General features: G+C 72.6%; 52 protein-coding genes and 3 pseudogenes (1 of these 55 cut by a window edge). 20 read left to right on the top strand and 35 right to left on the bottom strand.

The features are described from left to right. Positions 1-281: 281 nt before the first annotated feature. The 3 genes from ACFZCP_RS42935 to ACFZCP_RS42945 form a co-directional block, all read right to left on the bottom strand. Positions 282-875 (bottom strand): winged helix-turn-helix domain-containing protein, encoded by a 594-nt coding sequence (locus ACFZCP_RS42935; RefSeq protein WP_391442206.1) that lies wholly within the window; start codon positions 873-875, stop codon positions 282-284. Positions 876-1492: 617 nt separating this feature from the next. Further along, the gene (gene glnII / locus ACFZCP_RS42940; RefSeq protein ID WP_362679500.1) at positions 1493-2524 is read right to left on the bottom strand and encodes a glutamine synthetase; all 1032 of its coding nucleotides are present in this window, start codon (positions 2522-2524) and stop codon (positions 1493-1495) included. A gap of 222 nt (positions 2525-2746) precedes the next feature. After that, on the bottom strand, positions 2747-3214 hold the full coding sequence (locus ACFZCP_RS42945; protein WP_391442207.1) for a MarR family transcriptional regulator: 468 nt from the start codon (positions 3212-3214) through the stop codon (positions 2747-2749). A gap of 68 nt (positions 3215-3282) precedes the next feature. On the opposite strand from ACFZCP_RS42945, the gene ACFZCP_RS42950 reads away from it, so the two are divergent. Further along, positions 3283-4224, top strand: coding sequence for an alpha/beta fold hydrolase (locus ACFZCP_RS42950; RefSeq protein WP_391442208.1), 942 nt, complete (start codon positions 3283-3285; stop codon positions 4222-4224). 3 nt (positions 4225-4227) lie between these two features. Here the strand turns inward: ACFZCP_RS42950 and ACFZCP_RS42955 are convergent, their stop codons facing one another. Continuing rightward, entirely contained in the window at positions 4228-4971 is a 744-nt protein-coding gene (locus ACFZCP_RS42955; protein ID WP_391442209.1) for a hypothetical protein, read from the bottom strand. A 119-nt stretch (positions 4972-5090) separates the two neighbouring features. After that, positions 5091-5459, bottom strand: coding sequence for an ArsC/Spx/MgsR family protein (locus ACFZCP_RS42960; protein WP_391442210.1), 369 nt, complete (start codon positions 5457-5459; stop codon positions 5091-5093). Between the two features lie 348 nt (positions 5460-5807). On the opposite strand from ACFZCP_RS42960, the gene ACFZCP_RS42965 reads away from it, so the two are divergent. Further along, on the top strand, positions 5808-6122 hold the full coding sequence (locus tag ACFZCP_RS42965; protein WP_362679515.1) for a hypothetical protein: 315 nt from the start codon (positions 5808-5810) through the stop codon (positions 6120-6122). Positions 6123-6166: 44 nt separating this feature from the next. Here the strand turns inward: ACFZCP_RS42965 and ACFZCP_RS42970 are convergent, their stop codons facing one another. Continuing rightward, on the bottom strand, positions 6167-7348 hold the full coding sequence (locus ACFZCP_RS42970; RefSeq protein WP_391442256.1) for a DNA glycosylase AlkZ-like family protein: 1182 nt from the start codon (positions 7346-7348) through the stop codon (positions 6167-6169). Between the two features lie 37 nt (positions 7349-7385). Here ACFZCP_RS42970 and ACFZCP_RS42975 point away from each other — a divergent pair. Together ACFZCP_RS42975 and ACFZCP_RS42980 are read left to right on the top strand one after the other, a co-directional pair. After that, a pseudogene (locus ACFZCP_RS42975) lies at positions 7386-7526 on the top strand (hypothetical protein); the annotation flags it as partial. A 6-nt stretch (positions 7527-7532) separates the two neighbouring features. Further along, positions 7533-7724 (top strand): annotated as a pseudogene (locus ACFZCP_RS42980) (DUF2252 family protein); the annotation flags it as partial. Between the two features lie 148 nt (positions 7725-7872). On the opposite strand, the gene ACFZCP_RS42985 reads toward ACFZCP_RS42980, so the two are convergent. Beyond that, positions 7873-9531 (bottom strand): alpha/beta fold hydrolase, encoded by a 1659-nt coding sequence (locus ACFZCP_RS42985; protein WP_391442211.1) that lies wholly within the window; start codon positions 9529-9531, stop codon positions 7873-7875. A 144-nt stretch (positions 9532-9675) separates the two neighbouring features. Here ACFZCP_RS42985 and ACFZCP_RS42990 point away from each other — a divergent pair, with 144 nt between their 5' ends. Beyond that, a complete protein-coding gene (locus tag ACFZCP_RS42990) occupies positions 9676-9948 on the top strand; it encodes a hypothetical protein (protein WP_391442212.1) in 273 nt (90 codons plus the stop codon). 19 nt (positions 9949-9967) lie between these two features. Here the strand turns inward: ACFZCP_RS42990 and ACFZCP_RS42995 are convergent, their stop codons facing one another. Next, positions 9968-10552, bottom strand: a complete 585-nt coding sequence (locus tag ACFZCP_RS42995) for a hypothetical protein (protein WP_391442213.1) — start codon at positions 10550-10552, stop codon at positions 9968-9970. Here ACFZCP_RS42995 and ACFZCP_RS43000 point away from each other — a divergent pair. Then, complete coding sequence (locus tag ACFZCP_RS43000) at positions 10536-10685, top strand: hypothetical protein (RefSeq protein WP_391442214.1); 150 nt, start codon at positions 10536-10538, stop codon at positions 10683-10685. The two genes, ACFZCP_RS42995 and ACFZCP_RS43000, sit on opposite strands and share 17 nt — an antisense overlap. Positions 10686-10727: 42 nt before the next feature. Here the strand turns inward: ACFZCP_RS43000 and htpX are convergent, their stop codons facing one another. The 3 genes from htpX to ACFZCP_RS43015 form a co-directional block, all read right to left on the bottom strand. Next, positions 10728-11648 carry a zinc metalloprotease HtpX gene (gene htpX / locus ACFZCP_RS43005; protein WP_391442215.1) on the bottom strand — a complete coding sequence of 307 codons (921 nt, stop codon included), beginning with the start codon at positions 11646-11648 and terminating at the stop codon, positions 10728-10730. 57 nt (positions 11649-11705) lie between these two features. Further along, a complete protein-coding gene (locus ACFZCP_RS43010; RefSeq protein ID WP_391442216.1) occupies positions 11706-12209 on the bottom strand; it encodes a hypothetical protein in 504 nt (167 codons plus the stop codon). A 131-nt stretch (positions 12210-12340) separates the two neighbouring features. Further along, positions 12341-12598 carry a hypothetical protein gene (locus ACFZCP_RS43015; RefSeq protein ID WP_362679533.1) on the bottom strand — a complete coding sequence of 86 codons (258 nt, stop codon included), beginning with the start codon at positions 12596-12598 and terminating at the stop codon, positions 12341-12343. Positions 12599-12936: 338 nt separating this feature from the next. On the opposite strand from ACFZCP_RS43015, the gene ACFZCP_RS43020 reads away from it, so the two are divergent. Next, on the top strand, positions 12937-13215 hold the full coding sequence (locus ACFZCP_RS43020) for a hypothetical protein (protein ID WP_391442217.1): 279 nt from the start codon (positions 12937-12939) through the stop codon (positions 13213-13215). 275 nt (positions 13216-13490) lie between these two features. Here the strand turns inward: ACFZCP_RS43020 and glnA are convergent, their stop codons facing one another. Continuing rightward, positions 13491-14900 (bottom strand): type I glutamate--ammonia ligase, encoded by a 1410-nt coding sequence (gene glnA / locus ACFZCP_RS43025; protein ID WP_362679539.1) that lies wholly within the window; start codon positions 14898-14900, stop codon positions 13491-13493. 210 nt (positions 14901-15110) lie between these two features. Between glnA and ACFZCP_RS43030 the strand changes: the two genes are divergently transcribed. After that, entirely contained in the window at positions 15111-15578 is a 468-nt protein-coding gene (locus ACFZCP_RS43030; RefSeq protein ID WP_391442218.1) for an RDD family protein, read from the top strand. 86 nt (positions 15579-15664) lie between these two features. Here the strand turns inward: ACFZCP_RS43030 and ACFZCP_RS43035 are convergent, their stop codons facing one another. The 4 genes from ACFZCP_RS43035 to lipB form a co-directional block, all read right to left on the bottom strand. Further along, positions 15665-16366, bottom strand: a complete 702-nt coding sequence (locus ACFZCP_RS43035) for a DUF4191 family protein (RefSeq protein WP_391442219.1) — start codon at positions 16364-16366, stop codon at positions 15665-15667. A gap of 62 nt (positions 16367-16428) precedes the next feature. Further along, positions 16429-16626 carry a hypothetical protein gene (locus tag ACFZCP_RS43040; protein ID WP_362679548.1) on the bottom strand — a complete coding sequence of 66 codons (198 nt, stop codon included), beginning with the start codon at positions 16624-16626 and terminating at the stop codon, positions 16429-16431. Positions 16627-16852: 226 nt separating this feature from the next. Continuing rightward, positions 16853-17842 (bottom strand): lipoyl synthase, encoded by a 990-nt coding sequence (gene lipA, locus ACFZCP_RS43045; RefSeq protein WP_391442220.1) that lies wholly within the window; start codon positions 17840-17842, stop codon positions 16853-16855. Between the two features lie 186 nt (positions 17843-18028). Then, positions 18029-18826, bottom strand: a complete 798-nt coding sequence (gene lipB, locus ACFZCP_RS43050; RefSeq protein WP_362679554.1) for a lipoyl(octanoyl) transferase LipB — start codon at positions 18824-18826, stop codon at positions 18029-18031. A gap of 238 nt (positions 18827-19064) precedes the next feature. Between lipB and ACFZCP_RS43055 the strand changes: the two genes are divergently transcribed. Further along, positions 19065-20531 carry a regulator gene (locus ACFZCP_RS43055; RefSeq protein ID WP_362679557.1) on the top strand — a complete coding sequence of 489 codons (1467 nt, stop codon included), beginning with the start codon at positions 19065-19067 and terminating at the stop codon, positions 20529-20531. Between the two features lie 122 nt (positions 20532-20653). Here the strand turns inward: ACFZCP_RS43055 and ACFZCP_RS43060 are convergent, their stop codons facing one another. Then, positions 20654-22018, bottom strand: coding sequence for an FAD-dependent oxidoreductase (locus ACFZCP_RS43060; protein WP_391442221.1), 1365 nt, complete (start codon positions 22016-22018; stop codon positions 20654-20656). Positions 22019-22201: 183 nt separating this feature from the next. Beyond that, entirely contained in the window at positions 22202-23095 is an 894-nt protein-coding gene (locus ACFZCP_RS43065; RefSeq protein ID WP_391442222.1) for a TIGR01777 family oxidoreductase, read from the bottom strand. 38 nt (positions 23096-23133) lie between these two features. Here ACFZCP_RS43065 and ACFZCP_RS43070 point away from each other — a divergent pair, with 38 nt between their 5' ends. After that, complete coding sequence (locus tag ACFZCP_RS43070; RefSeq protein ID WP_391442223.1) at positions 23134-23622, top strand: GNAT family N-acetyltransferase; 489 nt, start codon at positions 23134-23136, stop codon at positions 23620-23622. 81 nt (positions 23623-23703) lie between these two features. Here ACFZCP_RS43070 and ACFZCP_RS43075 read toward each other — a convergent pair whose 3' ends face one another. Further along, the gene (locus tag ACFZCP_RS43075; RefSeq protein ID WP_391442224.1) at positions 23704-24897 is read right to left on the bottom strand and encodes a MarP family serine protease; all 1194 of its coding nucleotides are present in this window, start codon (positions 24895-24897) and stop codon (positions 23704-23706) included. A 270-nt stretch (positions 24898-25167) separates the two neighbouring features. Between ACFZCP_RS43075 and ACFZCP_RS43080 the strand changes: the two are divergent. The 3 genes and pseudogenes from ACFZCP_RS43080 to ACFZCP_RS43090 all read left to right on the top strand — a co-directional run. Then, positions 25168-25911 (top strand): annotated as a pseudogene (locus tag ACFZCP_RS43080) (peptidoglycan recognition protein); the annotation flags it as partial. A gap of 207 nt (positions 25912-26118) precedes the next feature. Continuing rightward, positions 26119-26334, top strand: a complete 216-nt coding sequence (locus ACFZCP_RS43085; RefSeq protein WP_391442225.1) for a hypothetical protein — start codon at positions 26119-26121, stop codon at positions 26332-26334. A gap of 259 nt (positions 26335-26593) precedes the next feature. Beyond that, complete coding sequence (locus ACFZCP_RS43090; RefSeq protein ID WP_362679575.1) at positions 26594-26800, top strand: DUF397 domain-containing protein; 207 nt, start codon at positions 26594-26596, stop codon at positions 26798-26800. 362 nt (positions 26801-27162) lie between these two features. On the opposite strand, the gene ACFZCP_RS43095 is transcribed toward ACFZCP_RS43090, so the two are convergent. The 9 genes from ACFZCP_RS43095 to ACFZCP_RS43135 form a co-directional block, all read right to left on the bottom strand. Next, positions 27163-27834, bottom strand: a complete 672-nt coding sequence (locus tag ACFZCP_RS43095; protein ID WP_391442226.1) for a hypothetical protein — start codon at positions 27832-27834, stop codon at positions 27163-27165. A 47-nt stretch (positions 27835-27881) separates the two neighbouring features. Further along, entirely contained in the window at positions 27882-28796 is a 915-nt protein-coding gene (locus tag ACFZCP_RS43100; protein ID WP_391442227.1) for a Scr1 family TA system antitoxin-like transcriptional regulator, read from the bottom strand. A 241-nt stretch (positions 28797-29037) separates the two neighbouring features. Then, positions 29038-29556: a DUF4240 domain-containing protein gene (locus tag ACFZCP_RS43105; RefSeq protein WP_391442257.1), complete on the bottom strand. Its 519-nt coding sequence runs from the start codon at positions 29554-29556 to the stop codon at positions 29038-29040. A gap of 59 nt (positions 29557-29615) precedes the next feature. Next, the gene (locus tag ACFZCP_RS43110; protein WP_391442228.1) at positions 29616-30596 is read right to left on the bottom strand and encodes a WYL domain-containing protein; all 981 of its coding nucleotides are present in this window, start codon (positions 30594-30596) and stop codon (positions 29616-29618) included. 341 nt (positions 30597-30937) lie between these two features. Beyond that, the gene (gene aceE, locus ACFZCP_RS43115) at positions 30938-33640 is read right to left on the bottom strand and encodes a pyruvate dehydrogenase (acetyl-transferring), homodimeric type (RefSeq protein ID WP_391442229.1); all 2703 of its coding nucleotides are present in this window, start codon (positions 33638-33640) and stop codon (positions 30938-30940) included. Positions 33641-33911: 271 nt separating this feature from the next. Further along, the gene (locus ACFZCP_RS43120) at positions 33912-34535 is read right to left on the bottom strand and encodes a GntR family transcriptional regulator (RefSeq protein WP_361123314.1); all 624 of its coding nucleotides are present in this window, start codon (positions 34533-34535) and stop codon (positions 33912-33914) included. 535 nt (positions 34536-35070) lie between these two features. Further along, on the bottom strand, positions 35071-36879 hold the full coding sequence (sucB, locus tag ACFZCP_RS43125) for a 2-oxoglutarate dehydrogenase, E2 component, dihydrolipoamide succinyltransferase (protein ID WP_391442230.1): 1809 nt from the start codon (positions 36877-36879) through the stop codon (positions 35071-35073). A 61-nt stretch (positions 36880-36940) separates the two neighbouring features. Next, positions 36941-38329 (bottom strand): dihydrolipoyl dehydrogenase, encoded by a 1389-nt coding sequence (gene lpdA / locus ACFZCP_RS43130; protein WP_391442231.1) that lies wholly within the window; start codon positions 38327-38329, stop codon positions 36941-36943. A 383-nt stretch (positions 38330-38712) separates the two neighbouring features. Beyond that, positions 38713-40239, bottom strand: coding sequence for a leucyl aminopeptidase (locus ACFZCP_RS43135; protein ID WP_391442232.1), 1527 nt, complete (start codon positions 40237-40239; stop codon positions 38713-38715). 343 nt (positions 40240-40582) lie between these two features. On the opposite strand from ACFZCP_RS43135, the gene ACFZCP_RS43140 reads away from it, so the two are divergent. The 4 genes from ACFZCP_RS43140 to ACFZCP_RS43155 all read left to right on the top strand — a co-directional run bounded on the left by ACFZCP_RS43140 (position 40583) and on the right by ACFZCP_RS43155 (position 46438). Further along, positions 40583-42619: a hypothetical protein gene (locus ACFZCP_RS43140; RefSeq protein ID WP_391442233.1), complete on the top strand. Its 2037-nt coding sequence runs from the start codon at positions 40583-40585 to the stop codon at positions 42617-42619. 143 nt (positions 42620-42762) lie between these two features. Beyond that, positions 42763-44283 carry a GT4 family glycosyltransferase PelF gene (gene pelF / locus ACFZCP_RS43145; RefSeq protein WP_391442234.1) on the top strand — a complete coding sequence of 507 codons (1521 nt, stop codon included), beginning with the start codon at positions 42763-42765 and terminating at the stop codon, positions 44281-44283. Then, on the top strand, positions 44280-45791 hold the full coding sequence (locus ACFZCP_RS43150) for a hypothetical protein (RefSeq protein ID WP_391442235.1): 1512 nt from the start codon (positions 44280-44282) through the stop codon (positions 45789-45791). Before pelF ends, ACFZCP_RS43150 begins: the two co-directional genes overlap by 4 nt. Further along, the gene (locus ACFZCP_RS43155) at positions 45788-46438 is read left to right on the top strand and encodes a spherulation-specific family 4 protein (protein WP_391442236.1); all 651 of its coding nucleotides are present in this window, start codon (positions 45788-45790) and stop codon (positions 46436-46438) included. Before ACFZCP_RS43150 ends, ACFZCP_RS43155 begins: the two co-directional genes overlap by 4 nt. Here the strand turns inward: ACFZCP_RS43155 and ACFZCP_RS43160 are convergent. Both ACFZCP_RS43160 and ACFZCP_RS43165 read right to left on the bottom strand, forming a co-directional pair. Beyond that, on the bottom strand, positions 46393-47001 hold the full coding sequence (locus ACFZCP_RS43160) for an RDD family protein (protein ID WP_362679628.1): 609 nt from the start codon (positions 46999-47001) through the stop codon (positions 46393-46395). The genes ACFZCP_RS43155 and ACFZCP_RS43160 overlap by 46 nt on opposite strands. 45 nt (positions 47002-47046) lie before the next feature. Then, complete coding sequence (locus ACFZCP_RS43165; protein ID WP_391442237.1) at positions 47047-47832, bottom strand: adenosylcobinamide-GDP ribazoletransferase; 786 nt, start codon at positions 47830-47832, stop codon at positions 47047-47049. A gap of 78 nt (positions 47833-47910) precedes the next feature. Here ACFZCP_RS43165 and ACFZCP_RS43170 point away from each other — a divergent pair, with 78 nt between their 5' ends. Further along, positions 47911-48675 (top strand): hypothetical protein, encoded by a 765-nt coding sequence (locus ACFZCP_RS43170; protein ID WP_391442238.1) that lies wholly within the window; start codon positions 47911-47913, stop codon positions 48673-48675. On the opposite strand, the gene ACFZCP_RS43175 is transcribed toward ACFZCP_RS43170, so the two are convergent. From ACFZCP_RS43175 to cobT, 3 genes are all read right to left on the bottom strand, one after another. Then, the gene (locus tag ACFZCP_RS43175) at positions 48615-49343 is read right to left on the bottom strand and encodes a hypothetical protein (protein ID WP_391442239.1); all 729 of its coding nucleotides are present in this window, start codon (positions 49341-49343) and stop codon (positions 48615-48617) included. The two genes, ACFZCP_RS43170 and ACFZCP_RS43175, sit on opposite strands and share 61 nt — an antisense overlap. 10 nt (positions 49344-49353) lie before the next feature. Next, entirely contained in the window at positions 49354-51150 is a 1797-nt protein-coding gene (locus ACFZCP_RS43180) for a phosphatidylglycerol lysyltransferase domain-containing protein (RefSeq protein WP_391442240.1), read from the bottom strand. Positions 51151-51278: 128 nt separating this feature from the next. Further along, positions 51279-52367: a nicotinate-nucleotide--dimethylbenzimidazole phosphoribosyltransferase gene (gene cobT, locus ACFZCP_RS43185; RefSeq protein WP_391442241.1), complete on the bottom strand. Its 1089-nt coding sequence runs from the start codon at positions 52365-52367 to the stop codon at positions 51279-51281. 133 nt (positions 52368-52500) lie between these two features. Between cobT and ACFZCP_RS43190 the strand changes: the two genes are divergently transcribed. Then, complete coding sequence (locus ACFZCP_RS43190; RefSeq protein ID WP_391442242.1) at positions 52501-53493, top strand: methyltransferase domain-containing protein; 993 nt, start codon at positions 52501-52503, stop codon at positions 53491-53493. Positions 53494-53655: 162 nt separating this feature from the next. Here ACFZCP_RS43190 and ACFZCP_RS43195 read toward each other — a convergent pair whose 3' ends face one another. Further along, complete coding sequence (locus tag ACFZCP_RS43195) at positions 53656-54858, bottom strand: bifunctional adenosylcobinamide kinase/adenosylcobinamide-phosphate guanylyltransferase (RefSeq protein WP_391442243.1); 1203 nt, start codon at positions 54856-54858, stop codon at positions 53656-53658. 201 nt (positions 54859-55059) lie between these two features. Between ACFZCP_RS43195 and ACFZCP_RS43200 the strand changes: the two genes are divergently transcribed. Then, positions 55060-55272: a hypothetical protein gene (locus ACFZCP_RS43200; RefSeq protein ID WP_362679652.1), complete on the top strand. Its 213-nt coding sequence runs from the start codon at positions 55060-55062 to the stop codon at positions 55270-55272. Between the two features lie 30 nt (positions 55273-55302). Here the strand turns inward: ACFZCP_RS43200 and ACFZCP_RS43205 are convergent, their stop codons facing one another. Beyond that, positions 55303-55672: the end of a trypsin-like peptidase domain-containing protein gene (locus ACFZCP_RS43205; RefSeq protein ID WP_391442244.1), read on the bottom strand. Its footprint extends 701 nt past the window's final position; only the last 370 of its 1071 coding nucleotides appear in the window; its start codon lies off the right edge, out of view — the gene reads right to left on this strand; its stop codon occupies positions 55303-55305.

Consider the following 55672-nt stretch of genomic DNA (forward strand, 5'->3'; position numbering starts at 1 on the left):
CCCGGGGGGCCGCGGGGGGGGGGCGGGGGGGCCGCGGCGGGGGGGGGGGGGGGTGGGGCGGGGGGGGGGGGGGGGGGGGCGGGCCCCCCCCCCCCCCGCCGAGGGGGCCCGGTGCCGTCCCCGGTGGAAGACGGTCACCTCCCAGCCGCGGCCGAGCGCGGCCTGTACGACGGCCCGCCCCACGAACTCCGTACCGCCCAGCACAAGAAGTCTCATACCGGGGAGCGTGCCCGGTCGGGCCGCGGGAGGGAAGGGCGCTCTGCCGAGGGCAGAGCGCCCGGTCAGCGCCCGGTCGGCGGGGTGTACTTGTAGCCGACCCGGCGCACCGTCTGGATCGTCCGGCGGTGCTGGGCGCCCAGCTTGCGGCGCAGCCGGGCGATGTGGACGTCGACGGTGCGGCCGTCGCCGACGTGGCCGTACCCCCACACCGTGGTGACGAGCTGGTCGCGGGTGTGCACCCGGTGCGGGTGTGCCACCAGGTGGGCGAGCAGCTCGAACTCCAGGTAGGTGAGGTCGAGTTCGCGGCCGTCGATGCTCGCGGTGCGCCGCCCGGCGTCGACCCGCACCAGCGGGTCGCGGCCCGCGTCGCCGGCCACCCCCGTGTCGCCCGCCGCCACCGGCCCGTCCGGGACCGCGACCGGCAGGAACGGGGGGCGCTGGTCCGCCGGGACCAGCACCAGGTACCCGACCATGGGCGGCTGCCCGGGCAGGACGGGCAGGGTGTGCTGCGGAGCGGGCAGCCAGGTGGCGCCCGGCGGCAGGAAGTCCGCGATCTCCACGACCTCGTCCCGGTCGACTGCGCGCAGCCGGTGCCGGGCGCCGTTCGGGGAGGGGGTGGTGGGGGCGGCGGTGGACAGGGAACGAGTGGTCGCCATGAGAGGTCAACTCTTTCGCGCGAGGAGGTCGTCGGGCAGGACGACGGCCGCGACTCGTGGTCGGGCGCGCCTTGGGACGTACGTCGTTTCGCGCTGGCCGAAGGCCGGGGTACGGCTTTAGAGGGCCCGCGCGTTCACCGCGCGGCAACACACCCGGTCGAAGTCGTGGTGCTGACGGGAGGGCCAGAACGGCTCAAGGTCATGGCGACCCGTCGCGATGGGGTTCTGGAAGCCGGCCATGGGCCCATTGAAGCAGACAAGGGTTCGGGACAGCAGTCTCCTCTCACTGCTTGGACGCCTCCTTGACGCGAAGTCGCTGTCGCCCGCGCCCAGTCGGGGGTGCGTTCGCCCCTGATCAGGGGCCTTCCGCCCATCCGCCTCCCCGACACACCGTCTCGCCATCCGGACGAGGGTCGCTCGGCCGACCACCGTCACGGAGGCCGGCAGCCTCCGTACGGCGGACCGCAGGAAGCCGCCTCGGTACGGCGGACCGCAGGAAGCAGCCGCCGGATCGCCGGCCGGACCGGCGCGGGTCGGCGCGGCGGGTGCCGCCGTCCGCATGACGCAGCAGGGGCGCCCGCCGTGTCGGCGGGCGCCCCTGGGCGAAGCGGTGGGGATCAGGCCTGGCCGGCCTTCTCCAGGGCGGCGCAGCAGGTGTCCACCAGCAGGCGGGTCACCACGTACGGGTCGACGTTGGCGTTCGGGCGGCGGTCCTCGATGTAGCCCTTGCCGTCCTTCTCGACCTGCCACGGGATGCGGACCGAGGCGCCGCGGTCGGAGACGCCGTAGGAGTACTTGTCCCAGGGGGCGGTCTCGTGCAGGCCGGTCAGACGGTCGTCGATGCCGGCGCCGTAGTTCTTGACGTGGTCGAGCGGCTTGGAGCCCTCGCCGAGCGACTCGCACGCGGTGATGATCGCGTCGTAGCCCTCGCGCATCGCCCGGGTGGAGAAGTTGGTGTGCGCTCCCGCGCCGTTCCAGTCGCCCTTGACCGGCTTCGGGTCCAGGGTCGCGGAGACGCCGAAGTCCTCGGCGGTGCGGTACAGCAGCCAGCGGGCCACCCACAGCTGGTCGGAGACCTCCAGCGGGGCGAGCGGGCCGACCTGGAACTCCCACTGGCCGGGCATGACCTCGGCGTTGATGCCGGAGATGCCGAGACCGGCCTTCAGGCAGTTCTCCAGGTGGGCCTCGACGATCTCGCGGCCGAAGATCTCGTCGGCGCCGACACCGCAGTAGTAGCCGCCCTGGGGGGCCGGGAAGCCGCCCTCGGGGAAGCCCAGCGGACGGGCGCCGTCGAAGAAGGTGTACTCCTGCTCGATGCCGAAGATCGGCTCCTGCGCGCCGAACCGCTCGGCGACCTCGGCCAGCGCGGCACGGGTGTTGGACGGGTGCGGGGCCATGTCCGTGTCCAGGACCTCGCACAGCACCAGGATGTCGTCGCCGCCGCGGATCGGGTCCGGGCAGGTGAAGACCGGCTTGAGCACGCAGTCCGAGGAGTGCCCCTCGGCCTGGTTGGTGGAGGACCCGTCGAAGCCCCAGATCGGCAGCGTGTCGAGACCGGCGGAGGAACCCGTGATGATCTTCGTCTTCGAACGGAGCTTGGCCGTCGGCGCGGTGCCGTCGATCCAGATGTACTCAGCCTTGAAGGCCACGGGGCCACATCCTTCGGGGGTGGGTCGGGCGCACTCGGTGCGGGTGCTGCGGTGCTGCGGCACCGGGGCGCCGCGTCGATCTGCCCGGCAGCCTGTCAACAGGCGATTTCCCGGTCATTGCTCGAATGTGAACCCCGTGTTACCTGGCGTTTGTGTGCCGCGGCTCACATGGTGAGGCAGGGGCCGGTGAGGTATGGGGGCGGTCGCGGCCCGGCGCGGGACTCATGCGCGCCCCTCGGCGGCGGCCTCGCGCACCCCGCCCAGGAACCCCCGGATCGCCGCCAGCTGTCCCTCGTCGTATGCACGCAGCAGTTCCACGGACCGTTCGATCAGCGGCCCGAAGAACGCCTGGCCCAGCTCGACCGCGCGCTCCTCGACCTCGATCACGACCCGGCGCCGGTCCTGCCCGGAGCGCACCCGGCGCACCTGCCCGGCCTTCTCCAGCCGGTCGACGAGCGCGGTGGTCCCCGCGGAGTTGAGCCCGAGTGCGGACCCGAGGTGTCCGGCCGTCGTCTCCCCGCCCGCGCGCCGTGCGTCCATGAGCGCGATCAGCGCCCTGACGTCCGTGGGGTGCATGCCGTTCTGCTGCGCGAACCGGGCGCTGTGCAGGCCGAGTTCGACGGTGACGGCACGCAGCAGGTGGACGATCTCCATCCCGGGCGCAGGGTCGGGGCTTGGCGGGCTCGGCATGCGGGTCCTCCGGGCGTATCATCTCGCCGAACGAGTATCTTGCTGAGCGAGATAATAGGGGGTTCTCCGTGCCGGGAACGAGCGGGTACGACGCCGGCGCCTTCCGCGTCGCCTACGACAAGGTGCTGGCGGCATGGCCGGCGGACCGTGAGGCGCTGACGCTCGCCACGCCCTTCGGTGACACCCGGGTCAACGCCTGCGGCCCACGGGACGCACCCCCGCTCCTCCTGCTGCCGGGCGGCGGCGGAGCGACCTCCGTGTCCTGGTACGCCCAGGCCGCGGAACTGGCCCGCATCCGCCGCGTCTACGCCGCCGACCTGATCGGCGCCCCCGGCCTCGGCGGCCCGGCCGCCGACCGCCACCCCCGCACGGTCGCCGACCTGGCCGCCTGGCTCGACGCCCTCCTGGACGGCCTCGGCGCGACCGATGCCGACCTGGGGGGACACTCCTACGGCGCCTGGATCGCCCTGCACTACGCGCTGCGCGCACCTGCCCGGGTGCGCCGCCTGTTCCTCCTGGACCCGACCCAGTGCTTCGCCGGATACCGGGCGGCGTACCTGCTCCGTGCCCTGCCGATGCTGCTGCGGCCCTCGCCCCGACGGGTCCGCGCCTTCCTGGAGTGGGAGACCGGGGCGGGGGTTCCTCGCACTCATGGGGGGCACCCCGCCGGAGCGAAGCCCGGGCCGGGGGAGAGGCCGAGCGCGGGGGAGGCCGCCCGGCACCCCGACTGGCTCGCCCTCCAGGAGGCGGCCGCGGGATTTCCGTCCGCAAAGCCGGTGACGGGCCCGCGCCCGGCACCGGAGGCGCTGCGCGCCCTCGGTGTGCCGGTCCTGCTGCTCGTGGCCGCGAACAGCAGGACCCATGACCCTCGTGAGGTGGCGGCCCGGGCCGCCGCGGTGCTGCCGCGCGTGGAGACCGGCGTACTGCCGGACGTCTCGCACCACGCGCTGCCGCAGGCGGCATCTGCCGACCTGGCCCGCCGCCTCACCGCCTTCCTGTCGGACTCCTGAGCCTCACCCCACCTTCTCGATCACCGCGTGGCGGATGAGGAACTTGCCCGGCTCCCGGACCTGTTCGAAGGCCGCGTTGTTGAGCAGGACACAGCTGCCGGAGGGTGAAGTGACCTTCACCGTCGTGGACTTGTTGTTGTCCAGGTTGGTGACCTTCAGGGTCGTCCCCGCCGGGAACGTGCCGCTGGAAGCGGCCGGGGCACCGGCCTCGCCCGACAGCGTGACGGTCGAGCCCTTGCACACCTGCTGCCCGGAGGCCGCGGCGGCGCCGCCGCCGTTGGCGCCCGCGGCACCGTTCTGCGCCCCCTGCTGGCCGTTGCCCTGCTGACCGGCCTGCTGGCCCTTGCCCTGCTGGCCCGCCTGCTGGCCGTTGCCCTGCTGACCGGCCTGCTGGCCGTTGCCGTTCTGCGCCGCCTGGGAGTCCTGAGCCGACTCCCCAACCGTGCACCCGGCCGCCTTCTGCTGGACCTCGATCTGCTTGAGGACCGCCTCGCGGTTGGCGATCCGGGCCGCCGACTGGGCGTCCGGATGTGCCTTCTGGTCCGCGATGAACTTGTCGTTGTTGCCGTGGGCCGTGGCCAGCCCCTGGCAGACGTTCGAGTTCCCGGCGGACAGCGTCCTGGCGTTCTGCGGGCTCGCGGCGTTCGAGGTGGACGCGAGGGCGAAGGCCCCGCCGCCCGCCACCGCGGCGGCACTGACGAGCAGCGCGAGCTTCTTCTTGGTGCTGAAAGTTCTCCTGCGCGACATAACGCGCCTCCTGAAGAGGTAGGGGAGCGTACGCCGCTATGTACGAGATGCCGAACGGGGTTACTCAGCGGTTGCAGAAGTTACTGAAGTAACCTGCGTCACAGTGGAGTTGAGTGCCGTCAGTCCTTGCTCCGGGAGAGTGCCTCCTGTACGGCATCGTCGGTGCGGGCCACCAGGGCGGTCCCGTCGTCCGCGGTGATGATCGGGCGCTGGATGAGCCGGGGATGCCCGGCGAGCGCCTTGATCCACCGGTCCCGCGAGGCCTCGTCCCGGTCCCACTCCTTGAGCCCCAGCTCCTTGGCCGCGGACTCCTGGGTGCGGGTGATGTCCCACGGCTCAAGACCGAGCCGTGCGAGCACGGCCCTGATCTCGTCCTCGCTCGGCACGTCCTCCAGATAGCGGCGGACGGTGTAGTCGGCCCCCTCGGCGTCGAGCAGGCCGATCGCGCTGCGGCACTTGGAGCAGGCCGGATTGATCCAGATTTCCATGGGGTCCACGGTATGCGAGAACGGCCCCGCGCCGGTGTCGCGGGTGGGTCCCACGGCGAGCGGCGCTCCGTGCCCCGGCCCACGCGCGCACGAGGGGCGGCCCCGGCTGCGGCCAACGGCGACGACCGGTCCGGCCGTGCTGGCCGGCGTTCCTTGTTCGAATTTTTCGCCGCCCCACGGACCTCATCCGGATCTACCGTGACAGGACGTCAAATCACGGTCCCACCTGGATGTTTCCTCGACTGTGCGGACTCCCTCGATGTCAGTGCCGACCGGTAGAATAGAGGCAGTGTTCGAGGGGCTCACCGGGAGTTCCGGTGGGTGCCCGACCGCGACAGGAGGATGCCAGTGCCCGCTGCCGCTCTGAAGCCCAAGCCGTTGCCCACCCAGTCCACCGCCAAGCGCTCCGTTCGGCTCGACTCGCCCTATGCGCCGGCGGCGAAGCGTCCGCTGCCCGCCGGGCGGCCGCGCGAGTGGTACGTCACGCACAACCGGCGTCTGAAGGCCATGCGCCTCGCCATAGCCCTGCTCGACTCCGGGATCTACGTGCCGAACCAGGCCCGCAACGAGACCATCCGCAGCACGGCGGAGGAACTCGGTGTGCACCCGCCGTCGGACACGACGTGCCACATGGTGCGTGCGTTCATGCGTTACAGCCGGTGAGTCCGGTGCCGGGTGCCCCGCGCCGATGCGGGGCACCCGGCGCGTCACGCCGTCAACTCCCGCTCCAGCGGAGTCCGGAAGCGCGGCGTGACCTTCGTGGTCCCCAGCCACCCCTGCAGTCGCTCCGCCTGAGCGGCGACCGCCGCCCCGGCCTCGCGCCGGGCGCCCTCCTCGGTGATCCGCCAGACGATCTCGCCGTCCGCGCGCTGGCCCCAGCCGCCCACCACCCGGCCGTTCCACCACACCGTCGGCCCCACGTTGCCGCTGCGGTCGAAGAGGTCCGCACGCAGTTCCGGTGCCAGATACCAGTCCCGTTGCTGCCAGGCCATGGCCGTCGGATCGAGGCCGGGGAGCAGCGCCGCCCAGGGCTCCGCGGGGGCCTCGACCGGATCCGTGTCGCCGTCGGCGACATAGCCCGTCCCCTCCTCCAGGGTCACCTCCTGCGCGCCGATGGCCGAAAGGGCCCGCCGGACCTCCGTCACGCGCCAGCCCGTCCACCACTTCAGGTCCGCCTCCGTCGCCGGACCGCACGCTCTCAGCCAGCGGCCCAGCAGGTCCGCCTGCGCCCGGGCCGCGTCCAGTTCCGGGTGCTCCGGTGCCGGTGCCCAGCGGAACTGGCTCGACGTCCAGGACCCGAGGGGGCGGCCGCGGACCACCTTGCCCTCGACGCCGAGGACGCGCAGCAGGCGCGAGGAGACCGTGTGGACGCCCTCGTAGCTCTTCCCGGCCGCGTACACGAACTGCTCGCGCAGGCGCGGCTCGTCCGCCGCCAGCTCCGCCGCCGTCGCCTGGCCGCGCCTGGCCAGCGCGGCCAGCGTGGCCTCCTCGACCTCCTCCAGCCAGGCCGCGTCCGGGGCGCCCGCCCGGGCCATGTCCTTGACGAGCGAGGCCCGTTCCCGCGCGGCCACCGTGAGGCCGGTCGAGGCGTGCACGACCGCCGTCAGCTCCGTGGGGAACACGAACACCGTGTGCCGCATGCCGTGCATGCGGACGAGCGTGCGGTCCTCGTACAGGGCCCGTTCCGTCTCCGGGACCGCCTTCGCCGGGTCGGCCAGCCGCGCCGCCACCGCCAGGTGCACCGTCGCCGGGTCCGTACCGTGCAGCGCCACCAGGGCGGCGGCCACCTCCTCGGGCGCCGCCGCCCGCGCCGTACCCGCGAGACGGTGCCGCAGGGCGAGCCGCGCCCGCCGCTGAGCCGTACCGATGTGCCGCCGCCCGTCGCCCATGCCGACCTCCGCGTCCCGCCCGCGATGTTCTTCCCACATGGTCGCCGATGCCACTGACAACCGGCCCCTTCACCGTTCGCCCCCGCCCGCATGCGCCGGTCGGCACGTGCGGACTTGGGACGTCAAACGGCTCGCGGCCAGTGTGGCCACGGCCGCCCGGGAGAACGGGCACAGCACCTCCCAGGCGCGGGCCGCGGCCCACGCGGCCGCCACCGGGTACCGCATCGCCATAGCCGCCTACCTCGGCGCCGCCGACACCTTCGACCGCGCCGTCGCCGACTTCGCGCTCGCCTACGCGGACCGGACCGCCGCCGACCACCGCACCCTCGGCGCGGCCATCGCGGCAGGCACGGTGACGGCGGAGCCGGGGGTGTGACGGCGCGGAGCCGCGGGTGTGACACCGGGACGTCAGCGGGGCGCGCCCGCGCCCGCCCGGCTTTCCGGCCCGGATCGACCGCGGGGACGGGAACGAAGGTCGGCCGGGGCCGGCCGCCGGGTCCGGGCCGACGCCTCAGGCCGACGCCTCAGCCGTACCGCTCCAGGAGCCCGCCCACGTACGCCTCCACCCGCTCGGCCAGCACCTGTGGCGTCAGGTCCGTACGGCCCAGCTCGCGCCAGGGCCGGGCCAGCTTCTCGGCGTCGGGGACGTAGGCCAGGGTGTCGAGCAGCCGCCAGTACAGGTGGTCGCGGCCGTGGGCCAGACCGGAGCCGCCCTGTGCCTCGTACCGGTCCCGGAAGGCGAGCCCCTGCGCGGGGCCGTGGAGCAGGGCGAGCGCCGTGGAGCAGTGGGCCACGTCGAGGTCGGCGGGGCCCCACGAGGTCTCCACCCAGTCGACGACCCCGGTCACCCGCAGCCCCGCCCCCGCCCCGGTGAACAGCACGTTCCCCGGGTGGAAGTCCCGGTGCAGGAAGCGCCCCCGGTACGGCGGCGGGTCCCGGCGGATCGCGTCCGCCGCCCGGGCCCACGGCGCACCGTCCGGGGTGTCGAGCCGGTCCGGGCCCGTCCAGGCCTCATAGGTGCGCGGACGCTCCCGGGGGACGACCGCGTGGATACGGACCAGCTGGGCGGCGAGCAGGTCCAGCCGCCGGTCCATGGCCGCCTCGTCCTCCTGGTCCACCCGCACCAGGCCCGGCAGCCGCGTCATCAGCAGGCTGGGATGGTCGCAGTGTTCGCCGGCGGCGTCCACGGCGACCAGCGCCGGTGCGGGGATGCCCTCCTGCCCGGCGAGCAGGCCGAGAACGGACGCCTCCCGGGACAGCAGGCCCGCGGCGTGGCGCCGGAAGAAGGGCCGTACGAAGGTGCGCAGCACCAGCTCCTGCCCGTCGTCCAGGGTGAGCCCGCGCATCTGAGCCGACCAGCCGCCCGTGAGCCGCTGCGCGTCGGCGACCGTACGGCCGTGCGGCAGCTGCCCGATCACCCAGCTGTGCGTCGCCGCCCAGCCCCGCTCGTCGAGACCGCTCAGCAGGGCGGCGGCGAATCTGCCGCGGTCCTCGGCGTGGTCGCCGAACCACAGGCCCAACCGGTGCTCGGCGTGCGGGAGTTCGAAGCGGGTGTACTGGGAGCGGGCCGACAGTGCGTCCTGCACGGCCTCGGTCACCTCGGCCGGGATGACCGCGTCGCTGCCCGGCACGGCCAGCACCGACCGCCCCTCGTAGGCCCGCAGCACCTCCAGGGCGGGCGAGGCGCGCCAGCTGCCCGGAGTACGGATGATCTCGCTGAACCGGCCCCGGCCGTCGCCGAAGGGCACGTCCCAGGCCTCGGGCGTGTACACGGCGGGCGCGCACAGGCCCACGGCCGCCACCCGCTGCCCGTAGTGGCGGATGAGGTCCGCCACCGTCTGCCCGCTCATGCTGAAACCCACCAGGACCAGAGGATCACGGGCCGGGGCCAGACCGCCGATCACCGCCACGGCCTGCTCGAAACGGCGGCGCAGGCTCAACTCCGACAGTTCCCCGGTGCTTTCCCCGTGCCCGGAGAAGTCGAAGGCCAGGGCGAGGCAGCCGTGCGCGGCGAACTCGGCGAGCAGCGGCAGCAGCCGCTCCTTGCTGCCCGTGCCGGCCCCGTGCAGAAGGACGACGGTCGCCCGTCCCGGCGGGCCCGCGCTCACCGCGCTCAGCCGCTCACCGTCGTACGTGTACGTCAGGGTGTCGTACTCGCAAGAGAATCCGGGGAGTTCACTCATACGAGTCATTGACTCACAACCGCCGGGCCACACGGAAAACCAGGTGCACCCGCGGTAGCGGTCTCCCTACGCTGAACAAACGTCGCGAAGCCGACACGTCCCCCTTCTCACACGCACGCCACACTCACCCCGCGGAGGTCTGTCATGGGTGGCATCGTCGTCACCGGGACCGTCGTCCTGGTGATTCTCGGATTCGGAAACCACTTCTGGTGGCTCGTCGCCGCCGTCCTGATCCATCTGTACGTGAAGCACGGCCGGGGCTCTCACGGCGCGGCCCCGCCGGCCGCCCCGGGGCCGCAGCCCGACTCCTACCGGGCGTACCGCGAGCGCCGTGACCGCCAGGCCAAGTGGGAGCGCCGCTACCGCCGCGAGCGCCCCTTTGAGGCCCGGCGTCAGGAGCGGGAGAAGCAGGGGTGAGCCCGTGGGGCGCCGTCGGTCACAGGCCGGGGGCGCCCCACACCGGGAACCAGCGGCTCAGGTCCTGCTCGATCCGGAGGTCGCTCGCGAGGGTCGCCTTCACCTGCAACTCCAGCGCGTTGTCCCGGTGTTCGGCGCCGCCGGGCAGCGGTGCGAAGGGATAGAAGGTGCCGCGTTTGTAGAGGTAGACGAGGGCCAGCCGGCGGCCGGTGTCGTCCGCGAACGCGGCCAGGGAGCACAGCAGCTGCGGGCCGAAACCGTTGACCTCCATCGAGCTGTTCACCGCGTGCAGATCGTTGACCAGCTGGGGCAGCTGGTCGGGTTGCCGCCGCGAGACCAGCCAGGAGTAGCCGTAGTCGTCCTGGCGCAGTTCCACCGGGGGACCGGCGCGGTCGGCGTCCGCGTCGAGCAGCGCCTGGACCTCCCGGTGGGTCTGCTCGAAGGCCGCGCCCTCGACCGTGGCGAAGCACACCGCGCCGCTGCCGGTCGGCGTGAACCCGGCCGCCGCCTCAAGTGTCACGGCCGCCGACGGCAGCGCGAACAGCTGGTCGAGGTCGGGCGCGACGGGCTTCGTACGGCCCAGCAGGATGTCCAGCAGCCCCAAGGTTCAGCCCGCCTTCCGCAGTGCCGCACTCGGCGTCCCGTCGGTCACCGGTACCGCGCTCGTCTTCCCGTCGGCCGGGGGAACCGTGTTCGGCTTCCGGTCGGCCATCGGTACCGCGCTCGGTTTCCCGTAGGTCATGGGTACCGCACTCGGCTCCCCGTCCGCCATCGTCCGATCAGCCCGTCTTGTCCGGCGTGGCCGCCTCGCCGAGTTCCCCGGAGATCCGGCCCAGCTGCTCCAGGCGCTGCTCCAGGGGCGGATGGGTGGAGAAGAAGCGCTCGATGCCGGGCTCCTTCCCGGTCGCCGGGGTGAAGTAGAACGCGTTGAAGGCCTGGGCCGTGCGCAGGTCCTTGGTCGGGATCCGGGCGATGTCCCCGGAGACCTTGGTGAGCGCCGAAGCCAGGGCCGAGGGCCGGCCGGTCAGATGCGCGGCAGCCCGGTCGGCCGCCAGCTCCCGGTACCGGGACAGGGCTCTGATCAGCAGGAAGCTGATCGCGTACACGGCTGCCGAGACCGCCATCACGACGGCGAAGACGGCGGCGGTGTTCTGGTCCCTGCGGCCTCCGCCGAAGAGCTGCGAGTAGAAGGCGAACCGCACGATGAGGCCCGCGATCACGCCGAGGAACGACGCGATCGTGATCACCGCGACGTCCTTGTGCGCCACGTGCGACAGCTCGTGCGCGAGCACGCCCTCCAGCTCGGCGGGCTCCAGCCGCCGCAGCAGCCCCGTGGTCACGCAGACGACCGCGTGGTCGGGATTGCGCCCGGTCGCGAACGCGTTCGGCATGTCCATCTCGGACACGGCCACCACCGGCTTGGGCATGTCCGCGATCGCGCACAGCCGGTCGACGACCGCGTGCAGCCCGGGATACTCCTCCCGCTCCACGACCCGCCCGTGCATGGCGAACATCGCGATCCGGTCGGAGAACCAGAACTGTGCCACGAACATCGCGCCCACCAGGACGACGACCAGCAGCCAGGACTTGAGCAACACGATCAACGCGGCGATGAACGCCACGTACAGCAGCCCGAGCAGGAACAGCGTCACCGTCATTCGCACGGTCAGGCGCCGATCGCTTCTGAAGCGGCTCTGCATCTGCACCACCCCGCAGTCACGCACTCGTCCCGCTGTCCAGTGTGCACCTGCGGATCGTCATGAGGAGGTCGCGTACAGACCTAGGGGCAGCAAAAGACTTCCCGCGCGTCCGGGACCCGGCCGAGGCGGCTTCGGCGCGCCCCGGCTCATGCGGCACAGGAGGGCTCGGCCATGCGATTCCGGGCCCCGGCGCAGCGCCTCCAGCACCTCCTCCGCGTCCTTCTCCGCGTTCTTCTCCGCCAGGGCTGCCAGGGCTGCCAGGGCTGCCAGGGCTGCCAAGGCGGCCAGGGCCTCGGCGAGCCGCTTCCTGGCCCGCTCGCGCACCGGCTGTGCCCAGTCGGTGCACCGAACGGCGACCAGTGGAAGAAGCGTCGGGAGCCCGGCGACCCGCCCCAGCGCCCGGTGCCGGATCCGGCCGTCGCGGTGACACAGGGTGAGCGCTAGATGTCCCTCGGTGAGCGGTCCGTCACCGCGCAGTACGGCGCCCGCCGAGCGCCCGCCGTCCGCCCCTTCCCGGGCGGGCACGACGTACGGCGGGAAGGAAAGCTCCTCGGCCCACACCCCCTCGTCCAGCGCCGGCCAGGCGGCCGGGTCGCCGGTGTCGAGGACCTCTGGCAGCCCGGCACCGTCGGCCAGCCGCCGAGCGGCCCGCCCTTGCCCCGCTCCCGACCTCCCCCTGCACCCGGTGTCCCCTAATACGGGGAGCGCATCTGCGCGTACCCGAGCAGGACGATCACCGCGGCCACACAGCCGAGCACGATGACCGTGGAGACCCACGACGAGCGTCGCGGCGTCGCCGGCTCCGGGTCGGCGCGGAACGGCGCCGGGTCCGGCGGACTGTCCTTCCAGCGGGCGGCGAGCATCCGGGCGCGGGCCGAGGGCTCCTTGTGCTCGGCCGAATTCGCCCACTTGTGATCAAACTCGCGTTCCCAGTCGTCCTGTTCGCTCATCCCCGTTCAACCTCTCTCGTCGGACAGAACCAGGAGGATGATCCCCCGAGAGTAGGAATCATGGGAAGCGCGGAAGGTTGCACGGGCGGCCCGCTGATTCCCGGTCGATCTCGTCAGGATGCTGGGTGGTCGCCGGACGGCTAGCATCTACAGATGAGAGCCGCGCCACAGGGTGCGCCGGACGTGCGCAATCCCCGTTCCGCAGGGGACCGAGAGCCCTGTTTCCTCTACCCGGGCGGCGACACCTACGACCACGCCGGACCCAGAATCCGGGCTCGTGGCCATCCGTCTCGTGCCTCGAACACGACCGCACGAGGGGGTGGAAGGAGGGCAGTTCCATGAATGCACATCGCGCGAGGCGTCTTGCCGCCGCGTCCGCCATCGGCGTTCTGATGGCAAGCGGAGTGGCGATCGGCACCGCCGGCACCGCGTCGGCAGCAACGCCGACCCAGGTTTCCACCAACCGTGGCTGCTTCAACGGCGGGTTCGGAAACTGCTACGGCTTCGGCAACGGCTTCGGCTTCGGCAACGGCTACGGCTTCTTCAACAACGGCTTCGGCTACGGCAACGGCTACGGCTACAACAACTCCCCCGTCGTGGTGGTGGTCGTGAGCTGACGGGCCCGGCCCCACCCCGCAACACGGTCGAGGGCCGTCACCCGGAGATGCTCCGGGTGACGGCCCTCGGTGTCGGCCGGCGAAAGCGAGACAGCCCAAGGCGCATCGACCACGGCCTGCACAAGGCAACCGTGCCCGTTCCGGGGATCCTCAAGGCCTTGTCGGTGAGCCCGGGGCCCGAAAAGCCGCCGGCCGGCTCTCCCGTGCTGGGAGAGCCGGCCGACGGCCCACAGACGGCCCAGGGGAGCGGTTGCCAGCTCTGACCTGGGGCGATATCACACGTCGAAGTACAGCTCGAACTCGTGCGGGTGCGGGCGCAGCTGCAGCGGGGCGATCTCGTTCGTGCGCTTGAAGTCGATCCACGTCTCGATCAGGTCCGGCGTGAACACGTCGCCCTGGAGGAGGAACTCGTGGTCGGCCTCCAGGGAGTCGAGGACGGCCGGCAGCGAGGTCGGGACCTGGGCCACGTTGGCGTGCTCCTCGGGAGCCAGCTCGTAGAGGTCCTTGTCGATCGGCTCGGCCGGCTCGATCTTGTTCTTGATGCCGTCCAGGCCCGCGAGGAGCAGGGCGGAGAAGGCCAGGTACGGGTTGCCGGAGGAGTCCGGGGCGCGGAACTCGACGCGCTTGGCCTTCGGGTTGGAGCCCGTGATCGGGATACGCATGGCCGCGGAGCGGTTGCGCTGCGAGTACACCAGGTTGATCGGCGCCTCGAAGCCCGGCACCAGACGGTGGTACGAGTTCACCGTCGGGTTGGTGAAGGCCAGCAGCGACGGGGCGTGCCTGAGGATGCCGCCGATGTAGTAGCGGGCCATGTCCGACAGGCCCGCGTAGCCGGCCTCGTCGTAGAACAGCGGGTCGCCGTTGCTCCACAGCGACTGGTGCACGTGCATGCCCGAGCCGTTGTCACCGAAGATCGGCTTCGGCATGAAGGTCGCGGTCTTGCCGTTGCGCCAGGCGACGTTCTTCACGATGTACTTGAAGAGCTGGAGGTCGTCGGCGGCGGCGAGCAGCGTGTTGAACTTGTAGTTGATCTCCGCCTGGCCGGCGGTGCCCACCTCGTGGTGCTGGCGCTCGACCTTCAGGCCGTTCTTCTCCAGCTCCAGGGAGATCTCGGCGCGCAGGTCGGCGAAGTGGTCGACCGGCGGGACCGGGAAGTAGCCGCCCTTGTAGCGGACCTTGTAACCACGGTTGTCCTCCAGGGCGCCGGTGTTCCAGGCACCCGCCTCGGAGTCGATGTGGTAGAAGGACTCGTTCGCGCTGGTCGCGAAGCGGACGGAGTCGAAGACGTAGAACTCGGCCTCGGGACCGAAGTAGGCGGTGTCCGCGATACCGGTCGAGGCGAGGTAGGCCTCGGCCTTCTTGGCCACGTTGCGCGGGTCACGGGAGTACTGCTCGCCCGTGATCGGGTCGTGGATGAAGAAGTTGATGTTGAGGGTCTTGTCCCGGCGGAACGGGTCCACCCGGGACGTGGACAGGTCGGCGCGCAGCGCCATGTCGGACTCGTGGATGGCCTGGAACCCGCGGATCGACGACCCGTCGAAGGCCAGCTCCTCGTCCGGGTCGAACGCCTCAACGGGCACCGTGAAGTGCTGCATGACGCCCGGCAGGTCGCAGAAGCGGACGTCGACGAACTTGACGTCCTCGTCCGCGATGAACTTCTTGGCCTCGTCGGCGTTCTGGAACATCCAGCTCCTCCTACTCCCGACCGTCCTCGCCGGGGTGGTAGATCGTTCGTGCGGCCAGTGCGGTGGCACACGCTGGTCTCGACCCTAGGGACGGGTGATTTCTCGGGCGTGACCCGTTTGTTTCGCAGAAGTTAACCGGCCACGGTTCCACCGTAGCCCCGACACACCCCTCCGCGCTGTGTCCGGATCCGGGCGCAGTACCGTGGTCGGGTGGACAACAGGCAAGCAATCGGATCGTGGCTGTCCGGGCCGCGCGCGGCCATGGAAGAAGCCGGGGCCGACTTCGGATACCGGGGTGAGCAGCTCGGCCTCCCCGAGGAGGGACCGAACTCGATCGCCCGGCCCGGCAGGCGGCTCGGGGCGCTCGCCGTGGACTGGGGTCTGTGCGTCTTGATCGCATACGGCCTGATCACGCACGGCAACAGCCCGGCCACCAGCAACTGGGCGCTGCTCGTCTTCTTCGTGATGAGCGCCCTGACGGTCGGCACGATCGGCTTCACCCCGGGCAAGCGCCTGTTCGGCATCCGGGTCGTGGCCCTGCAGACCGGCACGGTCAACCCGTTGCGCTCCCTGCTGCGCACCGTGCTGCTGTGCCTCGCGATCCCCGCGCTGATCTGGGACCGGGACGGCCGCGGCCTGCACGACCGGATCGCGAAGACCGTCGAGGTACGCGCCTGATCCCCGCCCCTTCGCCGACGACACGGGCCGGCCCCGGAACCCTGAGGTTCCGGGGCCGGCCCGTGTGAGAAGGAGAGCGGCGGCGGTCAGCGCGCCTTCGGGCCGCCCTTCGGCATCCGCATGCCCTTGGGCATCGGGCCCTTCGGCAGCGGCATGTTGCTCATCATGTCGCCCATGGCGCGCAGCCGGTCGTTGGTGGAGGTCACCTGGGGGCCGGTGAGCACGCGTGGGAACTTCAGCAGGGTCGTGCGCAGCTTCTTCAGCTCGACCTGGCCCTCGCCGGTGCCGACGATCACGTCGTGCACGGGCACGTCCGCCACGATGCGGTTCATCTTCTTCTTCTCGGCGGCCAGCAGGGTCTTCACCCGGTTCGGATTGCCCTCCGCGACCAGCACGATGCCGGCCTTGCCGACGGCCCGGTGCACCACGTCCTGGCTGCGGTTCATCGCCACCGCGGGAGTCGTCGTCCAGCCCCGGCCGACGTTGTCCAGAACGGCCGCTGCGGCGCCCGGCTGGCCGTCCATCTGCCCGAAGGCGGCACGCTCGGCCCGGCGCCCGAACACGATCGCCGTCGCGAGAAGGCCCAGGAACAGGCCCAGGATGCCGAGATAGACCGGGTGGCCGATCAGGAAGCCGATCGCGAGGAACACGCCGAGGGTGCCGATGCCGACGGCCCCGAGGACAAGACCGATCGTCTTGTCGGCCTTGCGGGTCATCTTGTACGTGAGAGCGATCTGCTTCAGTCGCCCTGCGTTCGCGGCGTCCGCCGCGGGTTCCTTCCTCGCCATGCCACGAAGTCTACGTGGCCCCGGGAGTGCCCACGACGGCAGTGCCCGGTGGGGGGAGGGGGTCAGGAACGGGTGGCGGCCCGCTCCAGGACACGCTGCGCCTCGACCCTGTCCTTGGCGCGGCGGCGGTCCTCCAGTACGGAGGTCCAGGCGTTGCGGCGGGCGGTGCGCTGGCCCCCGCTCATGAGCAGGGACTCCACGGCGCGGAGCGCGTCGGTGAAGGACGGGATGGCGGTGGCGCGTACGGGCGCGGCCTGCATGATCGAGGTCCCCCCTCGGTCCGGGTGTACGTGGTGTGATACCAGAGTCACTGATTGGTGTTACCAGGGCGTGACCGACCGGTCAAACACCAATGAAGCCTTGATACAGAGCACCGAAACACTGACGCGGCCCTGACGGTCGTCCTCATCAGCGAGGACGGTCAGGACCGCGTCAACTCGGCCTTACTGGCCGGTAATTACTTGTGCGTGAATTCACACGCGCTGTTCACACCGCCTGGGCGGCGATGTGGGAACCGTCCTGCTGTCCAGCCGCCGACTCGCGCTGTTCGATCGCCATCCGGTACAGGCGCCCGGCGCGGTACGAGGACCGCACCAGCGGGCCGGACATCACGCCGGAGAAGCCGATCTGCTCGGCCTCCTCCTTCAGCTCCACGAACTCCTGCGGCTTGACCCAGCGCTCCACCGGGTGGTGGCGCAGGGAGGGGCGCAGGTACTGGGTGATGGTGATCAGCTCGCAGCCCGCCTCGTGCAGCTGCCGGAGCGCCTCGCTGATCTCCTCGCGGGTCTCGCCCATGCCGAGGATCAGGTTGGACTTGGTGACCAGGCCGTAGTCGCGGGCCTCGGTGATGACCTTCAGCGAGCGCTCGTAGCGGAAGCCGGGGCGGATCCGCTTGAAGATCCGGGGCACCGTCTCGACGTTGTGCGCGAAGACCTCGGGCCGCGAGGAGAAGACCTCGGCGAGCTGCTCCGGGACCGCGTTGAAGTCGGGAGCCAGCAGCTCCACCTTCGTGCGGCCGCCCTCGCGCCCGGCGGTCTGCTGGTGGATCTGGCGCACGGTCTCGGCGTACAGCCAGGCGCCGCCGTCCTCCAGGTCGTCGCGGGCGACGCCGGTGATGGTGGCGTAGTTCAGGTCCATCGTCACCACGGACTCGCCGACGCGACGCGGCTCGTCGCGGTCCAGGGCCTCGGGCTTGCCGGTGTCGATCTGGCAGAAGTCGCAGCGCCGGGTGCACTGGTCGCCGCCGATGAGGAAGGTCGCCTCGCGGTCCTCCCAGCACTCGTAGATGTTCGGGCAGCCGGCTTCCTGGCAGACCGTGTGCAGGCCCTCGCTCTTCACGAGGTTCTGCATCTTCGTGTACTCGGGGCCCATTTTCGCCCGGGTCTTGATCCACTCGGGCTTGCGCTCGATGGGGGTCTGGCTGTTGCGGACCTCCAGGCGCAGCATCTTGCGTCCGTCGGGTGCGACTGCGGACACGACCGGCTCCCTAGCGATTGATTCTTCGGCGTTCTTCAGGGTACGCCCGTTGATTTGGTGGCCGGCTTCGGTGCTGGCCTTGCTGTCGGTGCCGGCATCGCTGGCTGCTGCTGCCCGGCCCCCACCCCGGCCTTCGGCCCCCAACGCCGGACCGGCTGTTTTTATGCCGGTGTCGTCCCGCTGGTCCTATGCCGGTGTCGTCTCGATCACGCGCGGCTTCAGCTCCGCGTTCTCCAGGACGTCCCGCAGATGCCGCTCGACCACCGGCAGGACCTCGGCGATGGTGATGTCGCGGCCCAGCTCGCCTGCGAGGGAGGCCACGCCCGCGTCGCGGATCCCGCACGGGATGATCCGGTCGAACCAGCGGTTGTCCGGGTTCACGTTGAAGGAGAAGCCGTGCATCGTGACGCCCTTGGCGACACGGATGCCGATCGCGGCGATCTTGCGGTCCTCGCGGCGCTGCCCGGCGTTGGAGGGGGCGTACTCCGGGCCGTTGAGGCGGGCGTCGAACTCCTCGTCGTTCAGCCGGGGGTCGAAGTCGAGGGAGAGCCCGCCGAGCGCCGGCCGCTGCTCGACCGGGTCGCCGAGCACCCACACGCCGCTGCGGCCCTCGACCCGGGTGGTCTCCACGCCGAACTCGGCGCAGGTGCGGATGAGCGCGTCCTCGAGGCGGCGCACATGGGCGACGACGTCCACCGGGCGGGGCAGCTTCTGGATCGGGTAGCCCACCAGCTGGCCGGGGCCGTGCCAGGTGATCTTGCCGCCGCGGTCCACGTCGACGACCGGGGTGCCGTCCAGCGGACGCTCGCTGTCCTCGGTGCGCCGGCCCGCCGTGTACACCGGGGGGTGCTCCAGGAGGATCACGGTGTCGGGGACCTCGTCGGCGAACCGGGCCGCGTGCACCCGGCGCTGCTCGTCCCACGCCTCCTGGTAATCGACGGCATCCGCACCGAACCCCATGCGGACGAACCGCAACTCACTCACGGCAAGCGCCTCCCTCAGCGAACCGATGTCAGGCCTGTACTGCGCCCACGCCACTGTACGTCCGACCGGCGCACGTCAGCCCAGCGGTCAATACTCACACGATCGGATGAATGAGTGGCGATCTGTGCGATCGCCCGCTCACTCTCCGCTACATTCGCGCCGTCCAAGAGGCCATCAGGGCTGCTCACAGGCAATCCCGGCACTTCAGAGGCCCGGAAGGCAGGAGACCGCACCACAGATGACGGATCGACCCGCGCAGCGCACCCCCAACCGCCAGCTCGCCGCGCTCATCGCAGAGGCGGGGTTCTCCAACGCGGGTCTGGCACGTCGCGTCGACCAGCTCGGCCTGGAGCACGGGCTGGACCTCAGATACGACAAGACCTCGGTCACCCGCTGGCTGCGCGGACAGCAGCCCCGGGGCACCACGCCCGCCCTCATCGCCGAGGTGTTCACACGCCGGCTCGGCCGCCGGCTCACCGCCCAGGACCTCGGCCTGGACGCCTGTGCCCCGGTGTACGCGGGCCTGGAGTTCGCGGCCGCCCCGGAAGAGGCCGTCGACATCGTCAGCGGACTGTGGCGCAAGGACTCCGGCAGCCATGCCGAGCTGCGCAAGATCGCCTTCACCCCGGCGGGGCTCGTCGTGCCCAGCCGGGACTGGCTGATCGGCAAGGCCGACGACAAGGTGGCCCGCGAGCCCGTGCTCCGGGTGCCCGCCCAGATCCGGGCCACCGCTCTCAAGGACCGCCCGGAGGCCGTACCGGCTCCGCTGCGGCCCCGCGGCCCCGCCTCCCGCGCCCCGGGGCACAAGGTCACCGGGGGAGACATCGCCGCGCTGCGCTCGGTCGGCGAGCTGTTCCGCACCCTGGACGACGCGTACGGCGGCGGCCACGCCCGGCAGGCCCTGGTGCGCTATCTGGAGCACGAGTGCGAGCCGATGCTGCGCGGGACCTACGACGAGCAGACCGGCCGCCGGCTGTTCGCGGCGGCCTCGGACCTCACCCGGCTCGCCGGCTGGACCTCGTACGACATCGCGGCCCACGGTCTCGCCCAGCGGTACTTCGTGCAGGCCCTTCGTCTGGCCCAGGCGGCCGGCGACCGGGCGTACGGCTCGTACGTGCTGGTCACCATGAGCCGCCAGGCCGTCTACCTCGGGCACGGCCGCGAGGCGGTGCAGCTGGCGCGGGTGGCGCAGCAGGGGGTCGGCACCGGAGCGCCGCCGGTGGTGCAGGCACTGCTGCACGCCTCCGAGGCCCGCGCGCACGGGGTGCTCGGAGAGGTGCGGGCGTGCACGGGGGCGCTGGTGCGGGCCGAGCGCGCCCTGGAGGCGGCCCGGCCCGGGGACGAGGTGCCGTACTGGGCCCGGTTCTTCGACGAGGCGCAGCTCGCCGACGAGTTCGGGCACTGCCACCGTGACCTGCAGCAGTTCCGCGCGGCCGCCCAGCACGCGGAGCGCTCGCTCCAGCTCCGGGCCCCCTCCTACGCCCGCAGCCGCCTCTTCTGCCGGGTCGTCCTCGCCACCGCCCGGCTCGGCCTCGGCGAACTCGACCAGGCCTGCACACTGGCCGCGGAGGCCGCCGGCCAGGCGGCCGAGATGCGCTCGGTCCGCGCGATCGAGTACGTCAAGGACTTCGAGCGGCGCCTGGAGCCCTACAAGGACGCGGCGCCGGTGAGGGGATACCGGGACCGGGTCGCCGCCTTGGGCTGAGCGGGCCCGGGCACCACCGGTCCAGGCGTGGACCGGCGGTGCCGGGGTGGACCGGCGGTGCAGGCGTGGACCGGCGTCCACCCCGGGTGTGCACGACCCCTTGCTGTGTTCCGTCCGTCGGGCTACGCGGCCCGCGGCAGCGTCGGTGCCGGGTCCGACCTGTTCAGTGAGCCCGTCGCTCCGAGGTCGGACAGGATGGCCGCGGTGGCACGGTGGGCCGAGTGGAGGGCTCCCTGGACCGTGCTGGTGTCGCGGTGGTCGCCGCAGACGTACAGGCCCGCCAGCAGGCGCACCGGGCGGCGCAGGTCGTGCGGCGGGCGCATCACCGGTACCGCCTGCGGTGTGTGATGCACCGCCAGCGTCTCCCAGCGGCGCGTCGAGGTGCCGTAGAGCCGGGCGAGGTGGATACGGACGGCGGTGTCGACGCCGTCGGGCGGGGTGCCGAGGACCGTCGAGGAGATCAGGACCCGGCCGGCCGGCGCGCGGCTCGGGTCCACGGTGCTGAGCACCGCCGTGTGCGCGACCGGCCCCCCACGGTCGGCGTCGAGCAGCAGCGAGGTGCCGGCCGCGAAGACCGCCGAGGGATCGTCCGTGGTGTGGTGGACGACCGTCACCGGATGGAAGTCCGGCACCCTCAGGCCCGGCAGCAGTTCGGCCGCGGCCCGCGCGTCGGTCGCCAGCAGTACCGCACGACAGCGGATCTGCCCGTGCTCGGCGGTGGTCACCGAGGTCGTGGACACGGAGGTGACCCGCACCCCGGTGTGCACGGTGCCGGCCGGCAGCGCGCGCGCCAGCTGCTCGGGCAGCACCTCGGCGCCGCCCTCCGGCACGCACAGCCGTCCGCTCGCGAACGAGTGCAGCGCCAGGTCGGCGCACCGGCTGGACGTGGTCAGCTCCGGGTCGCACAGCAGCGCGGCGAGCAGCGGGCGCAGGAAGCCGTCGATCGTCCGGGCGGGTACCCCGCGGGCCGCGAGGGCCTGCGCGGCGGGCAGTTCGGGCCGGGCCAGCAGGCGCTCGACGGGGGTGGAGGCGATCCGCCCGAGGGCCGTGCCGAGCCGGGCCTGGTCCACCGCGCCGCCCACCGGCGCACCGGTGCGGCTCGTGGTGGCCGCCGAACTCCTGGGGGCGCTCGCCAGGGCGCGCACCACATGGAGTGCGCCCCTTGCGCTCCCGCCGACCGCCGGTGCGCCCGCCCGGTGCGTGCGTCCGTCGCGATGCAGCAGGACGCCCGGCGCGAAGCGGCGCAGGGTGAGCGAGCCGAGCCCCGGGGTGCGGCGGAGCTCGGGGTAGGACGTGGACAGCAGCTGTCCGATGCGGTCGAGCCGGAAGCCGTCGACCTTCTCGGTCGACATGCGGCCGCCCACGTAAGGGGCGGCCTCCAGGACTGCGGTCGTTACTCCTGCGCTGGTGAGCCGATGGGCCGCCGAGAGTCCGGCGGTCCCGGCTCCCACGATGACGACGTCCACCTGGTACGCGGGCTCAAGCACGAGGCCCCTCCTGTGGTTGCGCGGCCGGTGGAGACGTCATGCCCCCAACTGGCTCCGGGGATACCCGAGTTCGGGTCGAGGTTAGGGCCGTGATCGGTCAGGAACAGTCGCGCATCAACAGGGCACGGTCGCACACCGGTCGCATGCGGTCACAACAGATCTCGTACGCGTCCTGATGTCCTGTCAGGCCGCACGGATCGCATCGTCGATGCCCGGGAACGCAAAGGTGAACCCCGACTCCAGCAGCCGCTTGGGCACCACCCGCATGCTGCCCAGCACCTCCCCGGCCATCTCGCCCAGTACGGCCCGCAGCACCGGGGCCGGCACGGCGAACGGCGTCGGCCGGTGCAGTACCCGGCCCATCGCCCTGGTGACCTCACGGTTCGTCAGCGGCTGCGGTGCGGTCAGGTTGAACGGCCCGGACAGCGTCTCGTGGTCGACGAGATGCCGGATCGCGGCGACCTCGTCGTGCAGCGCGATGTACGACCAGTACTGCCGCCCGTCGCCCATGCGCCCTCCGAGACCGGCCCTGAACAGAGGGAACAGCCGCGCCCAGGCGCCGCCGCCGCGCGCGACCACCAGCCCCGTGCGCAGGAACACCGTCCGGATGCCCGCCTCCTGCGCGGGCGCCGCCGCCTCCTCCCACTCCTCGCACAGGGAGGGCAGGAAACCGTCCCCCGGCGGCGCGTCCTCGTTCACGACCCGGTCGCCGGTGTCTCCGTAGATGCCCATCGCGCTGCCGCTCACGAACACCCGCGGCGGGCTGTCCAGCGAGGCCACCGCCTCGGCCAGCGCCGCCGTGCCCAGCACCCGGCTGTCCCGGATCCTCCGCTTGTACTCCGCGCTCCAGCGCCGGTCGCCGATCCCCGCCCCCGCGAGGTTGACCACCGCGTCGCAGCCGGCCAGCCCGCCCGCGTCCACCTGCTGGCGCTCCGGGTCCCAGCGGACCTCGTTCCCCTCCCGGGGTGCGCGACGGACCAGGCGCACCACCTCGTGCCCGTCGGCGGCCAGGGACCGCACCAGGGCACTGCCGATCAGACCGGACGCGCCGGCCACCGCGATTCGCGTACGTTCCATGTCCCCCATCCTTCACGGTCGCGTCTAAGGTGGCCGTCATGTCAGCGCCGTACATACGTGTCGCCCTGCCCGCAGACGAGCAGGAGCTGGCCGTCCTCGACCGGGCCACCTGGTCCCCGCTGCACGCCGTCATGCCGGCACCGCAGCCGCCGTACTCGCCGTTCTTCGACGAGCGCCACGTCCCGGAGGACTTCCTCGTCGCCGAACTCGGGGGGTCCATCGCCGGATACATCCGCGTCGTGCCCCCGACCCGCCTGGCCGCGAACGCCCACGTCCGCCAGATCCAGGGCCTTGCCGTGGCCGACGAGGCGCGGGGCAAGGGTGTCGGCCGCGCGCTGATCCGGGCCGCGGTCGAGGAGGCGCGGGGGCGCGGCGCGCGCCGCATCACCCTGCGCGTGCTCGGGCACAACGCCCCTGCCCGTCGGCTCTACGAGTCCGAGGGGTTCAAGGTCGAGGGCGTGCTGCCCGAGGAGTTCCTGCTCCAGGGGGAGTACGTCGACGACGTACTCATGGGCCGCTCCCTGTGACCACCGCGCAGTGACCGGCGTGTGAGCGCGCCCCGGCGCGTGCGCGTGACCGGAGTGTGACCGTGACCGGGCGCGGAAGCGCTACGACGTGATCAGCCGGCCCGTGTCCACCGGCGTCGTCGCCGTGGCCGCGCGCCCGGCGTCGCCCGCCACCTCGGCCGCCGTCAGGACGTACCCCGTCTCCGCGTCCGAGGTGGAGCGGGCGAACACCACGCCGAACACCCGGCCGCCGGTGGTCAGCAACGGTCCGCCGGAGTTGCCCGGCCGGACCGTGGAGCGGATCGAGTAGATCTCCCGGGTGACCGTGTGGTCGCTGTAGATGTTCTGGCCGGTGGCCCGCACCCGGTTCGCCACCGTCGCCGCCTGCAGGTCCAGGCTCCCGTCCTGCGGATAGCCCGCGACCACCGCCGCTCTGCCGCGGACGGCGCTGTGGTCGAAGTGCAGCACCGGGGCGCGCAGCCCCGGCACGTACAGCACCGCCACGTCCCGGTCGGGGTCGAAGAGCACCACCCGGGCCTCGTAGGACCGCCCGACCCCGCCCACGCGCACGCTCGGGTGCCCGATGCCCGCCACCACGTGCGCGTTGGTCATCACGTGCCGCGGGGAGTACACGAAGCCGCTGCCCTCCCGGCCCTCGGTGCCGGCCGCGCCCTCGATCTTCACCGTGCTCCGTCTGGCCGCGTCCGTCGCGGCCGGCGTGACACTGTCGCCGGTGGGTCTGGCCACCTCGGCCGTCGACTCGTTCTCGAACGGGTTGAAGACCTGCGGGAAGCCCGCCTCGGTCAGCGCGGACGTGGCCCGGGAGAACCACACGGGAGTCGTGTCCGGCATCGTCTGCTGCACCGCGCCCAGCAGCGTCGAGTTCCGGATCGCCGTCGTCAGGGTCGAGGACGAGGAGGCGGCCAGCACGCTCGCCGCGACCCAGGCCACGATCAGCACGGCGACCGAGTTCGCCGCCGCACCCCCTATGCCGTCCGCCACCCGCAGCGGGCCCCGGCCCTCCCGGTCCAGCTCCCGCCGCAGCCGCAGGGCGAGCCGGCCCGCCAGCTCGTGCCCCACCATCCCCGGCACCAGCACCGTCAGCACCGCCAGCACGGTGGCCGACGCCGACCCGCGCGCCGCCAGACCGGTCACCCAGGGCAGCACCCACACTCCGACGACCGCGCCGCCCACGAACCCGGCCAGCGACACGCATCCGGCCACCAGCCCGCGCCGGTATCCGGATGCCGCGTAGACGAGGATCACCAGCGCAAGCACCAGGTCGAGCAGGTCCACGAAGCCGCCTTTCTCTCGGACCCCTTCTCATACGGGCGGGACGGGCCCGATGATCAGTCACACGCACGCAGGACCGATCATCGGACGGCGAACCGGCCACGTGTGCGTATACCCGCAGAAACGTTCTGGACCGGGACGATGGTTCCACCGGGTGGCACAGCACACATCGCGGCCCGCGACGACCGGTCCGACAGTGGGTCCATGCGTGTCTTGCGACGAACACCGCGGGCAGGGAGACGGCGGGCCGCTCACGGCCCCCGCAGCCCGCTGGTGCTGCTCGGGTGTCTGCCCGGACTCGCCGCCGTCCTCGCGCTGACCCTGTGCGCCAGCGGCGTCGAGCGGCCCACGATGATGCAGCCGGCCGACCCCGCCGTCGGCCGGCCCACGGCGGGGTCGGCCCACCGCGCCGCCCGGCCGCCCATCGTGCCCCGCTCCGTCTGGCTGGACCGCGCCACCGCCCGGCACAGCCAGCCGCCCCCGCGCTACGACGACAAGGTGGTCGCCGTCTTCGTCCACCACACCGACTCGCCCAACGGCTACGCGTGCGCCGACGCGCCCCGCATCATCCGGTCCCTGTACGCAGGCCAGACCGGCGCCCGCAACTGGGACGACATCGGCTACAACTTCCTCGTCGACCGCTGCGGCACCATCTACGAGGGCCGTGCCGGAGGCGTCGACCGGCCCGTCACCGGTGCCCACGCCCAGGGCTTCAACCACCGCACCGCCGGTGTCGCCGCCCTCGGCACCTTCACCGAGGGCGTTCCGGTCCCGCGGGCCATGACCGACGCGATCGCCGCCCTCGCCGCCTGGAAGCTCGGCCTTGCCGGCATCGACCCGCGATCCAGCACCCGTCTGGTCTCCAGCAACGGCCAGAGCCGCTACCGGGCGGGGACCACCGCCTCGCTGCCCGTCGTGGCCGGCCACAACGACGGCTTCCGGACCAGCTGCCCCGGCTCCGCCCTGGCCGCCCGGCTCCCGCAGATCAGACGGACCGCGGCCCGGCTGCAGGGCCGTACGCCCGCGGGCCGCCCGCAGAGCCGCACCACGACCGCGGGCCGCCCGCAGGGCCACCCCACGGCCACGGGCCGCCCGCAAGGCCGTACGGCCACCAGCCGCACACCCACAGGAACGCCACAGCGGGCTCACCGGGCCCCCTGAGGCCGCCGCCCTACCGTCGGGGCACGCGCTCACCAGGGGCGCGCCGACTGGAGGTGGGCGGCGATGAGCGGTCGCGGGCAGCGGCGGGGCGCACGGGCGCGGAGGGCCACGGCCGGGGCCTCCCCGTGGATCCGGGCGGTACGCGGACCCTGGACCGTGGTCTGCGCCGTCGCGGCGGTCGTGGTCGGTCCCGCCGCCGCCACGGCCTCCGCGCTCGACCGGGCCAACGCGGCGCCGCTGCACGCACCGGCCCGGGAGGGCACCAAGTCCCTTGTGTGACAAGGAAATCGGGCTTGTTTGCAACTTGGCGCAACGCTTCGGGAACCCTAACCTTTTCAGGGCAAAAGTGAGGCAGGAGTGAGTGACCGGCGGTCGGGTCGTGCCGCGCACTGGCCACTCCCGCCGTCGTCCTGCGGGGCTCCGCGCGTGTGCGATACGGTGCGTGCGGACCGGCGAAAGCGGGAAATACGGGGGTTTCCAGGCACGAAGCGGCCTCCAGCCGTACGGTCGCCGACTGTGGGGTGAGGGGGAGTCAGGGGTGGGCGACGGTGACCTGCTCGCACTCGGCTGGCGCAAAAGCAGCGCATGCGATCCGTACGAGTGCGTGGAAGTCGCCCTGACGGACGGGGGAGTTCGGGTGCGTGCATCGCATCGTCCGGACGGGCATGTCATCGCCTTCGAGGCTTCGGCCTGGAAGGAATTCCTGCGCGCGTTATGCGGTAGAACCCTGGAAGGGCCGGTATGAGGGGGCGACTTCCGGCCATGGAACCGGGGCGACGACAGGGACGGGGGTGGCTGTGCTTCGATTGGGCCCAGCACTGACAAGACATCCGCATCACCACCAGAGTCCACTTCAGCCGCCTGGGGGCGAGATGGGGGAATCCGCCAAGACACCGCCTCTTGCCGGGAACTCGGACCGGCCGCGAGGCAGAGCGCTTCTGCCCCTGATCGTCCTGATCGTCGTCGGCTTCGTGCTCACGGGCGGTACGGCGACGCTGGTCGGCGTGCTGCTGTCCCTGGCGGTGACGCCGGAACTGCGGCCGTGGGTGTGGGGAGCGTCGGGCGCGGTGGCGGCGGCCCTCACCGGGGTGCTGCTCGACCGGGGGGCTACGGCTGCTGCGCGTCGCTTTCCGCAGCTGGCGGCTCTGGCTCAGGTTCCGCAGCCGGCGGCTCGGGCTCAGGCGGACGGGCGGTTCCGGCCGTCGGAATAGGCGGGTCCTGGGGACGGTTCCTGCGCCCGGAGCGTATTCGGCGCCCGGCGATCACCAGCGCGCCGACGCCGCCGAGCAGCCACATGCTCACGTTCACGGCGCCCTGGGACGGGAACGAGCCCGGACTGATCCGGTGGGCCAGGGCGTGGATGCCGACCGGGACGTGCGGCCGGACCCACAGCATGCCGACGACGACGAGCACCGCCAGAAACCTGAACAGGGCGCGGGTCGAGCCGAGGACCGTGTTCATGAGGAAGAGCACCAGGTCGTAGAGCGTGGGCGGCCGTTCCGGCAGGACCTCGCGGGGCGGAGCGATGTCGGTGCCGCCCCTGGTCCCAGCGCCCGGCTGCGGCGCGCCCGGGCCGGGGGCCGGCTCCGCGGCCTCGCCCGGTATCTCCTCTCCGGCGTGCCCCGACGCCTCGCCTGCGGACCTCGACGCCTCGCCCGCAGACCCCGACGCCTCGGCCGCGGATCCCGACGGCGAGCCCGCAGGTCCGGCCACAGGTGTGCCGGGGCCGGCGCCGCTGCCCGCCCACCACTGCCGTATCCAGGTGAAGACACCCGCCACGGGCCCTCTCCGATCTTTGCCCGACTGTCTCCAGTGCGGTGGAACTGCTAGGACGGGTACTGGGCCAGCACCTCGTCGATGAAGCCGATCGCCTCGTCGCCGGACACCGCGCTGGAGCGGGACTCCTCGAACCTCGCCAGGTACTCGTCGACGGCGTCCTGGTCGTCGCGGGTCGTCAGCGCGGCGCTCGGGCCCTCCACGAACAGCACGTCGTCGCCGTCCCGGAAGGTCAGCGCGATCGAGCCGTTGCGCAGCACCGGGTGCGCGCCCAGCGTGAAGGGCACGACGCTCAGCTCCACGTGCGGGAGGCGGGCGACGGACGTCAGCCGCTCCAACTGCTCGCGCATGGTGTCCGCTCCGCCGACCCAGCGGCGCAGCGCCGCCTCGTCGACCAGGAACCTGAGCCGCGGCTCGGCCGCCTCTTCGAGCAGCCGCCGCTGGCGCTCGGCACGCAGCCGGACGATCGCGTCGGTCCGCGCGGCCGGGCGCTTGCCGTCCGCCAGCAGGGCGCGGGTGTAGCCCTCGGTCTGCAGCAGGCCGGGGACGAGCGTCGGGTCGTAGGCGGACAGTTCGTGCGCCGCGCTCTCCAGGCCGAGGTAGGTGGCGAACTGCGGGTCCACCACCTCCCGGAACGGGGCCCACCAGGGCGGCCGGCGGCTCTCCCGGGTGGCCCGCTCCAGATCGCGGCGGATCGTATCGTCCGTCACGCCGTAGAGATCGAGGAGGGCGCGCAGGTCGGTCACGGACACCCCTACGGAGCCGCCCTCGATGCGGATGACCTTGGACGGTGACCAGGACAGGCGCTCGGCCACCTCGGGCTGGCTGATGTGCGCTTCATTGCGGTAGGTGCGCAGGGCGAGACGCACCCTGCGCCGTTCGAGAGCCGGATCTTTCGACGTCATCTCCCCGCGGTCCTGATTCTTGTCGAGGATGACTTCGAGCCGCCACCGGCAGGTTGCCACCTGGCAGACTGCTCCTGGCACTCTGCTCGGGGCCTTCTGCCACCTGGCTGCCCTGCGGAATGTGGCTCAGCCTACCCCCGGCGCACTGAAATCGTGGGACACGCCCCTGGCGCACGGTTTCTGACGGTGTGTCCTGTGGGGCGAGAGGTACCGGGGAAGCAGACGAATCCGCAGCTCAGGCCGGGAAGAGGGCCGTTCGGCGGGCCGGATGGAACGTTTTCGGTCGAATCTGTCGGCCAAATCAGCCCTTGAAGCGCTCCCAAAGTTTGGGATAAAGCCCGGCGAGGACAGCCTCGTTCTCGAAGTCGACCGGCGTCCCCTCCGGTTCCGCGGGCGCCGGCGCAATACCGAGGTCCGGGGCGACGGTACCGGTGAGCTGCTCGTACGCCTCGTCCGCCGCGTAGCCCAGCTCCTCGCCGTCGCCGTCGATCTCCTCGTCGAAGTCGCCCAGCAGCTCCGACAGCGTGTCCGGCGCGTGCACGGCCCCCTCGAAGACCTCCCGCCCCTGGCCGATCAGCCAGCACCGGAAGAAGTCGAACGCGTCGTCGCTGGCCCCGTCCAGCAGCACCCACGCGGCCCCCCACAGGTCCCAGCGGTAGGCGCGGTTGTAGCGGGCCTCGAAATGACGGGCGAAATCCAGGACCATCTCCGGGTCCAGCTGGAGCAGCCGGTCCACGAGCAGGTCGGCCTGCTCCTCGGGGTCGCCCTCGGCGGCCTCGCGGGTGGTGTCGATCAGCTCCCAGAACTCCGTCTCGTCCATCACGCCACCAGCATCGGGCCTCGGCCGGTGCGACGCACGCGGAGTGCAGCGGATCGTTATCAGGCGTCCGCGGGGCCGTAGAGCGCGGCCAGCCGGGCCGCGTCCCCCGCGAACCGCTCCCGCAGGCTCTCCGGGGCCAGCACCTCGGCCTCCGCCCCGAGCGCGGTCAGCTGCGTGTGGGCGACCTCCTCGGACTCCACCGGCAGCGTCACCGTCACCCAGCCCACCCCGTCCGGCTCACCCACCCCGCCGAGCGCCTCGCGCGCCGACACCGGATCGACGGCGTACCGCAGCCCGCGCACGCCCTGGGGGGACAGACGGACAACCACCTCGGCGCGCAGGATCGAGCGTGCGAACCGCTCGGCCTGCTCGGCCCAGTGGCGGGGCAGATCGAAGTCCGGATCACGGACGAAACGGTCCTCCAGGGGATCCACGGCGCCGAACCGGTCGATCCGGTAGGTCCGGAAGGGACCGCCGGCCACCCGTGCGCACAGGTACCAGACCCCCGCCTTCAGCACGAGCCCGTACGGCTCCAGCAGCCGCTCCACCTCGTCCTCGCCGCGCCGGTACCGGGCGGTGACGCAGCGGTCGTCCCACACCGCCTCGGCGAGGGCCGCAAGCAGCGCGGGCGTCTCCGGCTCCCGGAACCACGTCGGTGCGTCCAGATGGAACCGCTGAGCGGCGCTGTCGGGGGCGTCCCGCAGGGACGGCAGCAGCGCCGCGGAGACCTTCAGCCGGGCGGCGGAGGCGGCGTCCTCCAGGCCCATCTCGCGCAGCGCACCCGGCACCCCGCTCAGGAAGAGCGCCTCGGCCTCGCTGCGCGCCAGTCCGGTCAGGCGGGTCCGGTACCCGCCGACCAGCCGGTACCCGCCGGCCCGTCCCCGGTCCGCGTACACCGGCACCCCCGCCTCCGACAGCGCCTGCGCGTCCCGCGTGACGGTCCGCTCCGACACCTCCAGCTCCCGGGCCAGCTCGGCGGCGGTCATGGAGGGCCGCGACTGGAGCAGGAGCACCATCTTGATGAGACGAGCGGCGCGCATGCCCTTCATGATGCCCGGGCCCACTGACAGCGGGGTGCCGAGACGAGCGGGGGGCAGGCGCCGAGGGGAGTGCCCGCGGGGACGGGCGCCGAGGGGGATGCCGGCTGGGGCGGGCGCCGAGGGGGATGCCGGCGGGGCGGGCGCCCAGGGGCTTGTCGGCGGGGCGGGAACGGGTTCGGCACCGCCGGGGACCGTTGCCGGGGTGAGCGCCGTGGCGGCGGAGCAGAAAGGGGTGGCCGGAGTCCTCAAGACTCCGGCCACCCCTTCTTCCGCCGCAGCGGCACGCGGTCACGACGGTGCGGTCCGGCGGTGCCGGACCGCGCGCAGCGACCCCCGGTGCCCTACAGTCCGTACTTCTCCCGGGCCTCCTTGACCGCCGTGGACTTCACCTCGCCGCGCCGGGCGAGCTGGGCCAGGGCCGCGACGACGATCGACTCGGCGTCGACGCCGAAGTGGCGGCGGGCGGCCTCACGCGTGTCCGACAGGCCGAAGCCGTCGGCGCCCAGCGAGGACCAGTCCTGCTCCACCCACTGCGCGATCTGGTCCGGGACCTGGCGCATGTAGTCGGAGACCGCGAGAACCGGGCCCTCGGCGCCCTGCAGGGCCTGGCGGACGTACGGCACCCGCTCCTCGCCGCGCAGCAGGGCCGCGTCGGCCTCCAACGCGTCGCGGCGCAGCTCCGACCAGGAGGTCGCGGACCACACGTCGGCCGCCACGCCCCACTCCTCGGCGAGCAGCTGCTGCGCCTCAAGGGCCCAGTGGATCGCCGTACCCGAGCCGAGCAGCTGGATGCGCGGGGCGTTGGCCGGGGCGGTCACACCCGCGGACTCGGCCGTGTTGAAGCGGTACAGGCCCTTGACGATGCCCTCGTCGATGCCGAGCCCGGACGGCTTGGCCGGCTGCGGCATCGGCTCGTTGTAGACCGTCAGGTAGTAGAAGACGTTCTGGTCCTCGCCCGGCTTGGCCTCGCCGTACATCCGGCGCAGACCCTCGCGGACGACGACCGCGATCTCGTAGGCGAACGCCGGGTCGTACGTCAGCGCGGCCGGGTTGGTGGCGGCGATGACCGGGGAGTGGCCGTCGGCGTGCTGGAGGCCCTCGCCCGTCAGGGTCGTGCGGCCCGCCGTCGCGCCGACGAGGAAGCCGCGGCCGAGCTGGTCGCCGAGCTGCCACATCTGGTCGGCGGTGCGCTGCCAGCCGAACATCGAGTAGAAGATGTAGAACGGGATCATCGCCTCGCCGTGCGTCGCGTACGCGGTGGACGCGGCGATGAAGTCGGCCATCGAACCGGCCTCGGTGATCCCCTCGTTGAGGATCTGGCCGTTCTTGGCCTCCTTGTAGTACATCAGCTGGTCACGGTCGACCGGCTCGTACGTCTGGCCCTTGGGGGAGTAGATCCCGAGGGACGGGAACAGCGACTCCATGCCGAAGGTGCGCGCCTCGTCCGGGACGATCGGCACCCAGCGCCTGCCCGTCTCCTTGTCGCGGACGAGGTCCTTGACCAGACGGACGAAGGCCATGGTGGTGGCCACGTTCTGGGAGCCGGATCCCTTGTCGAAGGAGGCGAAGGCCTTCTCGGCGGGGGCGGGCAGCGGGGCGAGAGGGTGGACGCGGCGGGCCGGGGCGGGGCCGCCGAGGGCCGCGCGGCGCTCCTGGAGGTAGCGGACCTCGGCGGAGTCGGCGCCCGGGTGGCCGTAGGGCACCTGGCCGTCGGTGAAGTCGCTGTCCTTGATCGGCAGGTCGAGCAGGTCCCGCATCGTCTTGAACTCGTCCACCGTCAGCTTCTTCATCTGGTGGTTGGCGTTCTTCGACGCGAAGCCCTCGCCGAGGGTGTGGCCCTTGACCGTCTGGGCCAGGATCACGGTCGGCGCGCCCTTGTGCTCGACGGCGGCCTTGTACGCGGCGTAGACCTTGCGGGCCTCGTGGCCGCCGCGCGAGAGGTGGAAGCACTCGAGGATCTTGTCGTCGCTCAGCAGCTTCGCCATCTCGGCGAGCGCCGGGTCCTTGCCGAAGAAGTCGGCGCGGATGTAGGCGGCGTCGCGGGTCTGGTACGTCTGGATCTGCGCGTCCGGTACCTCGCGCAGACGGCGTACGAGCGCGCCGGTGGTGTCGAGCTGGAACAGCTCGTCCCAGGCCGTGCCCCACAGCGTCTTGATGACGTTCCAGCCGGCGCCGCGGAACTGGGCCTCCAGCTCCTGCACGATCTTGAAGTTGGCGCGGACCGGGCCGTCGAGGCGCTGCAGGTTGCAGTTGATGACGAAGGTGAGGTTGTCCAGCTCCTCACGGGCGGCGAGCGCGAGGGCCGCCGTCGACTCCGGCTCGTCCATCTCGCCGTCACCGAGGAACGCCCACACGTGCGAGGCGGAGACGTCCTTGATGCTGCGGTTGGTCAGGTAGCGGTTGAAGCGCGCCTGGTAGATCGCGGAGAGCGGGCCGAGGCCCATCGACACCGTCGGGAACTCCCACAGCCAGGGCAGACGGCGCGGGTGCGGGTACGAGGGCAGGCCGCTGCCGCCGGACTCCTGGCGGAAGTTGTCGAGGTGCGCCTCGGTGAGGCGGCCGTCGAGGAAGGCGCGGGCGTAGATGCCGGGGGAGGCGTGGCCCTGGATGTAGAGCTGGTCGCCGGACCCGTCGGCCTCCTTGCCCTGGAAGAAGTGGTTGAAGCCGGTCTCGTAGAGCCAGGCCGCGGAGGCGAAGGTGGCGATGTGGCCGCCGACGCCGTACTTCGAGCCGCGGGTCACCATGGCGGCCGCGTTCCAGCGGTTCCAGGCGGTGATCCGGGACTCCATCGCCTCGTCACCGGGAACACCCGGCTCGGCGGCGGTGGGGATGGTGTTGACGTAGTCCGTCTCGAGGAGCTTCGGCAGCGCGATGCCGCCCGCCTCGGCGCGCTCCAGCGTGCGCCGCATCAGGTATGCGGCGCGATGCGGCCCGGCCTCCCGGGCGACGGCGTCCAGGGATGCCTGCCATTCGGCGGTCTCCTCCGGGTCGCGGTCGGGGAGCTGGTCGAGCGCGCTCGGCTGGATGGCGTGGGGGTCGGTCATGTCGCCGCCTTCCTCAGTCGAAGGGGGTTCCCTCATCGGTAAGGGTTCGGGGGTGCCCTTGGTCTTTGGCAGGACAGGGCAGCGGACTTCGGTGGAAGTCCGTCGGCGACTGTAACCCCCTGATCGATGATCGATCAAAGGGGAGAGGGGCAAAACTTCTCGATTTCAAGAAAATAGGCACGCGGTGCCTTCGGCGATGGCACCGGGTGACGCTGAATCCCCTTGTTTTCGCAGGTGGGGCGGCGTCTGAGCGGGAGCGCGCTCTCCTGAATCAAGCTCGCGGTGCGCAACCGAGGACGTGCGCCTTCACCAACTCCGCGATCCTCGGATCCCGCCGCTTGAAGGCCTGCACCAGCTCCTCGTGCTCCTCCGCGTACGACTGCTGCACGGTGCCCAGCCAGCGGATCGACAGCGCCGTGAAGACCTCGATGCCCAGGCCCTCCCAGGTGTGCAGCAGCACCGAGTTGTCCGCCGCGCGGACCAGCTCCCGGTGGAAGCCGACCGTGTGGCGCACCTGGGCCGTGCCGTCGGCCTTGCGGTCGGCCTCGTACAGGGCCAGGACGTGCGGCTCCAGGGCCGAGCAGTCCTCCGCGAGGCGGTCGGCCGCCAGCTCCGCCGCGATGGCCTCCAGACCGGCCCGGACGGGGTAGCTCTCCTCCAGGTCGGCCGCGGTCAGGTTCCGGACCCGGACGCCCTTGTTCGGCGCCGATTCGATCAGGCGCAGTGACTCCAGCTCGCGCAGGGCCTCGCGGACCGGGGTCTGGCTGACCTCCAGCTCGGTGGCGATCCGCCGCTCCACGATGCGCTCACCCGGCTGCCAGCGCCCGCTGACGATCCCCTCCACGATGTGCTCGCGGATCTGTTCGCGCAGCGAGTGGACGACGGGCGCGGTCATGGGGGCTCCTCGGCAGTGCGGACCCGGCGGGTCGGCGGGACCCTTAGACAATACGGCCGTGGCCCCGGACGGGAGGAGCACGGTTGCTATCGCCACAGGTGATGCCTGTTACAGAGGTCTGCCCGCCCGGTGCGCAGGCATTCCGCTCCGCCGGCGCGGCGCTCCCGGACGGACCGGCAACTCCGTTGTGTGTCACGGGCGTTGGAGTGCGTGGCCGCTCGGAATCCTGAACGCCTCGCACTCGGATCCGACTGGATGGGCCCGGGAGACATGGCAGGCGGCCGACGCCGAGCGGAACGGCGGCGTGGCGGGCCGGAAGAAGGACCTGGCGGCCAAGGGCGAGGATCCGCCCCGGCCTGCCGACGACCTCGGACGGAGGTCGAGGCCCCGGACCAGCCCACCGCGAGCGGCCGGCTCGCGCTGTGGCGGCACGCCTCGCCTGGCGGCTTCGCTGCGTTCCTCTCGTACGACAGAAGCCCCCGTCCGGAGGAGAACTCCGGACGGGGGCTTCTGTCGTACTGCCTGATCAGGGAGATCAGAGGCCGAGCTCGACCTCGAACTCGCCCGCCTCCAGGATCGCCTTGACCGCCGTCAGGTAACGGGCCGCGTCGGCGCCGTCGACCAGGCGGTGGTCGTAGGAGAGGGTCAGGTAGGTCATGTCGCGGACGCCGATGACCGTGCCCTCCTCGGTCTCGATGACGGCCGGACGCTTGACCGTGGCACCGATGCCGAGGATCGCGACCTGGTTCGGCGGCACGATGATCGTGTCGAACAGCGCGCCGCGCGAGCCGGTGTTGGAGATGGTGAAGGTCGCGCCGGACAGCTCGTCCGGGGTGATCTTGTTGGCGCGGACCTTGCCCGCCAGGTCGGCCGTGGCCTTGGAGATGCCCGCGATGTTGAGGTCGCCGGCGCCCTTGATGACCGGGGTCATCAGGCCCTTCTCGGAGTCCACCGCGATACCGATGTTCTCGGTGTCGAAGTAGGTGATCGTGCCCTCGGCCTCGTTGATCCGGGCGTTGATGACCGGGTGGGCCTTCAGCGCCTGGGCGGCGGCCTTGACGAAGAACGGCATCGGGGAGAGCTTGACGCCCTCACGGGCGGCGAAGGAGTCCTTCGCCTTGCCGCGCAGCTTCATCAGACGGGTGACGTCGACCTCGACGACCGACGACAGCTGGGCCTGCTCGTGCAGCGCCTTGACCATGTTGTCGCCGATGACCTTGCGGATGCGGGTCATCTTGACGGTCTGGCCGCGCAGCGGGGAGACCTCCAGCGCCGGAGCCTTCTTCGCGGCGGCCGGAGCGGCAGCGGCGGCCGGAGCCGGAGCAGCGGCGGCGGCCTTCGCGGCCTCGGCGGCGGCGATGACGTCCTGCTTGCGGATACGACCGCCGACGCCGGTGCCCTTGACGGTGGCCAGGTCGACGCCGTTCTCGGCGGCGAGCTTGCGCACCAGCGGGGTGACGTAGGCGCCCTCGTCGGTCGCCTGGGCGGCCGGGGAGGGAGCGGCCGGAGCCGGGGCGAGCGGGGCCGGAGCGGGCGCCGGGGCGGCCGGAGCCGGGGCGGCGGCGACCGGGGCGGGTGCCGGAGCCGGAGCGGCCGGAGCCGGGGCCGGGGCCGGGGCGGCCGGAGCCGGGGCAGCCGGAGCCGCGGGGGCGGCCGGGGCAGCGGCGGCGGGCGCCGGGGCCGGGGCGGCCGGAGCCGGAGCGGCGGCCGGGGCGGCACCGGGGGCGCCGATGACGGCGAGCTTGGCGCCGACCTCGGCGGTCTCGTCCTCGGCGACCACGATCTCCAGCAGCACGCCGGAGGCGGGCGCCGGGATCTCGGTGTCGACCTTGTCCGTGGAGACCTCGAGCAGCGGCTCGTCGGCCTCGACGGTCTCGCCGACCGACTTCAGCCAGCGGGTGACGGTGCCCTCGGTGACGGACTCGCCGAGCGCGGGCAGGACCACGTCGGTGCCCTGCGCGCCACCGGCCGGGGCGGCCGGAGCCGCGGGGGCGGCCGGGGCCGGAGCCGGAGCGGCGGGGGCCTCGGCGGCGGGGGCCGGGGCCGGAGCGGCGGGGGCCGGAGCCTCGGCGGCCGCGGGGGCGGGAGCGGCAGCGGGCGCCCCCGTGCCGTCGTCGATGACGGCCAGCTCGGCGCCGACCTCGACGGTCTCGTCCTCGGCGACCTTGATGGAGGCCAGCACGCCGGCGGCGGGGGAGGGGATCTCGGTGTCGACCTTGTCGGTCGAGACCTCGAGCAGCGGCTCGTCGGCCTCGACGCGCTCGCCCTCGGCCTTCAGCCAGCGGGTGACAGTGCCCTCGGTGACGCTCTCACCGAGCGCCGGAAGGGTTACGGAAACCGCCATGGTTTCGGTTGCTCCTTACGAATTGCGGAAGTCTGTGTCGTCGCGCCCGTTGACCGAAGGCTCAGTCGTGGGAGTGCAGCGGCTTGCCGGCGAGCGCCAGGTGCGCCTCGCCCATCGCCTCGTTCTGCGTCGGGTGGGCGTGGATGAGCTGGGCGACCTCGGCCGGCAGCGCCTCCCAGTTGTAGATCAGCTGGGCCTCGCCGACCTGCTCACCCATGCGGTCGCCGACCATGTGGACGCCGACCACGGCACCGTCCTTCACCTGGACGAGCTTGATCTCGCCCGCGGTGTTCAGGATCTTGCTCTTGCCGTTGCCCGCCAGGTTGTACTTCAGAGCGACGACCTTGTCCGCGCCGTAGATCTCCTTGGCCTTGGCCTCGGTGATACCGACGGAGGCGACCTCCGGGTGGCAGTACGTCACCCGCGGGACACCGTCGTAGTCGATCGGAACGACCTTCAGACCGGCCAGACGCTCCGCCACCAGGATGCCCTCGGCGAAGCCGACGTGCGCGAGCTGGAGGGTCGGGACGAGGTCACCGACGGCGGAGATGGTCGGAACGTTGGTCCGCATGTACTCGTCGACCAGGACGTAGCCGCGGTCCATGGCCACACCCTGCTCCTCGTAGCCGAGGCCCTGGGAGACCGGGCCGCGGCCGACGGCGACGAGCAGGACCTCGGCCTCGAACTCCTTGCCGTCGGCAAGGGTGACCTTGATGCCGTCCTGGGTGTACTCGGCCTTCTGGAAGAAGGTGCCGAGGTTGAACTTGATGCCGCGCTTGCGGAACGCGCGCTCAAGAAGCTTCGAGCTGTTCTCGTCCTCGACCGGGACGAGGTGCTTGAGGCCCTCGATGACCGTGACGTCCGAGCCGAAGGACTTCCACGCCGAGGCGAACTCGACGCCGATGACACCGCCGCCCAGGATGATCGCGGACTTGGGCACGCGGTCCAGGACGAGGGCGTGGTCGGAGGAGATGATCCGGTTGCCGTCGATCTCCAGGCCCGGCAGCGACTTCGGCACGGAGCCGGTCGCCAGCAGGACGTGGCGGCCCTGGATGCGCTGGCCGTTCACGTCGACGGAGGTCGGGGAGGACAGACGGCCCTCACCCTCGATGTAGGTCACCTTGCGGGAGGCGATCAGGCCCTGCAGACCCTTGTACAGGCCGGCGATGACGCCGTCCTTGTACTTGTGGACGGCCGGGACGTCGATGCCCTCGAAGGTGGCCTTGACGCCGAACTGCTCGCTCTCGCGAGCCTGGTCGGCGATCTCGCCCGCGTGCAGCAGGGCCTTGGTGGGGATGCAACCCCGGTGCAGGCAGGTGCCGCCGACCTTGTCCTTCTCGATCAGGGCGACGTCCAGGCCCAGCTGGGCCCCGCGCAGGGCCGCGGCGTAACCACCGCTACCACCGCCGAGGATCACTAGGTCGAAAACGGTGCTGGCGTCGTTCGCCACGTCACGTCCTCCATGCATGTGCGCCGTAGGCCGGTCGACGATGACCGGCAGGCGGCTGGTGTCCGGCCGCTATGCTTCGGCCCTTCGGTGGGGGCCCTGTCCTGCCGGGCTCCATCTTTGCACTTGTTCGAGGCGTACGAGACGCCGGGCCCGAGTGTGAGACGCCCCACGCTCACGTGAAGGCAAGGCCCGGGGCGGCCGACGGGAGGGGCGCGGGGCTGTGCCCGAGTGCGGCTCCGCCGCGTGGGCGTGACCGGCCCCCACGCTCACCCGCCACGGAGGCCGGCGGCAGCCGACCCGGAGGGGCGCGGGGAACTGCGCGAACAGCCCCCACGCCCCGCGAGCCGCCGGACGACGGCCGGACCCGCGTTCCTAGGCGGACATCAGCCCAGGTCACCCGCGGCGGTCAGCTCGGCCAGCCGCACCAGCGTCCGCACGGCGGTGCCGGTGCCGCCCTTCGGCGTGTACCCGAACGGACCCCCCTCGTTGAACGCGGGGCCCGCGATGTCCAGGTGTGCCCAGGTGATCCCCTCGCCCACGAACTCGCGCAGGAACAGGCCGGCGACCAGGCCGCCGCCCATCCGCTCGCCCATGTTCGCGATGTCGGCGACGGGCGATTCCATGCCCTTGCGCAGGTGCTCGGGCAGCGGCATCGGCCACGCCGGCTCGCCGACCTCCTCCGCGGCCTCGTACACCGCCGTACGGAAGGAGTCGTCGTTGGCCATGACGCCGTAGGTGCGGCTGCCCAGCGCCAGCATCATCGCGCCGGTCAGGGTGGCCACGTCCACGATCGCGTCCGGCTTCTCCAGCGAGGCCGCCCACAGCGCGTCCGCCAGGACCAGGCGGCCCTCGGCGTCGGTGTTGAGGACCTCGACGGTCTTGCCGCTGAACATGCGCAGCACGTCACCCGGGCGGGTGGCGGTGCCCGACGGCATGTTCTCGGCCAGCGCGAGCCAGCCGGTGACGTTGACCTCCAGGCCGAGGCGCGCGGCGGCGACGACCGCGGCGAACACGGCGGCGGCACCGCTCATGTCGCACTTCATCGTCTCGTTGTGACCGGCCGGCTTCAGCGAGATGCCGCCCGAGTCGTAGGTGATGCCCTTGCCGACGAACGCGAGGTGCTTGCCGGCCTTCGGGTGCGTGTACGACAGCTTGACCAGGCGCGGGGTGGCGGCCGAGCCGCCGCCGACGCCGAGGATGCCGCCGTAGCCGCCCTTGGCCAGGGCCTTCTCGTCGAGCACCTGCACCTTGAGGCCGTGCTCCTTGGCCGCGGCCTGCACCTCGGCGGCGAACGCCGCGGGGGTGAGGTCGTTCGGCGGCATGTTGATCAGGTCGCGGGAGCGGTTCAGCTCCTCGCAGACCGCGAGGGCCCGGGCCACGGCGCCCTTGTGCGCCGCGTCCCGCGGCTTGCCGCCCAGCAGCGCGGCCTCGGCGAGCGGCGCCTTGCCGTTCTTGGCCTTGGCGTCCTTGGCGGAGTCCTTGTAGGCGTCGTAGGTGTAGGCGCCGAGCACGACGCCCTCGCCGATCGCGCCGATGCCGCCGGGGCCGTCGACGGGCAGGGCGAACGCGGCCTTCTTGGCCCCGGCGAGGGCCCGGGCGGCCAGGCCGGCCGCCTTGCGCAGCGCCTCGGGGTCGAACCCGGCGTCCTTCTCGGGCTCCGCGCCCAGGCCCACCGCCACCACGAGCGGCGCCTTGAAGCCGGCCGGGGCGGGCAGCTTCGTCAGCTCGCCCTCGGCACCCGAGGCGCCGAGGGTCTCCAGGACGCCGGCCAGCCTGCCGTCGTACGCCTTGTCCACGGCTTCGGCGCCCGGCGCGACGACGGGGCCCTTTGCGCCCTTGGCGACACCGATCACGATCGCGTCGGCCCGCAGGCCTGGCGCCGCGGCGGTGCTGAGAGTCAGAGCAGTCACGGTGGTGAATTCTCGCTTCCGATGTGAAGTTGCTGTGGCCGATGAGGGGTGGGTCGACCGGGCCCGAGAGCCGACCCTAGGTCCAGGCCTGGGGGTAGGTGGCAACCGGGGCCTTCACCCTGTCGGCGAACACCCGGAACGAGACTACGCGCGTGTGCCCCTTCGCTCATTCCTTCGGGCGTTCACCTGTGTGTGGCGTCGTGGCCACTTACCACCTCTGCGTGGTGGTGGCCTGAGCCACACTCGTCGGGTTCCGGTGGGCCGGCCGCCCACCGCTTCACATGTTTTCCACAGATCCCCCGCGGTTTCACCGTGGGGGATCTTCTGGGGGGAGGAACCAGCCATGGCGCAGCGAGCGCATCGCCGGAGAACCGTGACCGTCACCGCGACGGCCGCCGCACTGATCACCCTGGGGCTGACCGCGCCGGTCGCCTCGGCCGACACCGACCCGCGCATCGATCTGCGGGTTCTGGTGGTCGACGACGGCGGCAGCCCGGTCGGCGCGATCACCGCGCAACTGAAGAGCGAGGGCATCCCGTACACCACCGTCGACCTGCGGGACTCCGGTCGCTCCACCATCACCGGCGCCTTCCTGAGCGACACGGTGGGCGGGCGGCCCCGCGCCAGGTTCCAGGGGGTGGTCCTGCCCAACGAGGCTCCGTTCGGCGCGGGCTCCGCCGAGCAGACGGCCCTGGAGGCGTACGAGAAGACGTACGGCATCCCGCAGGTCGACGCCTACACCTGGGCCCACCCCGAGGTCGGCCTCGACTACACCGACGCCGACGGCTACTCGGGCAGCCTCGACGGCCGGACGGCCACCGTCAGCGCGGCCGGCAGGTCGGGCCCCTTCGGCTACCTCGACGGGACCTTCTCCTTCGAGGACAACTCGCCCTCGGTGGACGAGAGCTACGGCTTCGTGGCCCAGCCCCGCACCGGCTTCACCAGCTACGTCGACGTCCCCGTGCCCGGTGGTACCGGCACCGGCAGCCTGCTCGGCGAGTACGCCCACGACGGCCGCCGCGAACTGGTGGTGACCTTCGCCTACAACCAGTACCAGCAGCAGTTCCGGGTGCTGGCCCGCGGCATCGTGGAATGGCTGACCCAGGGCGTGCACCTGGGACAGGCCCGCAACTACTTCGCCGTCCACGTGGACGACGTCTTCGCGCCGGACGCCCGCTGGGACACCGAGCGCAACTGCACACCCGGCGACATCGACTGCGCGGGCGGCGGCGGCGACACCGGGACGCCGATCCGGATGACGGCGGCCGACGCGCAGTACGCCGCCTCCTGGGAGCAGAGCCACGGCTTCACGCTCGACATGGTGTTCAACGCGGGCTCCGGCGAGGAGTGGAAGAGCGAGAACGGCGGCAAGGACGCGCTGGCCGACCAACTGCTCGCCGACAAAACCAAGTACCGCTGGGTGAACCACACCTACACCCACCTGTTCCTCGGCTGTGTCCAGGACACCTCGACCGTGCCGTGGAGCTGCGCGAAGAACGCCGACGGCTCCACGCAGTGGGTGAGCCGCTCCGACATCTCCGGGGAGATCTCCAACAACTACAACTGGGCGCTCCAGCACGGTCTTTCCGTCGACCGCGGCGAGCTGGTCACCGGCGAGCACTCGGGCCTGAAGACCCTGCCGCAGCAGCCCCAGGACAACCCCGACCTGGGGCCGGCGCTGGCCGCGAACGGCGTGAAATGGACCGCCTCGGACAACTCCCGCGAGTCCGAGCAGCGGGCCGTGGGCAACAGCACGCTCACCGTGCCGCGCTACCCGATGAACGTGTACTACAACGCCGGCACCAGGACCGAGATGGCCGACGAGTACAACTGGATCTACACGTCCAAGGCCGACGGCGGCAGCGGGATCTGCGAGAACAACCCGACCTCGACCTGCCTCGACCAGCCGCTGGACACGGCCACCGGCTACACCGACCACATCGTGCCCGCCGAGGCCCGCACCGACCTCGGCCATGTGCTGAGCAACGACCCGCGTCCGCACTACGCACACCAGTCCAACCTGGCCGAGGACCGCATCCTCTACCCGGTCCTGGACCGCGTGCTCGCCGACTACCAGGCCCTGTTCGCCGCCAACACCCCGGTCGTCAACCTGCGGCAGAGCGCCATCGGCGCCGAACTGCAGAACCGGGCCCGGTGGCAGACCGCGCTCGACAACGGCAAGGTCACCGCCTACCGGATCGGCAACACCGTCACCGTCACCGCGCCGTCCGGCACCCAGATCCCGGTGACGGCACCGGAGGGGACCAAGCAGCAGCAGCTGCTGGGCACGACCACGTTCGGCACGGCCTACGCCGGCAAGCGCTCGGCGTGGGCGACACCAGGCGTCCTGCAGGCGGCGCTCACCTTGAAGCTGCCGTAGGAGGAGCGCCCCGAGGGGCGCGGGGCGCTATCGATCTGCGGCTCCGCCGCGCGGGCGCGACCGGCCGGCTCGAACCCGCAGCCGGGCCCGGAGCCGCAGTTCCCCGCACAACATCCGCAAAAACAGGGGGGAGCCGCGCAGCGATGCGCACCGGCCGTCACGTCACCATGCTCACCGAAGGCACCTACCCGCACGTCCACGGAGGGGTCAGCACCTGGTGCGACCAACTCGTCCAGGGCATGCCGGAGGTGGCCTTCCACCTCGTCTCGCTCACCGGCAGCGGCCGCGAACCCGTGACCTGGGAGCTGCCGCCGAACGTCCGCGGGCACATCACCGTGCCCACCTGGGGCCCGCGCCCCGGCCGGGCCCGTGCCCCCTACGGCAGGGCCCGGCGCCGCTTCACCGACGCCCACGAGCGTCTGCTGCTGTCCTTCCTCGATCCCGAGGCCCGCTGCGACTTCGGCCAGGCGCTGGACGAGCTGGCCCGCATCGCCCGCGACGGATGGCTGTCCGCGGCCCTGCGCACCGAGTCCGCGCTGCGCTCGCTGCAGTGGATCTGGACGATGCCGCACCTGCCGACGGCGGCCGCCCGGCCCACCGTGCACGACGCGCTGACCGCCACCGACCTGCTGGAGCACGCCCTGCGCCCGCTGGGCGTGCGCATCCCCGAGGACTCGGTGGCGCACGCCGTCAGCAGCGGCCTCGCCACCCTGCCCGCCCTCGCCGCGCGCCGGCTCGACGGAGTGCCGTTCCTGCTCACCGAGCACGGCATCTATCTGCGCGAGCGCTACCTGGGGCAGCGCGGCGACGGCCACCGCTGGCCGGTGAAGGCGTTCCTGCTCGGCTTCTACCGCGAACTGAACGCACACGGCTACCGCACGGCCGACCTGATCACCCCCTGCAACCGGTACAACCGCCGTTGGGAGGAGCGCGGCGGCGCCGACCCGGACAGGATCCGCACGGTCTACAACGGCGTCGACCCGCACGCCTTCCCGCACGCGGGGCCCGAACCCGGCCTGCCCACCCTCACCTGGTGCGGTCGCGTCGACCCCATCAAGGACCTGGAGACCCTGCTGCGCGCCTACGCTCTCGTCCGCGCCGAACTGCCCGACACCCGGCTGCGGCTGTTCGGCCCGGTCCCACCGGGCGGCGAGGCCTACCGCACCCGCCTGGAGAAGCTCGCCGCGGAACTCGGCATCACCGACGGCCTCACCTTCGAGGGCCGCATCAGCGAGGTCTGGCGCGCCTACGCGGCCGGCCACCTCGTGCTGCTGTCGTCCATCTCCGAGGGCTTCCCGTTCTCGGTCATCGAGGCCATGTCCTGCGGCCGTACGACGGTCTCGACGGACGTCGGCGGGGTCCGCGAGGCGGTCGGTGACACCGGTCTGGTGGTCCCGCCGCGCGAGCCCGAGAAGATGGCCGCGGCGGCGCTGACCCTGCTGCGCGACGACGAACGGCGCCTGAAACTCGGCGACCTGGCCCGGCAGCGGGTGATCGACCGGTTCACCCTGCGCCGCTCGGTCGACAACTTCCGCACCATCTACCAGGAGCTGGCCGGCCGTCCCGAGGTGTACGAGCCCACGGTCGAGACGGTCGCCGACTGGACCCGGGAACTGCGCGACCCCTGGTACGCGGCGGCCGCGACGGACGGGACCGGCCGGTGAGCGAAGACCTGCGGGCGCCCTCCCGCACGCTGCCCGGCATCCCGTCGCAGCGCTCGCGGCCGTACCGGGCCGAGCCCGACCCGATCGACGAACTCGCCGCGGAACTGCACGAGTTCGTGTCGGCCGCCGTCCACCCGGACGAGATAGCGGCCCTGCTGGAGTCCGACGGCCTCTCCGACGACCGGATACGCGAGCGCTACGGAGTGCCCGACTCCTTCGCGCTCGCCGAGGAACTGTACGGCCGCACCCCGCGCCGCCACCCCGAGCCGGACGGCGAGCCCCTCGACCCGTGGCGGGCCGGCCTGCCCGGCTGTCTGCTGCGCGGGCTCGTCTTCGCGCTGCCGGGCCTCGCCCACGTCCTGGGCGCCCCGCTGCTCGCCGGTCCGCACGACGCCGCCGGCCTCCCGGCCGGCACCCGCACGCTGCTGGCCGGCGCCCTGTGCGGCTGGGCCTGGAACCAGGGGCTCGCCCACCGCGCCTACTCCTGGCTGGGGCTCGGCGACCGCGAGGCGGCCCGCCGCTGCCTGCTGGCCGGCGCCCCGGGGGGCATGCTGCTCGGCACCCTGGTCGCGCTCGCCGTCGCGGGCACCGGCCACCCGGCGGCCGTCGCGTTCGCCGCCGGGCAGTCCTGCTACCTGGGCGCGTCCGGCGCCCTGCTGGTGATGGGCCGGGAACGGGCCCTGCTGGCGGCCCTGGCACCGATGACGGCGGGAGCCGTGGTGTCCCTGCTCCACCCCCTCCCCGAACCCGCCCGCCTGACGCTCCTGTTGACCTCGCTGACCGCCGTGGCCACGCTCGGCTTCCTGGAGGTGGCCCCGGCCGTCGGCGCCCCGAAGAGGCGCGGGGCCGCACCGATTCATGCGGCACCGCCGCGCGGGCGCGATCGGCCACGCCGACGCCGCGGCCGGCCGAAGGCAACCGGCCCCCGCTTCATCGGCTCCCTGCCCTACGCCGTCTTCGGCCTCGCCACCGGCACCCTGGTCGTCAACGCGGCCCTCGGGGACGTTCTGGCCGGCGCGGAGCACAGCGCGGTCGCAGCTCCGGCCGCAGTCGCACTGACCCTGAGCATGGGCCCCGCCGAATGGCTGCTGTACCGCTTCCGCAGCGGCACTCTGGCCGCGCTGCGGGCCGTGGGCACCCCGCGGGCGTTCCGCCGGGCCGCCGCCCGCACCCTGGCCCGCTGTCTCACCGGCTATCTGGCCGCCCTGCTCGCTCTGGCCCTGGCCGCCACCGCGCTGTGGCCGCACGCCCCGGCGCCCGCCGGACTCCGCCCGGCCGCCCTGCTCGCCCTCGGCACGGTGCTGTGGACCGGGCTGCTGCTCCAGTCCTTCGGCGCCGTCCTCGGCGCGGCGGCGGTCTGCTGCGCGGCGGCTCTCGCCCAGAGCCTGGCCCTGCTCACCCACGCCGGGTCTGCGCACACCGTCGCGCTCGCCGTGTACGCCGGTGCGGCCCTCGCCCAAGCGGCGCTCGTGCACGGCCTGCTGGGGCGGGTGAGCGCGCACCGATGAGCACGCTGCTGGTGCCCTACTACGAGCATCCGGCCGTCCGCCCCGCCGAGTGGGCGGCGGTCCTCGCCGCCGCGCCCCGCCTGTACGGCGTCGTCCTCAATCCCGCCAGCGGACCGGGCAACCGCCCGGACGCGGCCTTCGCCGAGACCGCTGCCCGGCTGCGGACGGCGGGCGTGCGGGTGCTCGGCTACGCCGACACCGGCTACGGCAGCAGGCCGTACGAGGACGTCGTGCACGATCTGGAGCGGCACCGCGGCTGGTACGGCACCGACGGCGCCTTCCTCGACCAGGCCGCCGCCGGCATCGGCGGGCTGCGGCACTACGAGCGGCTGGCCGATGCCGCCCGGACCCTGGGCTGCCGCACCCTCGCCCTGAACCACGGCACGCCGCCGCACCCGGCGTACGGGGCGCTCGCCGATCTCCTGGTCACCTTCGAGGGCCCCTGGACGACGTACCGGCGCACGCCCCCGCAGCCCCGGCATCACCCGGACGGGGTGCGGCTGTGCCACCTGGTGTACGGCGTACCGCCCGGCGAGGACGCGGCCTCGGCCGCACGCGAGCGGGGCGCGGACGTGCACTGCGCGGTGCCCGGCACGGGCGCTCACCCCTGGGGCACACTGCCCCACGGTGTGGGCTCCGCCCGCTGAAGGATCCCTTCGACCGAGGTGCCGGCCAGCAGGTCGGCGAGGGAGCGGCCGCCGGGGGAGAGCACCGGGATCGCGTTGACCAGGAACAGCACCACCGCGGCCCCCCACACCACCACCGACAGCACGAAGTGGCCCTCGACCAGCAGCACACAGGCCAGGGCGTACACGGCGACGTCGGCGGCGGTGGTGACGACGGCCCGGCGCAGGCAGTGCCGGGAGCGGCGCGGGGTGACCCGCAGCCCGAGCAGCCCCTTGCCGAGGGTGCGGCCGAGCAGGGCGAGGCAGGCCCACTGGTAGAGGAACGTGGCGACGACGAGCGCGCCGAAGGCCTCCTCCACGTCGAGCACGGCCTTGTCCCACAGCGACAGACCGAGCGACTCGGAGGCGCCGACGACGTCACCGCGCGAGGTCAGCAGGTCGAAGCCGCCCCGGGTGGCCAGTTCCGGCACGTCGGTGACGAGCGCGGTGATCCGGTGGAAGGTGAGCACGGCGAGCAGCGAGGCCGCCGTCACCACCAGAGCGAAGTCGATGAACCAGGCCACGGCACGGCGCAGCTTCAGCACGGATGTCCCCCGATCACACTTTCCTTGTCCGTGTACCGGCGAAGCCTAACGACCCAGGGACAGCACCACGAGCGCGGTCGTCGCCGCGGTCTCCGCGAGCGCGCCGAACACGTCCCCGGTGACCCCGCCGAACCGGCGCGTGCAGCGGCGCAGCACCAGTTCGGCGGCAGCGAGGGCCAGCAGCACCGCGGCCGCCGCACGGAGCCCGCCGAGCGGGCCGGGCACCGCCCCCCAGGCGGCCGCGCCGAGCGTGCACACGGCCGCGACGGCCAGCGCGCCCGGCACCGGCACCACTCCGGCGACCGCCGCCCCGAGCCCCTCCGGCCGGGCGGCCGGCACCCCGGTGCGCGCGGCCAGGGTGAGCGCCAGCCGGGCCGCGACCGCCGAGATCACCGCTCCCGCGGCGCCCCGCGTCCAGGAGTCGCCGTAGAGCTGCGCCAGTGCGGCGGTCTGCGCCAGCAGCACCAGGACGAGGGTGATCACCCCGAACGGGCCGATGTCCGACTGTTTCATGATCCGCAGCGCGTCCTCGGCGGGCTTGCCGCTGCCCAGCCCGTCCGCCGTGTCGGCGAGCCCGTCGAGGTGCAGGCCACGGGTCAGCGCCGCCGGTACGGCGACCGAGGCGACGGCGGCCAGCGGCGCCCCGGCGCCCAGGAGGAGCAGCAGCAGCCCGAGCCCGGCCGCGGCGCAGCCGACGACCAGTCCGGCCACCGGGGCGCCGAGCATGCCCCCGCGCGCGGCCTGCCGGTCCCAGCGGTGCACCCGGACGGGCAGCACGGTGAGCGTGCCGAAGGCGAAGCGGAGGCCGTCGAGAGCGGAGGTGGTGAGCACCGGCGCAGGGTATCGGGCGGTCGTGAAACGGCTCGGAGAGGCCAAGGACAAAAGGATGTTTACGGGTAATGTGCGCACATGGGGCACTGGTGGGAGCGGAACATCGTGGAGCCGGGCAAGCTCCCGCTGCTGCTGGCCCTGACCGCCTTCGTCGCCACCTTCCTCGTCACCCGGATCATCACCCGGCTGATCCGGGCGGGCAGGGGGCCCTTCGGCAACGTCCGCGCGGGCGGGCTGCACATCCACCACGTGGTCCCCGGAGTGGTCCTGACGATCGTCGGCGGCTTCGGGGCCGTCGCCAGCGACCGGCACGGGGCCGGCGGGCCCGTCGCCGCGGTCGTCTTCGGCATCGGGGCCGGGCTGGTCCTGGACGAGTTCGCGCTGATCCTGCACCTGGACGACGTCTACTGGAGCGAGGAGGGCCGCAAGAGCGTCGAGGCGGTCGTGCTCACCGCCGCCCTGGTCGGGCTGCTGCTGGCCGGGTTCTCCCCGTTCGGCGTCAACGACCTGTCCGCGGAGGAACTCCAAGGCCGGGGCACCGTCATCGCCAACATCGGCGTGAACTTCCTCTTCTCCCTCGTCGCCCTGAGCAAGGGCAAGGCCCGCATCGCGATCTACGGCGTGGTGGTGCCCCTGATCGCGTTCGTCGGCGCGGTCCGCCTGGCCCGCCCCGGCTCCCCGTGGGCGCGCCGCTTCTACGGCAACCGCCCCCGCGTCCGCGCGCGGGCGATCCTGCGCGCCTACCACCACGACCGCCGCTGGGCGCGGCCCCGGCGCGCCCTTCAGGACTGGATCGGCGGCAAGCCCGACCCGCGCCCGCTCCGGCTGCCCGGCCACCGGTGACGCCGCCGCAGCCGGTACCCGTGCCGGTGCCGCACCGCCACCAGCAGGCACAGCGTCCCCACGGCCATCAGTGCGGCCAGATGCTCCTTGCCCGCCAGGTTCTCCTTGAGCAGCACCTCGGCCACCATCGACGCCGTCACCGCACCCGCCGTCACGTAGGCGCCGTACCGCCAGGCCACGAACACCGCGAGCCCCACCACGGCTGCCGACGGACCGGTGTCGACGACGTGCGCGTCCGTCCAGGGAAGGCCGAACGGGGCGTGCGGGCCGAGCGCGATGCCCAGCCGCGCGAACAGCGTCCCGGCGAGGGTGGCGACGTAGGCGATGGTCAGCGTGCGCCACCAGCCCAGGCAGATCTCGGCGATCCCGAACACCAGCAGGATCTGCACGAGCGCACCCCACACCGGCAGGTCGAGCGCCGGGACGAACAGCGACAGGGGAGTGCGCAGCAGGGCCAGCCCGAGGGGGTCCTCGGCCCGTACGGCACCCACGTTCTGCACGAACTGATAGCCCCACGGCCGGTTCTGCACGTACTGCAGGAGCGCGGTCAGGCACACCGCCATAACCGTCATCGGTGCCGCCCCCAGGTGCCGCTTGAGCAGGGGCTCGCGCACGGTGACGTACAGCAGCCCCCACTCGGCACGGGCCCAGCGGGCGAGCGTCCTCATCAAGCGTTCCTCACCGGTGTGTGTCCAGGTGCCTGCGGTGCAGCCACTTCGGCAGTCCCGGCGCCTCCAGGAAGCCCTCCGCACGGGCCGCGGCGAGGCCGATGCGCAGCAGGTCCGCGCTCTTCTCGAAGAGCAGGAACCGCGGCTCCCAGATGGGCCGGTACTTGGCGTTGGCGCGGTACAGCGATTCGATCTGCCACCAGCGGGAGAAGAAGCTGAGCAGCGACCGCCACAGCCTCAGCACCGGTCCGGCGCCGAGGCGCGCGCCACGTTCGAAGACGGACCGGAACACGGCGAAGTTGAGCGAGACCTGGGTGATCTTGATCTCCTGCGCCCGGCGCAGCAGTTCGATGACCATGAACTCCATGAGCCCGTTCTCGGAGTCCCGGTCCCGCCGCATGAGGTCCAGGGACAGCCCGTGCGGCCCCCAGGGCACGAAGGAGAGCAGCGCGCGCAGCCTCCCCTCGGCGTCCGTGCACTCCAGCATCACGCACCGCCCGTCCTCGGGGTCCCCGAGCCGGCCGAGCGCCATGCTGAACCCGCGCTCGGTGGCCCCGTCCCGCCAGTCGTCCGCACGCTCGATCAGGGACGCCATCTCGTCGGCCGGGACGTCCTCGTGCCGCCGGATGCGCACCTCGTACCCGGCCCGCTTCACCCGGTTGTACGCCTGCCGGACGGTCCGCATCGCCCTGCCCTCCAGCGTGAACTCGGCCACCTCCACGATCGCCTCGTCGCCGAGTTCCAGCGCGTCCAGCCCGTGCCGGGCGTAGACCGTCCCCGCTTCCTCGCCCGCCCCCATCACGGCCGGGATCCAGCCGTGCGCCCGCGCCTCGGCCAGCCACGGCACGATCGCGCCGGGCCACGCCTCCGGGTCGCCCAGCGGATCCCCGGAGGCCAGGCTCACACCGCCGACGACGCGGTAGGCGACGGCCGCCTTGCCGGTCGGCGACCACACCACGCTCTTCTCCCGGCGCAGCGCGAAGTAGCCGAGCGAGTCCCGCTCGCCGTGCCGCTCCAGCAGAGTCCGCAGCCGTTTCTCGTCGTCCTCGGTGAGCGGGTCGACGGCGCGCCGGGAGCGGAAGGCGGCGTAGAAGACGGCGAGGACGAGGGCCGTGCTGAGCACGTTGATCGCCACGTTGGCCCAGTTGGGCGGCTCGATCCCGGGAAAGTGGTTCTCGTCCGCGGCCACCGACACCAGCCGCAAGGTGCCGTAGTGCCAGCGCTCCAGGAACGTGGAACGGGCCGCGTCCGGCGCCTGGTTGGTGATCGTCACCAGCACCCCGGCGAGCAGCGAGGCGAGCAGGCCGCCACCGACGGCGACCGTCGCGGCGAGCCGTGGATTGGACCGGTCGCCCTTGGCGTAGAACTCCCGCCGCCCGGCCAGCAGGGCCGTGACGAACGCCGCCGTCAGCACCAGGGAGATCCAGTTCTGTGCGTACTGTCTGATCTCGGGGAACGCCATCGCGAAGGCGAACAGGGCCAGGAAGGACCCGCTGAGCACCAGGTTCAGGATCCACGCGGCCCGCTTGCGCCGCCGCATGGTGATCGCGAGGAACGCGGTGAACAGGCCCGAGGCGAAGCCGGCCGTCAGCAGATACGGCGTGAAGTAGTTCTCCTGGTTGTGCCGGCGCACGTCCTGGCCCAGCGACACCCACACCGCGCTGAGGAAGTTGACGAAGGCGACGGCCCGCAGATACCAGACGGCAAAAGCGGCGGCCCGCCGGGAAGCACCGGTGGACCGCCGCCCCTGCTCACCGGACCGTTCCGGCTCGTCCTGCTGTTCCACGGCAATTCGGGCATCTCCCATGGGGGAGGATCATATGGGGCTGACCCGACGAACCATACTTTTCCTGCCGTGGTAGCCCGGCACCCACACCAAGGCCGCACAGGTGCCGCCGCCGGGGCCGCGGGCCCTGTCCGCCCGGCCGCGGTGGGCTAGTTCTCCTCGGGCTCCTGCGCCGCCTCCTGCTTCTCCTGCGGCTCCTTCTCGGGCAGCTCGGCGGCCAGGGCGGCGGCGGCCCTGACCAGCGGCAGCGCCAGCAGCGCCCCCACGCCCTCGCCCACCTTCACGCCCTGCGCCAGCAGCGGCTCCAGCGCCATCCGGTCCAGCGCCTTCGCCTGCCCCGGCTCCCCGCTGTCGTGCCCGGCCAGCCACCAGTCCGGCGCCCGGAAAGCCACCCGCTGGGCGACCAGCGCACACGCGGCGGCGACCACGCCGTCCAGAATCACCGGCAGCTTCCGCACCGCAGCCTGCAGCAGGAAACCCGTCATCGCGGCCAGATCGGCACCGCCCACGGCCGCCAGCAACTGCAGCTGGTCCCCGAGCACCGGCCGGGCCCGCCGCAGCGCGTCCCGGATCGCCGCGCACTTGCGCATCCACGCCAGGTCGTCGATGGCCAGCCCGCCCCGCCCGGTCACCACCGACGCGTCGGTCCCGCACAGCGCGGCGATCAGCACCGCCGCCGCCGTGGTCCCGCCGACGCTCACATCGCCGAGCACCACCAGGTCCGTCCCCGAGTCGGCCTCCTCGTCGGCGACGGCCACACCCGCCCGGAAGGCAGCCTCGGCCTCGTCCGGGGTGAGCGCGTCCTCGATGTCGATACGGCCGCTGCCGCGTCGCACCCGGTGGCGCACGACGTCCTGCGGAAAGGCGTCCGGGGGGCAGTCCAGGGCCATGTCCACGACCCGCACGGGCACGTCGAGGCGGCGCGCGAGCACCGACACCGCGCTGCCGCCCTCCAGCACCGCCCGCACCAGCTGTCCGGCGCTGCCCGCGGGACGCCCCGAGACGCCCAGTCCGGCGATCCCGTGGTCACCGGCGAACAGGAGCACGCGGGGCCGTTCGACCGGCCGTACCGGTACGGCGCTCTGCGCGGCGGCCAGCCACTCGCCCAGCTCGTCCAGGCGCCCGAGCGAGCCGGGCGGCACGATCTGACGCTCCCGCCGGGCCTCCGCGTCGCGGCGCACGCCACCGTCCGGGCGCTCGATCAGATCGGTGAAGTCGTCCAGATTAAGGCTGCTCATTCGCCGAACAGTACCGGCAGCGAACGAACCCTTCCGCGCCACACCGCCACCCCATGGCCACCACATCGTTGCACCCAAGATCGGTATCCCATACGTTCCGGTTTGCAGCGGAATGTCGCACAGGGAGCCGCCCATGCAGCCCTCGCCCCTCGCCCCACGGGTCACCGGCCCGAAAGACCCCTTCCAGGAGCCGCGCCGCGAGGACTGCCCGTGGTGCGGATCCCCGCGCCTGCGCACCCGGATGCGCGCCACCGACCCGTTGCGGCACCGGCCCGGCACCTTCGCCGTCGACGAGTGCCGCGACTGCCGCCACGCCTTCCAGAACCCCCGGCTCACCGCGGAAGGCCTCGCCTTCTACCACCGGGACTTCTACGAAAGACACCTGGAGGAGTTCGCCGCCCGCATCCTCTCCGCCCGCGCCGTACGGCGCCGCCACCGCGCCGCCGCCCATGCGCTGTCGGCGCTCTCCGAACCCGAGAGCTGGCTGGACGTGGGCACCGGACACGCCCGCTTCCCCGAGGCGGCGAAGGAGTTCTTCCCCTACACCAGCTTCGACGGCCTGGACCCCACGGCGCGCGTCGAACAGGCGCTCCTGGAGGGCCGCGTCGAGGAGGCCCACCGGGGCTATCTGACCACCCCGGGGACGGCGGCCCGGCTGCGCGCCCGTTACGACGTGGTCAGCATGTTCCACCATCTGGAGCACGCCGCCGACCCGCGCTCCGAGCTCCGTGCTGCCCTCACCGCACTGCGCCCCGGCGGACACCTCGTCGTCGAAGTCCCCGACCCGCGCTGTGCGTTCGCCGCGCTGCTCGGCAAGTGGTGGCTGCCCTACGGCCAGCCCCGCCACCTCCACCTGATGCCCCTGGCCAACCTGCGCGCGGAACTGGAGGCGCAGGGCTGCACGATCCTCGTCACGGACCGCAGGGCACCCCACGTGCCCTACGACCTGTCGGCGGCCCTCTCGCTGGCCCTGGCCCACGTCCCGGCACTGCTGAGAGTCATGGCGGCGCCTGCGCTGGCGCTGGCCTCGGCACTGGACCACATCGTCGCCCCCGTGTCCCACTGCATCCGTCTCTCCAACGCGTACCGGATCGTGGCGCGCAAGGAAGTGAGCATCGCCGGGTAGTGGTGGGCGCCGTCGCACGACTGCGGGTCGGTGGGTGTCGCCGTGTCAGTGCGGTCGGGCGGACGCCGTCGTGTCTGTGCGGGCCAGTGGGGGTTGGTCGCGCAGTTCCCCGCGCCCCTTCGGGGTGCTTCCAGGCTGCCCGGCCACAGCCAACGGTGTCGCTCAGCCCCGCAGGACCACAGCCTGACCGGCCACCACCAGCAGGACCTGCTCGCACTCGCTCGCGAACGCCGCGTTCAGCCGCCCGAGTTCGTCCCGGTACCGTCGCCCGGACGCCGTCGCCGGCACGATCCCCGAGCCGACCTCGTTGGACACGGCCACCACGGTCCGCCGCGTGGCCCGCACCGCCGCCGTCAGCTCCCGCACCCGCTCGCGCAGCGCCTTCTCACCGCCGTCCGCCCATTCCGCGTCGTCCCACGCCCCGACCTCGTCCATCACGTCCGTCAGCCACAGCGACAGGCAGTCGATCAGCACCGGCGGGCCGGCCACGGCCAGCAGCGGCACCAGATCGGTCGTCTCCGTGGTCCGCCAGGACCCGGGCCGCCGCTCCCGGTGCGCGGCCACCCGCGCCGCCCACTCGGTGTCCCCGCCGCGCGTCCCGCCGGTGGCCACGTACAGCACCTCGGGGAAGGCCTCCAGCCGCCGCTCGGCCTCCACCGACTTCCCCGAACGCGCCCCGCCCAGCACCAGCGTCCGCCGCGGCACGTCCGGCACCTCCTCGTACGTCCCGACCACCAGCGTCGTACCGTCCGGCACGGCCCGTGCCCCGGCCGCCGCGAGCCGCCGGCGCACCTCGACACCCTGCGGCACGTCGTGGTCGAGATGGACGGCGATCACGTCCGTCGTCGGCGTGAGGGAGCCGACCGCCCGCAGCCGGGCCAGCGCATCCGGGCGGCCCACGACGTCGGCGAACACCATCTGGTACGTCTCCGCCGTGGCATCCTCCAGGCCGGCCGGGACCCCGCCCGGCGGCAGATACAGCAGCCGCTGCCCGTCCGGCCCGGTCACCGCGTACCCGGTGCCGCCCGCGTCCATCGCCAGGGCCCGCACCCGATGACCCGTCAGCAGCGTCAACTCCCGCCCGTCCGGCACCCGCACGGGTTGCGGTAGCCCGGCCGGCACCTCCACCGCGGGCCCGTCGTGCGGATGCGACAGCAGCACCTGCCGTACCCCGCCCAGCGAATGCCCCGCCCGCGCGGCCGCGAACGCTGCCCCGGGCGTCAGGTCGAGCAGCAGCGCGCCGTCCACCAGCACCGCGGTGGCCGCCCGCGCGTCCGGTCCCAGCGCGGTCGCGCACACCGCGCAGGGACAGTCGGGGCGGGGCAGCCCCTCAGGAGCACCGGTACCGAGCAGAGTCACTTCCACGAGATCGATTTTCCCCCGTCCGCGCGGGCGCCGCTCATCCGCATCCCCCGGGGGCCGCGCGGCCGTGCCGGCATGCGGCTCGGCCGCGCGGGCGCGACAGGCCGCGCCGGCCCGCGGGTTCGGCACTGCCCGAGGTCACCTGACGGCCGACCCGGTGGAGCGCATACGCTTCCCGCAGGTGTTGGATCAAAGGAGGCCCATATGACGGCATGGACGTGGCGGTTCGAGAAGGCCGACGGGACGGAGGTCCAGCCCGCCGTGCAGCCGGAGGAGTTCACCACACAGGGAGACGCCGAGTCCTGGATCGGCGAGCACTGGAAGGAACTGCAGGAGGGCGGCGCGGACCAGGTGCGGCTGTTCGAGGACAACACCGAGATCTACGGCCCGATGAGTCTGCACGCCGACGCGTCGTAGCCCGACGGGGGTGAGGAGGGGCCTCCCTCCTCACTGCTCGCCCAGCGTCACCTCCGCCGTCGTTGCGGCGCCGTTGCGCTGGTAGGTCACCGTCGTGCGCTGCCCCGGTCTCGCCACCGCCAGCGCTTCGGACAGCTCCGTGGTCGTGCTGACCGCAGTGCCGCCCACCTTGGTGATCACATCACCCGGCCGCAGCCCCGCCCGGTCGGCCGCCCCGCCGCTCCTGGCGGTGACCACCGCGGCCCCGACCGGCCGGTAGCTGTCGTCCACGACCGTCCGCGCGGTGACGCCGAGCGCGGCCCGCCCGGAGTCGACGACCTTGCCGGAGGCGATGATCTGGCCCGCGACGGTCTTCACCATCGACGCGGGGATGGCGAACCCGATGCCCGGTGCCGCGCTG

Origin of the sequence: Streptomyces sp. NPDC007971 (assembly GCF_042958635.1) — a bacterium.
In the GTDB taxonomy this organism is placed as follows: Bacteria; Actinomycetota; Actinomycetes; order Streptomycetales; family Streptomycetaceae; genus Streptomyces.

Excerpts from the sequence above, each read along its gene's own strand:
- cobT (WP_391442241.1), bottom strand. The coding sequence starts at position 52,367 with ATGAGCAGCCTTAATCTGGACGACTTCACCGATCTGATCGAGCGCCCG.
- glnA (WP_362679539.1), bottom strand. The coding sequence starts at position 14,900 with ATGTTCCAGAACGCCGACGAGGCCAAGAAGTTCATCGCGGACGAGGAC.
- aceE (WP_391442229.1), bottom strand. The coding sequence starts at position 33,640 with ATGACCGACCCCCACGCCATCCAGCCGAGCGCGCTCGACCAGCTCCCC.
- ACFZCP_RS43155 (WP_391442236.1), top strand. The coding sequence starts at position 45,788 with ATGAGCACGCTGCTGGTGCCCTACTACGAGCATCCGGCCGTCCGCCCC.
- ACFZCP_RS42955 (WP_391442209.1), bottom strand. The coding sequence starts at position 4,971 with ATGTCGCGCAGGAGAACTTTCAGCACCAAGAAGAAGCTCGCGCTGCTC.
- ACFZCP_RS43020 (WP_391442217.1), top strand. The coding sequence starts at position 12,937 with ATGAATGCACATCGCGCGAGGCGTCTTGCCGCCGCGTCCGCCATCGGC.
- htpX (WP_391442215.1), bottom strand. The coding sequence starts at position 11,648 with ATGCAGAGCCGCTTCAGAAGCGATCGGCGCCTGACCGTGCGAATGACG.
- ACFZCP_RS43105 (WP_391442257.1), bottom strand. The coding sequence starts at position 29,556 with ATGGACGAGACGGAGTTCTGGGAGCTGATCGACACCACCCGCGAGGCC.
- ACFZCP_RS43175 (WP_391442239.1), bottom strand. The coding sequence starts at position 49,343 with ATGAGGACGCTCGCCCGCTGGGCCCGTGCCGAGTGGGGGCTGCTGTAC.
- ACFZCP_RS42985 (WP_391442211.1), bottom strand. The coding sequence starts at position 9,531 with ATGAGTGAACTCCCCGGATTCTCTTGCGAGTACGACACCCTGACGTAC.
- ACFZCP_RS43190 (WP_391442242.1), top strand. The coding sequence starts at position 52,501 with ATGCAGCCCTCGCCCCTCGCCCCACGGGTCACCGGCCCGAAAGACCCC.
- ACFZCP_RS43180 (WP_391442240.1), bottom strand. The coding sequence starts at position 51,150 with ATGGGAGATGCCCGAATTGCCGTGGAACAGCAGGACGAGCCGGAACGG.
- ACFZCP_RS43085 (WP_391442225.1), top strand. The coding sequence starts at position 26,119 with ATGAGCGGTCGCGGGCAGCGGCGGGGCGCACGGGCGCGGAGGGCCACG.
- ACFZCP_RS43110 (WP_391442228.1), bottom strand. The coding sequence starts at position 30,596 with ATGCGCGCCGCTCGTCTCATCAAGATGGTGCTCCTGCTCCAGTCGCGG.
- ACFZCP_RS43200 (WP_362679652.1), top strand. The coding sequence starts at position 55,060 with ATGACGGCATGGACGTGGCGGTTCGAGAAGGCCGACGGGACGGAGGTC.
- ACFZCP_RS43070 (WP_391442223.1), top strand. The coding sequence starts at position 23,134 with ATGTCAGCGCCGTACATACGTGTCGCCCTGCCCGCAGACGAGCAGGAG.
- ACFZCP_RS43015 (WP_362679533.1), bottom strand. The coding sequence starts at position 12,598 with ATGAGCGAACAGGACGACTGGGAACGCGAGTTTGATCACAAGTGGGCG.
- ACFZCP_RS43000 (WP_391442214.1), top strand. The coding sequence starts at position 10,536 with ATGTCCAGCAGCCCCAAGGTTCAGCCCGCCTTCCGCAGTGCCGCACTC.
- ACFZCP_RS43140 (WP_391442233.1), top strand. The coding sequence starts at position 40,583 with ATGGCGCAGCGAGCGCATCGCCGGAGAACCGTGACCGTCACCGCGACG.
- ACFZCP_RS42960 (WP_391442210.1), bottom strand. The coding sequence starts at position 5,459 with ATGGAAATCTGGATCAATCCGGCCTGCTCCAAGTGCCGCAGCGCGATC.
- ACFZCP_RS43170 (WP_391442238.1), top strand. The coding sequence starts at position 47,911 with ATGGGGCACTGGTGGGAGCGGAACATCGTGGAGCCGGGCAAGCTCCCG.
- ACFZCP_RS42935 (WP_391442206.1), bottom strand. The coding sequence starts at position 875 with ATGGCGACCACTCGTTCCCTGTCCACCGCCGCCCCCACCACCCCCTCC.
- ACFZCP_RS43055 (WP_362679557.1), top strand. The coding sequence starts at position 19,065 with ATGACGGATCGACCCGCGCAGCGCACCCCCAACCGCCAGCTCGCCGCG.
- ACFZCP_RS42990 (WP_391442212.1), top strand. The coding sequence starts at position 9,676 with ATGGGTGGCATCGTCGTCACCGGGACCGTCGTCCTGGTGATTCTCGGA.
- sucB (WP_391442230.1), bottom strand. The coding sequence starts at position 36,879 with ATGGCGGTTTCCGTAACCCTTCCGGCGCTCGGTGAGAGCGTCACCGAG.
- pelF (WP_391442234.1), top strand. The coding sequence starts at position 42,763 with ATGCGCACCGGCCGTCACGTCACCATGCTCACCGAAGGCACCTACCCG.
- ACFZCP_RS43065 (WP_391442222.1), bottom strand. The coding sequence starts at position 23,095 with ATGGAACGTACGCGAATCGCGGTGGCCGGCGCGTCCGGTCTGATCGGC.
- ACFZCP_RS43120 (WP_361123314.1), bottom strand. The coding sequence starts at position 34,535 with ATGACCGCGCCCGTCGTCCACTCGCTGCGCGAACAGATCCGCGAGCAC.
- ACFZCP_RS42970 (WP_391442256.1), bottom strand. The coding sequence starts at position 7,348 with ATGGGCGACGGGCGGCGGCACATCGGTACGGCTCAGCGGCGGGCGCGG.
- ACFZCP_RS42945 (WP_391442207.1), bottom strand. The coding sequence starts at position 3,214 with ATGCCGAGCCCGCCAAGCCCCGACCCTGCGCCCGGGATGGAGATCGTC.
- ACFZCP_RS43035 (WP_391442219.1), bottom strand. The coding sequence starts at position 16,366 with ATGGCGAGGAAGGAACCCGCGGCGGACGCCGCGAACGCAGGGCGACTG.
- ACFZCP_RS43040 (WP_362679548.1), bottom strand. The coding sequence starts at position 16,626 with ATGCAGGCCGCGCCCGTACGCGCCACCGCCATCCCGTCCTTCACCGAC.